Genomic DNA, 57,671 nt, shown 5'->3' with positions numbered 1-57,671 from the left:
CCAGAGAACCGAAAAGGTACCAAAAGTTGAAGTTCTTAGGCATTGGGTATTCAGACAAATGCTTTTTATAAGCATTCATTGCAGGAATACGCTTTTCAACCCAGTCTAACATTGCTTGCATTATGCATCCCCCTCATCAACACCCACAATGAGCTTGGTGTCGCTCAAATACATGTGCTTAGGAACGACAAGGTTCAATGGTGCAGGTACCCCTTGGAACACTCGACCAGCCATATCGAACTTAGAACCATGACAAGGACAGAAGAAGCCAGATCTTACGCCCTGGACCTGCTCTGAGAAAGAGTCTGGTAGATAGGTTGGTGAACAACCTAGGTGAGTACAGAAACCAACAGCGACAAAAAACTCTTCCTTAATCGAACGAAACTCATTCTGAGCGTACTCAGGCTGCTGTTCCATTTCAGATTGCGGATCACGAAGCTTATCGCCGATCGTTTTTAAGTTATCTAGAACGCTTTGAGTGCGGCGAACAATCCATACAGGTTTCCCCTGCCACTCGACACGAACCAGCTGACCTGGTTCAATTTTACTTATATCCACTTCCACCGGAGCACCTGCCGCTTTGGCTTTAGCACTCGGATTCCATGATTTGATAAAAGGCACGGCGACGGCGACTGCCCCTAATCCACCAACAACTGCCGTTGTAGCGGTTAGAAAACGCCTGCGACCGTTATTTAAAGGCGCGTTGCTCATCCAAACATTCTCCCATTTGCTCCCTTTGGATCGTTATTATTCCGCTTATAAGAGCATGGCTAACAAATAATGAATTTAGTTCTATTTATTGGAGGGAAATGATAAAGAAAACCCTACTTTTTGACAAGATAAAGCTACCTTTTTGTAACATTTGTGAGGCAAATCGCTCGCGTCGTCACAAAAGCGGCAGAATTATAAAAAATTGATGTGATTTGTAACAAGAAAGCACAACATGGAAGTTCTGCTGAAAGCTATTCAAACCTTTTATCTTGGTAGTTTTCAGTTAATTACACAGCAAAATATTTCTTAGTGCGCATTCAACTTACGTTGTTTGTATTTTCACTTTTGTAGCACGCCGCATACGCAAAAAAGACGAGTAGGCATTTTAAAACATGTTGCAGGGATATTAAGACGTAAAGGCACCCACAGCAGATAAATAAGCTTATAACGTATGGTAAGGAAGAAGCCTTACTCTGAACCTAGTTATAAGTGAATACAAATGGATATTGATAGGCTGGTATAAAAACAAAAAAGCCCGGCATAGAGCCGAGCTTTTGGTACACAGTTTCCAGAGTAACTCTGAAAAGCAGAATTTCCAATAAGAGGAAATTAACGCTTAGAGAACTGTGGACGACGACGTGCTTTACGTAGACCAACTTTCTTACGTTCAACGCAACGAGCGTCACGAGTAACGTAGCCAGCTGCGCGTAGAGCAGGACGTAGAGACTCATCGTATTCCATAAGCGCGCGAGTGATACCGTGACGGATAGCACCAGCTTGACCAGAAATACCGCCGCCTTTAACTGTTACGTAAAGGTCTAGCTTTTCAGTTAGTTCAACAAGTTCTAGAGGTTGTTGTACAACCATGCGAGCTGTTGGACGACCGAAGTATTCGTCAAGGTTACGCTTGTTTACTACAATGTTGCCGCTGCCTGGTTTAATAAAAACACGTGCAGCTGAGCTTTTGCGACGGCCAGTGCCGTAGTATTGATTCTCTGCCATTTTCGAAATCCCCAATTAGATGTCTAGTACTTGTGGTTGTTGAGCAACATGGTTGTGCTCAGCGCCTGCGTAAACTTTAAGCTTACGGTACATAGCACGGCCTAGAGGACCACGTGGAAGCATGCCTTTAACTGCAAGCTCAAGAACCATCTCAGGTTTACGATCGATCAACTTTTCAAAAGTGATAGATTTTAGACCACCTGGGAACTCAGAGTGACGGTAGTACACTTTGTTCTTAGCTTTGTTACCAGTTACAGCAACTTTCTCAGCGTTGATAACGATGATGTAGTCACCAGCGTCAACGTGAGGAGTGTATTCAGCTTTATGTTTGCCACGTAGGCGAGATGCAATTTCACTTGCTAGACGACCAAGAGTTTTACCTTCAGCGTCTACAACGTACCAGTCGCGTTTTACAGTTTCTGGTTTAGCAACGAAAGTTTTCATGCTAATAATAACCCGTTAATTAAAATTTAAACTTTAAGGAACACCGTTCTGGTGCTCCCACACTGTCTAAGAGCCCAGTCATCACCCCTTCGAGTCGTTGGTACTCTCGACCTTCAATTTCGAAATAACTTCGATAATCCGGTCTGCAGTAACGGTGGGTCGCAGGATTATAGAGAAGAGCGAAGAAAAAATCACCTTTTTTTGCGCCAAATCACTAATTTTTTCTTCACTTTTTAAGAACACACTAGATTTAGGCCAAATGCTCACGCGCGAGGTACTCATGACTTTGCATCTCAGTGAGCCGAGACAAACAGCGCTTAAATTCAAACTCGAGCTGCCCCTCAGTATATAAGTCTTCCATTGGCACTTCAGCAGAAATAATCAACTTCACATTGCGCTCGTAAAACTCATCGACCAGTGCGATAAAACGCCTCGCAGCGTCATCTATTTTTCGGTTCATCTGTTGAACGTCCGCCAATAATACCGTGTGATAAATTCGGGACAGCTCAATGTAGTCATTTTGACTGCGAGCGGTTTGGCATAACTGAGCAAACGACGCATGCAGAACCCCATCACTCGCTTCAATTACCTCAAGCTGACGGTGATTAACTTCGATTTGATGAGCGACGATCTGACGTTCGCCCGTCAGCTGCTGATAATACTTGTTGAGATTAATGTTGGCCTGTTCATCAAGTGGATAATGGTATATTTCGGCCTGTTCAAGCGTTCTTAAGCGATAATCAACGCCACTATCAACATTCAACACGTCACAGCGTGCCAAAATCATATCAATTGCAGGCAAAAAGCGCGCTCTTTGTAAGCCATTACGATATAAGTTCTGCGGTTCGATGTTTGAAGTCGCGACTAGGATCATCTGCCGCTTGAACATCTCTTGGAGTAACGTTGCAAGGATCATCGCATCCGTAATGTCAGAGACAAAAAATTCATCAAAGCAAACCACATCCGCTTCTTCTTTGAATTTATCCGCTACTTTTGCTAGCGGATTTTCGACATCACCTAACAGCTTCAACTCATCATGTACTCGATACATGAAGCGGTGAAAGTGTACGCGCATTTTTCTTTGGGTTGGTAAAGCATCAAAAAACGCATCCATGAGGTACGTTTTACCGCGTCCGACTCCTCCCCAAAAGTAAAGACCTTTTGGGGGTTCAGGCATGTCGATTTTTTTCCCCATGATCTTTTGCCATTTGGAAAGCTGGGGCACAGGAGCTGACTGAAATTCAACGATAGCATGGTAAAGCTTATCTAATGCAACGACCGCTTGATACTGAGCTTCATCACGCTGAAACCCGTGTTCTGCTATGTCTTTTTGATATTGTTGTAGTGGTGTCATCGTATTAAGTCGTATAGAGGTACTGGGAAAAGGGTTACCTCGGGGTCAACTTTGAGAATAGAGAGAAGTAGTTATCAGTCCCCGAAGACATACTGCTATTTTTCTTTATCGGCTGTTCAAGCCATAGTAACATGGACTAGCACCGCGTGTAACTAAGTAGTAAAAGACTTGTTAAAAACAACTATAAGGAGCAGTTATGCCTTGGATTTATGCCATTGTGGGTTTGCTGGTCGGTACAATCGTAGGCGTAGTCATTAGTAGACTAACCACCCCTGAATACAAGAAACAAAAGTCTGTGCAGAAAGAACTTGAAGCGGCCAAGTTTGAACTAGAGCAACAACGTCAAGAGCTCGTCGATCATTTTGCACAAACCGCAGAGATGTTGAATACACTAGGTAAAGATTACACCAAGCTGTACCAACATATGGCTAAGACCTCTTCTGAGCTTTTGCCAAACTTGCCAGAGCAAGACAACCCGTTTGATAAGAAAACGGCAATGTCTTCTGAAGCTATTGCAGAAGATCAACCAGAGTTTAACGAACAGCCAAAAGACTACGCCAATGGCGCAACGGGTCTTTTAAAGGATCAAGAGAAAGAAATCATTAATGCTCCCGAAGCGGTAACCGCAAAAGCATCATAACCTTCTCTTACCTCTACCTACTAGGGCCGATACATTTGTATCGGCCCTTTTTTGAACTTTTTCTTCTTACCTTTGCTCTAATTTGGATGTGAACTGCCTCCCCCTTTGATTATCCGAACTAGGCCCTATATTAGTTATTAACAAAGTGAACTAACCGTTCGGATATTTCTTTTTGGCAGACATGTTTCAAGAGGAGTTATTGGATGAAAAAACCACTGCTTGCGCTCACCGTTCTATCTCTGAGTTTGGGCTCTATTATTGCGCCAGTTCAAGCCACCGCCGCATTACCTTTAAATGTGGATGGCCAACAGTTACCTAGCTTGGCGCCCATGCTTGAGAAAGTAACCCCTGCTGTTGTGAGTATTGCTGTAGAAGGCAAACAAGTACAAACCAGCCGTATTCCCGAACAATTTCAATTCTTCTTTGGACCGGACTTTCCGATGGAGCAAAGGCGCGAGCGCCCGTTCAGAGGTTTAGGTTCTGGTGTCATTATTGATGCGAAAAAAGGGCATATCGTCACTAACTACCACGTAATCAAGGGCGCGGATGAGATTCGAGTTCGCCTCTATGATGGTCGCGAGTATGACGCTACGCTCGTTGGCGGAGATGAGATGGCCGATGTTGCGTTGCTTAAATTAGAAAAAGCGAAAAACTTAACGCAAATTAAAGTCGCAGATTCCGACAAACTTCGCGTAGGTGACTTTACGGTTGCGATTGGTAACCCATTCGGACTCGGTCAAACCGTGACGTCGGGCATCGTCTCAGCGTTAGGCCGTAGTGGCTTAAACGTTGAAAACTTCGAAAACTTCATCCAAACCGATGCCGCAATTAACAGCGGTAACTCTGGTGGTGCATTGGTCAACCTTAATGGTGAGCTGATCGGTATTAATACTGCGATTTTAGGCCCTAACGGCGGTAACGTGGGGATTGGCTTTGCGATTCCGTCCAACATGATGAAAAACCTCACCGAGCAAATTCTAGAGTTTGGTGAAGTCAAACGCGGCATGTTGGGTGTACAGGGCGGTGAAGTAACCTCTGAGCTGGCTGATGCATTGGGTTACGAGTCGAGTAAAGGGGCCTTTATTGGCCAAGTCGTACCAGACAGCGCAGCCGATAAAGCTGGATTGAAAGCCGGTGATGTAATTGTATCGGTAAACGGCAAAGAGATTAATACTTTCTCAGAGCTCCGCGCAAAAGTGGCAACGCTGGGCGCAGGAAAAGAAATCACATTAGGTGTGGTTCGAGATGGTAAGAATAAAACCTTTGATGTAACGCTTGGCGAATCTACAAATATGAAAGCCAAAGCCGAAACATTACACGAAGGGCTCAAGGGTGCGGAATTAAGCAATACGACACCAAGTGATGCAATTCAAGGCGTTAAAGTATCGAGCGTTGCAGATAACTCTCCGGCCGCTCAATATCAATTACAACAAGGAGACATCATTATCGGTGTGAACCGCCAGCGCGTGAAAAACCTTGCTGAGCTTCGTGCAATCGTGGATAAACACAAAGGCGTATTGGCTCTGAATATTCAGCGTGGCGAACGTACTATTTATCTTGTTATTCGTTAGTCACTTTCAAAGTGATAGGAAATAAGATTTTCGATGTATAGCACCGAGTAATAAGCCTCGAATACTTTTCCTTATCGCTCAATAGCTAATGAAAAGGGCAGCACGATTCCGTGCTGCCCTTTTGTTATTTTTCAATGTAATGCTATTCTTCATCTTCTATGCCATTTTGGCGCTCATGCATGGAGAGGATATGCTCAGCTTTTTATTACGTTCTGTCTTTTTAGGCTTGGCTACTGCCGCAGTGGTATTACTGGCGGTGCCATCTTTGCGCCACAACGTAATTCCTGCCGCGCTAGATCCGCAACCTGTTAATATCGCGTCCGTTGAGTTGACATTTAATCAGGCGGTGCGAAGAGCAGCACCTGCCGTAGTAAACATCTACAGCCGTAAATATGTTGAAAATGATCGCAGTAAACTCTCGACTCAAGGTCTGGGTTCAGGTGTCATTGTCAGTGAGAAAGGCTACATCATTACCAACTACCACGTGGTTGCTCAAGCAGACCAAATTGTTGTCGCATTACAAGACGGTAGAGCCGCGGCAGCTCAGCTAGTTGGCACGGATAAACGCACAGATATTGCCGTACTGCGTGTCGAAGGTTCGAACTTACCTGTTATCCCTCTGAACTCTAATTACAAGCCACAAGTGGGTGATGTGGTCCTAGCCATCGGCAACCCATACAACCTTGGTCAAACCACAACGTTCGGCATTATTTCAGCAACAGGACGCTCATCTATTAGCGACGGTCGCCAAGCATTTATTCAAACCGATGCCGCCATCAATGAGGGCAACTCTGGCGGTGCTCTAGTGAACACACAAGGTGAGCTCGTCGGCATCAATACCGCCTCTTTCCAACAAGCGACTGATTTAGAAACTTACGGTATTTCCTTTGCGATCCCTGCGCCACTAGCCAGCAAGATCATGCAGAAAATCATCGCTGATGGTCGCGTGATTCGTGGTTATATTGGAATCGACGGCCAAGACATTAATGCGGTCACTGCTCGCCTACTTGGAAATGAACACATAGGTGGTATTGTCGTGCTTGGTATTGATCCAAATGGTCCAGCCAATGCGGCAGGCTTCCAAAAGCAGGACATCATTATCAGTATTGATGGCAATAAAGTGCAAGGGCGTCAGAGCGTGATGGATATCGTCACCGATTTACGTCCTGGCACCACCGTGGACGTCGGCATCATTCGCAAAGGAAAAGAGATGAGCTTGAAAGTCACGATTGCTGAAGACAAGCAAGAAGCATAAAAAATCCCAGCCATTGGCTGGGATTTTTATTTGTGCGTTACTCGCTATAGCTCGGTGTTTCCGTCGTATCGGAATCATCCAGCTCAACTTCAATGCGAGTGACTCGCTGCAAACCTCTTGGTAATAACCCACCTCGGCGACCACGTTCGCCACGGAAGTTATCAAGGTCAGACGGTTTAAGACCCAACTTTCGCTTACCCGCGTACAGCGTTAACGATGCACCTTTTGGTAAAGACATTAAGTGAGATAGTACTTCTTCTCGCTCTTTTGCTTTAGCAGCAGGAATGTTGATGATCTTATTCCCTTTACCTTTCGCCAGTTGTGGCAGGTCTTTGATTGGGAACAGCAGCATGCGACCTTGGTTAGTGATTGCTAAGATTTCATCAGAATCTAAATCTTCAATCGCTTTTGGCGTCATGACCTCAGAGTTAGCCGGCAAAGTGACCAGCGCTTTACCACTGCGGTTTTTAGACAGCAAGTCAGCGCCTTTACATACAAAGCCGTAACCTGCATCAGAGCCCACCAGCCACAGCTGATCTTCTTCACTCATGATCACTTGGCGAATACTGCTACCAGCCGTAATATTCAAACGACCGGTAATCGGCTCACCTTGACTACGAGCAGAAGGCAGCGAGTGCGATTCCAGAGAGTAACTTCGACCGTCACTACCTAGGAATACCGCAGGCTGATTACTCTTACCTCGCGCGTGCGCTAAGTATTTATCACCCGACTTATAGTTCAAGCCTTCTGCATCTACGTCATGGCCTTTCGCGTGACGAATCCAACCTTTCTCAGAAAGCACAACCGTGATTGGTTCGCTTGGAACAAGATCACGTTCAGTAAGCGCTTTTGCTTCTGCACGCTCAACCAATGGGGATCGACGGTCATCACCGTATTTCTCTGCGTCTGCTTTGATTTCTTTTTTCAGTAGTGTGTTTAGACGACGCTCAGAACCGAGCAGCTGTTCTAGCTTCTCACGCTCTTTCTCTAGCTCGTCTTGCTCACCACGAATCTTCATCTCTTCTAGTTTGGCTAAGTGACGAAGTTTGGTGTCTAGAATCGCATCCGCTTGGATATCGGTAATACCAAAACGTGCCATCAATACCGCTTTAGGATCATCTTCAGTACGGATGATCTCAATCACTTCATCTAGGTTTAGGTAAGCAACCAACAAACCTTCCAAAATGTGTAAGCGAGCCATGACTTTGTCTAGGCGGTGTTGTAGACGGCGACGTACGGTCGTGCGACGGAACTCAATCCACTCTGACAGAATTTGCACCAGACCTTTAACTTGAGGACGATTATCCAAACCAATCATGTTCAAGTTAACGCGGTAGCTGCGCTCAAGATCCGTTGATGCGAACAAGTGGTTCATCAACAAATCACAGTCGACGCGGTTTGACTTAGGTACCACAACGATACGCGTTGGGTTCTCGTGATCCGACTCGTCACGAAGATCGTCAACCATTGGTAGCTTCTTCGCACGCATCTGGTTGGCGATTTGCTCAAGCAGTTTTGCACCCGATACTTGGTGTGGCAGAGAGGTGATAACGATATCAGAACCTTCTTTGTGCCACACCGCGCGCATCTTGATGCTGCCGCGACCGTTGCGGTAAATCTTCTCAATATCCGCTTGCGGCGAGATGATTTCTGCTTCTGTTGGGTAATCCGGACCTTTAACATACTGCATCACGTCCGGCAGTTCTGCTTTCGGGTTGTCGATCAAATGAATAGTCGCATCTGCGATTTCACGAACGTTATGCGGTGGGATATCTGTTGCCATACCAACCGCAATACCGGTTACACCGTTAAGCAGGATATGAGGCAGACGTGCTGGCAACATTTGTGGCTCTTTCATTGTGCCATCAAAGTTAGGTTGCCATTCAACCGTACCCTGGCCCAGTTCGCCCAGCAATACTTCAGCAAACTTAGACAGTTTTGCTTCGGTATAACGCATTGCCGCAAATGATTTCGGATCATCTGGCGCACCCCAGTTACCTTGACCATCCACTAATGGATAGCGGTAAGAGAATGGCTGAGCCATCAATACCATCGCTTCGTAACACGCTGAATCACCGTGCGGATGGTATTTACCTAGTACGTCACCAACGGTACGTGCAGATTTTTTGTATTTTGCTGATGCAGAGAGACCAAGCTCTGACATCGCATAAATGATGCGTCGTTGAACCGGCTTTAAGCCATCACCAATGTATGGCAAGGCGCGGTCCATGATTACGTACATCGAGTAGTTCAGATAAGCGTCTTCAGTGAACTTGCGCATTGGCAATTGTTCGACGCCATCGTAGGTAATTTCTGTAGACATCCGTTACACCTCTGCCAAGTCGCCGTTGTTTTGTAGCCAAGAACGACGGTCATCTGCACGCTTTTTGCCCAGCAGCATGTCCATCATTTCCATGGTCGCCGTAGAGTCGTCAATGGTTAACTGCACTAAGCGACGCGTGTTCGGATCCATGGTGGTTTCACGCAACTGAAGTGGGTTCATCTCACCCAGACCTTTGAATCGTTGCACGTTGATTTTGGCTTTCTTCTTCGACAAGCGCTCTAAAATGCCATCTTTTTCATCGTCATCGAGGGCGTAGAACACTTCTTTCCCGCAGTCGATTCGATACAGAGGCGGCATCGCCACATAGATATGACCCGCTTCAACCAGTGCACGGAAGTGACGAGTGAACAGTGCACAAAGCAGCGTTGCGATGTGAAGACCATCCGAATCCGCATCGGCAAGGATACAGATCTTACCGTAACGAAGACCATCAAGATTATCGCTGTCAGGATCAATCCCCAAAGCCACTGAAATATCGTGTACTTCTTGAGACGCAAGAACTTGATCGGCAGAGACTTCCCACGTGTTCAAGATCTTACCACGCAGTGGCATCACGGCTTGGAATTCACGGTCACGTGCCTGTTTTGCCGAGCCACCCGCGGAGTCACCCTCCACAAAGAAGATTTCAGTGCGACTTAAGTCCTGTGCTGAACAGTCGGTCAACTTGCCTGGCAGTGCCGGGCCGGACGCCACTTTCTTACGTACGACTTTTTTCGCTGCACGCATACGACGGTGCGCGTTAGCGATACAGACTTCTGCCAATTGCTCTGCTAGCTGAGGCTTTTCGTTCAACCAAAGACTGAACGCATCTTTTACGACACCTGAGACAAATGCCGCAGTTTGACGAGAAGACAGACGTTCTTTGGTCTGGCCTGCAAATTGCGGATCTTGAATTTTAACCGACAACACGTAAGAACAGCGGTCGAAAACGTCATCACCCGTTAGCTTAACGCCACGAGGTAATAGATTACGGAACTCACAGAATTCGCGCATCGCTTCTAACAAGCCTTGGCGTAGACCATTAACGTGCGTACCACCTTGAGCGGTTGGGATCAGGTTAACGTAGCTTTCGGTGATCATCTCACCACCTTCTGGCTGCCAAATTACCGCCCAGTTTGCCGCTTCGGTATCCGCCAAGAACTCACCAGTAAATGGTTCTTCAGGAATAACTGGGTAGCCTTTTACGCCTTCCGCAAGATAGTCTTTAAGACCGTCTTCGTAGTACCACTTATAGTCTTTACCATTAACTTTGTCGGTTAATGTAATTTCTAAACCCGGACACAAAACCGCTTTTGCGCGCAGATTATTGACTAGGCGCGTAACAGAGAAGTTAGCCGAATCGAAGTACTTCGCATCAGGCCAGAAATGCACGCTGGTACCGCGATTGCGACGACCACACGTGCCGGTTACGGTCAGGTCAGAGACTTTATCACCGTGCTCAAATGCAATTTCATACACTTGGCCATCACGACGAACGGTTACTTCAACGCGTTTTGACAACGCGTTTACTACCGAAATACCTACCCCGTGCAAACCACCAGAGAATTGGTAGTTTTTGTTAGAGAACTTACCACCTGCGTGCAGCTTGCATAGGATTAACTCTACGCCTGACACTTTCTCTTCTGGGTGGATATCAACAGGCATGCCTCGACCATCATCGATCACTTCTAGTGATTGGTCGGCATGTAGGATGACTTGTACTTTTGAGGCATGTCCGGCTAGCGCTTCATCGACACTGTTGTCGATAACTTCTTGGCCCAAATGGTTTGGGCGCGCTGTATCCGTATACATCCCTGGTCGGCGACGTACTGGCTCTAAGCCATTCAGTACTTCAATGGCACCAGCATTATATTGTTCAGTCATAATACGGAATTATTCTCAAAGTTTACTTGTTACCTGAATATCACCAATGGGTGAACCCATACTCAGGAAACGAAAAAGCCACCCTGTTCACATCACTAAGTGCTTGTAAACATGATGCATAACAAAGTAGCCAGGGTCCTCGACCCTTAAGATCTTTTGGCAAAACATAGTCGGAAAGCATACCGCCCATGTCAAGAAACGGTTGGATATATCAATAAAAACTATGAGCCTTTTCCAATCGCTTTCGAATTACAGTTCTAGAAATTCGATAATCTGTGCAGGATAACGCTCAAAGCCTACAAAACTGTGATCACCGCCTTGTTCTACTGTTTGCTTAGCGTCTGCAAACTTATCTACCGCTTGTCGATAGTCTAAAACCTCATCTTCTGTCTGCTGTAACAACCAGAAAGAATGTGGCGACGCGATGCTTTGTACATCAAGAGCTTTTAACTCGTCAATATGACAAGCTTCAAGTGTATAGGTTTCGTGCGTATAAGGGTTAGTTTGCTCACCCAAATAATCTACTAACAACTCATAGGGCTTAACCGCGGGGTTGACCACAACCGCTTTAAATCCAAACTTGTCATTTAGCCACATTGACATAAAGCCGCCTAATGAGCTGCCCACCAGACCAATGTTATAGTCGTCTTTATATTGCTCGATGATATCCAACAACATTTTCGCCGCTTGTTGAGGATAACAAGGTACCTGGGGAACAATCACTTTGATATCAGGACGATGCAGCTCGCAGTATGCTCTTATCACATTGGCTTTCATTGAGAGTGGAGAACTGTTAAAGCCATGGATATACAGAAGAAGTGAAGGTTTACTCATAGATATCTCGCACAAAAAAGCGAGCCCGAACATAGAGCTCGGGCGCGTTAGTATCCGTTAGAAGAGAAGTCTGGTTGGAACTGGCCATCAGGAAGTCGGCCCACTTCAGTCGTAATATCACCACAAGCATGCAGCTGCAGTTCACGCCAACCAGGCGAAGTCGTATCGAGGGCAAAATCATCCGAGTTAGGCTTAAACTGAACACACGTCGAGGGTGTTGCCATCACTCGAATACCATTATGAAGCACATTCATGTCTTGATGAACATGTCCACAGAGAATGCCTTTCACGTTATCAAAACGATCGACAACGTGCCAGAACGCTTCGGCATCTTTTAAGGTATGTTGATCAAGCCACGCGCTTCCCACTAATAATGGATGGTGATGCAGCAACACAAGTGTGTGCCTTTCTGGGTGTTCTGCTAACTTTTCTTCGAGTAACGCTAACTGCTGATCACTCAAGCGTCCGTGGGGAACGCCAACAACTTGCGAGTCTAAAAGAACCAACTGCCAATGCGCGCCAAGCAATACATGTTCTGCCGCTTTGATTTGTTGCGAAGGTAATACACTGCCCATATTGGGCTTGTAGTCATGATTACCCGGCAGCCAAAAGCAGTCTTTCTCTAGCGGTTCAATGCCTTCGGCAAAGCGCTGGTAAGATTCTGCACTATGGTCTTGGGAAATGTCCCCTGTCGCCAAGATGTAATCAAACGTCACGTTGCGGCGTAAAACATCAGCAACAACAGCGTTAAAGCTATCGGCCGTTTTTACGCTCAGCAAACTTCCCTCATCGGCAGCAAACAGATGAGTATCCGTAATTTGTAAAAGTTTGATGCTGTCACTAGATGATTGCAAAATGAAAACCTGATTCGTCCACTATATCGTTATTTGTTATTTTCCTTTCGTGACGTGACGATCAATTGAAGGCAAGTGGTGTTCTACTGATACCACTTCGTAAACAAAACGTCAGCCATTCACCGAGGAATGTGTTTAGTTGATGCTTTTCATCTTTCTGCATCAGTTGGTCGTTGGGATAATCATACTTAGCTTTTATGCGAGAGAACTCTCCGCTTGAGCATACTTCGGCTACTCTCGCATCGTGATAAAGCCTGACAGACATCGTCGGTAAAGGAAACACTGGCGTTTCATCACTCTGACATATCTCAACAACTGTGGTGTATTTTGTGATTTCATTCACGGTCAGTTGGTAAACCATGTTCGCCGCTTGATAGCAGCGTACATCCCCAACTTCGGCAGAAGCAGGCAATAAGGCGTTCAATTTAGCGTAGTTGGTCTCATAGGTTCTCATTAGACCCGCTAAATCAACATGATACCTCTGTTTTTCAGCCACTTGTGCCATTACTTACTCTCCACCATTTGGGGTTGCCCCCACTGTGACTTCAACTCTTGATGGTTTAATTGCAACCATTGCAACGCAATAATCGACGCACCATTTTCAAATTTTCCGTCTTTCACCCATTGATATGCTTGCTCACGACTCAAAACATGTACGCGAATATCTTCATTCTCATAGTCTAAACCATGAATGCCGTGCGCTTTAGATGCGTCCACTTCACCAACAAATACGTCCAACTTTTCCGAGCAACCGCCAGCAGAAGGATAATAAGAGGTGACTGGCGCAACACGCCCCACTTGTATCCCCGCCTCTTCGACAGCTTCTCGGCGAATGACGGCTTCAGCTGATTCATCACGGTCAATCATACCCGCGACAATCTCTAGCTGCCATGGGTGTTGATGCTCTAAGGCTCCTACTCGAATCTGTTCAATGATAACCACTTGATCCGTATTTGGATCATAAGGAAGCATCGCTGCAGCATGACCACGCTCGAACATTTCTCGTTCGACAACCTCGCTCCAACCTCCAGCAAATAGCTTATGCTGAAAGCGATATTTCACCATTTTGAAAAAGCCTTCAAATAAGGTTTCTTTCGAGATGACTTTTACATCTTGCGAAGTAAAATCCTTTTGTTGTTTGTCACACTGTTGCATTCGACACCTCTCTGAGTGAATCTTGTAGTTTACTCATTGTTATTCGCTTGCTCAAAGGACTTGGCTCAACTTTTTGTACAATAGTTACAAATTAATTTAAGTCTTTGGTGAAAATTTATTGCACAACTGGATAATTACGTGTAAAAAAGTGCAAACTTTAGAGTAAATATCGTGCAAATTGAGTTAAACTACTGAGAATTAACCAATCTATTGACCGCGGGAATAGAAAATGAAAAAATTGCTTCCACTATTTATCAGTGCAGCGCTAGGTAGCATGAGTACGTCTGCGTTCGCAGACTCTTTGGCTGAAATCTACGACTTAGCAAAACAAAATGATCCACAATTGCTCAGTGTAGCAGCACAACGTGACCAAGCTTTCGAAGCAATCACCTCAAGCCGTAGTGCTCTATTACCACAAATTAACCTAACAGCAGGTTACAACTTAACTCGTGGCGATACTGAATACGACTCACTCGATGATGTATCAAACGATGCCAACGCTCTAACCGCTGGTGTTAGCTTTTCACAAGCACTTTACAACCGCGCATCTTGGATCTCGCTAGATACCGCTGAGAAAAGTGCTCGCCAAGCAGACGCAACTTACGCTGCGACTCAACAAGCACTAATTCTTCGTGTTTCACAAGCGTATTTTGAAGTTCTACGCGCACAAGACAACCTTGTCTTCGTCCGTGCAGAAAAAGCCGCAGTGGGTCGTCAACTAGAGCAAACAAAACAGCGTTTTGAAGTAGGTTTATCTGCGATCACTGACGTACACGACGCGCAAGCTCAGTACGACCAAGTACTGGCGGATGAAGTGTTAGCAGAAAACGCACTGACTAACAGCTACGAGTCATTACGTGAAATCACTGGTCAAGAGCACAAAGATCTCAACATCTTGGACACTCGCCGCTTCACTGCTAGCCCATCGACCGTGCCAGCTGAATCACTAATTGACGAAGCAAAAACCAAAAACCTGACCTTGCTATCTTCACGTATTCTTCAAGATATCGCACGTGACAATATTTCACTAGCAAGTTCTGGTCATCTACCAACGCTGTCTCTAGACGGTGGTTACAACTACGGTGATACGTCTCATAGCTCTCGTGACAACACCACAGACAACTTCAATATCGGTGTGAACCTTGCGGTGCCGCTATACACGGGTGGTAACGTCACCTCTCAAACCAAACAGGCTGAATACGCGTACGTGGCTGCAAGTGAAGATCTTGAAGCACAATACCGTAGCGTAGTAAAAGATGTTCGCGCACAAAACAACAACATTAACGCCTCTATCGGCGCACTACGTGCTTATGAGCAAGCCGTTATTTCTGCGCGCTCTGCACTAGAAGCAACAGAAGCAGGTTTTGATGTGGGTACTCGTACTATCGTTGACGTGCTAGACGCAACTCGTCGTCTATACGATGCGAATAAAAACCTATCGAACGCTCGTTACGACTACATCTTAAGTGTTCTTCAGCTACGCCAAGCCGTTGGTACGCTAAGCGAACAAGACATCTTAGACGTTGATGCAGGTTTGAAAGCAGCAAAATAATTGCTGACTGAATGCTTCAGTTCTCAATAAATAAAAACGCCAGTTGATTTATCAGCTGGCGTTTTTTATTGCTTGCAGTTAAGAGACGAAAGGTATCTCAGAACATCAAGTATCAAAAAGGCCGCACTTGGCGACCTTTTACAAACAAATAGCGTTTCAATGCCAACAAATCGTAGGCTTAGCCCTTACCACCTTTGATTGCATTGATGATTTCACTGGTTGAGCAACCATCCTCAAAGTTCAATACACGAACTTCGCCACCTGCAGCAATGACTTCTTTACCACCAGCAATCTCTTCTGGTTTGTAGTCACCACCTTTTACTAGCAAGCTTGGCAGAACTTCCGAGATCAAACGTTGCGGCGTATCTTCACTAAATGGTACTACCCAATCCACAGCGCCCAAACCTGCCAATACCGCCATACGGCGATCGGTTGGATTCACAGGACGACCAGGCCCTTTAAGACGCTTCACTGATTCATCGGTATTCACCGCAACAATCAGGCGATCACCAAGTTCTGCAGCGTGATTGAGGTAAGAAACATGCCCAGCGTGAAGAATATCAAAGCAGCCGTTTGTCATAACGACTTTCTCGCCACGTGCACGTGCTTTTTTCACTGCTTCAATCAGCGCTTTTTCTGAAATCACACCGTAATCCGTGTCTTGGCTGCCATGTACCGCTTCTGCCAGTTCAATTTCAGACAAGGTCGAGGTACCAAGCTTACCAACAACAACGCCTGCCGCAGCATTCGCTAGTGCACACGCTTCTTCGAAGGATTTGCCTGCGGCAACAGACGCTGCCAATACAGAAATCACCGTATCACCAGCACCTGTCACGTCGTAAACTTCTTTCGCTTGAGTCGGAAGGTGGAATGGCTCTTGACCACGGCGGATCAACGTCATGCCGTTTTCACTACGCGTAACCAGTAGCGCTTCAAAATCAAACTCTTCAACAAGCTGAAGTGCTTTTTCAACCAGCTCTTGGTCTGATTTTACTTTGCCAACGACATCTTCAAACTCTTTCATGTTTGGTGTTAAGAGTGTCGCGCCGCGGTAGCGTTCAAAATCCGCACCTTTAGGGTCAATGAAAACTGGAATGTGTGCTGCGCGCGCTTTTTGGATGTATGCCTGAACATGCTCTAACGAGCCTTTTGCGTAGTCAGACATAATCACGGCTTTAACGTTTGGCAGAGCGGCATCCATACGCGATAGCACAGGTGCAGAATCCGTGTTTTCAAATTTATCTTCGAAGTCGAGACGAATAAGCTGTTGTCCACGGCTCATTACGCGAAGCTTCGTGATCGTTGGGTAATCAGGCAGTGCAACGAAATCGCACTTCACATTGAGTGAGCTCAGCGTCTCCGTCAGCACTTTTGCAGGCTCATCTTCCCCTGTTAGACCAACAATGTGAGCATGGCCACCTAGTGATGCGATGTTCATCGCAACGTTCGCAGCACCACCAGGACGCTCTTCATTGTTTTCTACTTTTACAACAGGAACCGGCGCTTCAGGAGAAATGCGTCCGGTTGGGCCATACCAGTAACGATCTAGCATGACATCACCGATGATGAGCACACCAGCGCTGTTGTAATCAGGTAGAATTGGTTTCATTATTGGTCTCCAAAAATTAAATCGAAGTGAGTTTATCACAGCCCTTATCGAGGCTAAATATATGGTCTTAACTGAACCACTGATTCCAAGCCTGTTTTACCCACTCCCTTTCGGCAACAAACTTATCTTCCACCACATCAGCATCTAAATTGAGTAGATTTCTCCGGTGTATTTCGTTTCGCATTGTCGTGTAGGCACGTATCAACTGCATTGCCTGGTCTTCGTCCATGACATTTTGTGCAATGAGCGTTTCAAAGATGCGCACATTATCACACCAACGCGTTAATTTCGGCTTATCGTGACTATAGTTGAGCACTAAGTACTGAGCGAGAAATTCGATATCGGTAATCCCTCCCACATCTTGCTTGAGCATAAAACGGCCGGGCTTTTTCCCCCCAAGATGACCGCGCATTTTCTCTCTCATTTCGACAACGGCTTTTTTCAGTTCCGCCCGATCGCGCGCTTTGCACAACACATCATGTCGCGTATTGTGAAATGCAATGGCAAGGGGTTCATCGCCGTAAATCAAGCGCGCGCGCACAAGTGCTTGATGCTCCCATGTCCAGGCTTCTTGATGCTGATAATCGTCAAACGCATCGGTTGGGCTAACCAACAAACCTGACGCGCCAGATGGGCGCAAGCGGGTATCGACTTCGTACAAAATGCCGGAAGCGGTGCGAGTCGAGAAAATATGGATGATGCGCTGCGCTAGGCGAAGGTAGAACTGACGACCGTCGATTTCCTTTTTGCCATCTGTATAGACATTGACTGGGCAGTCATGCATGAAGACGATATCCAAGTCGGAGTTATAGCCGAGTTCCCAACCACCGACTTTGCCATAGCCAATGACGGCAAAACCCTTGCCTTCACGATCTTTTACATGCGTTGGCTCGCCGTATTTTTCGGACACTTGCAACCAAGCCTGACTGACCACAGCATCAACGATAGCTTCCGCCAAATAGGTTAAGTGATCACTCACTTTCATCACCGGCAATGCACCAGCAATATCCGCCGCCGCAATACGTAAAATGCAGATTTGCTTAAACTGGCGCAACGCTTCCATTTGCTGCTCCATATCATCTTCTGGAATACGGGCCAGATAATCACGCAGCTCTGTACGGTAACTGTCTAATGGGATTGGATTGTACAACTGTGCAGGGTCGATCAACTCATCGAGTAAGATCGGATACCGAGATAGCTGCTCTGAAATCATTGGGCTTGCGGTACACAAACGCACGAGCTGTACTAGAGCCGCTGGATGCTCATCCAATAACTCCAGATAAGTCGTACGAGTGCAGATATTGTGCAGTAAATGCAGCACTCGCGGTAAACCAAACTGTGCATCAGGGTGGGCAAACACCGCATCAAACACCTTCGGCATCAAACGGTTTAACACTTCGCGTCCACGCGGTCCTAACGTTTTTTTAGCCAGATCGGTTTTAAAGTTGATGATGGTTTTCGCGCATGAAGCAAAGTCTTCAACCTGAATATCCTGCTGCAAGATATGTTCAAGCACATCTTGTTTGTTCGCCATATCCCATAACTCATGAAAATGACGAGCAACCGTAGCACCCTCGTCTTCTTCATCATCACCAATTAACGACTCAAATACTTGATGGACATTCGCCATGTGCTGCTGAGTTTGCTCAATCAGTTGGTCCCAAGAGGTCATTTGCATCGCGGTGGCGAGCTTTAAGCGTTCGGTTTCGCAATCAGGCAGCGTCTGGGTTTGCTTGTCCGCCATCGCTTGCAACAAGTTTTCTAATTGACGCAAGTACTTGTATGCGGCTTCTAGACTGCTGACTTCTTGCGAAGTGAGTAACGCCAGCTCTTCAATGCCTTGCAGCGTTTCCAACAACCCTCGATTACGAAGAGAAGGCTCGCGACCACCTCGAATTAATTGAAAAACTTGGGCGATAAATTCAATTTCTCGGATGCCACCTGCACCTAACTTAATGTTGTTGTTCAAACCTCGGCGGCGAACCTCACTACTGATCATCGATTTCATCCGACGCAAAGACTGAATCGCACTGAAATCAATATAGCGACGAAAAACAAAAGGACGCAGCATTTGGCGTAGCTCTTGGTATTGCGGGTACATTTCGCACCCCATCACTCGAGCTTTGATCATCGCGTAACGCTCCCAGTCACGTCCCTGTTCTTGATAGTAATCCTCTAGTGCCGCATAGCTCATGACTAATGGACCACTCTCACCAAACGGACGCAAACGCATATCTACGCGGTAACAGAAGCCATCGAAGGTTTGTTGGTCGAGCGCTTTGATGATGCGTTGACCAAGACGAGTAAAGAACTGGGCATTGGCAATGCTGCGGCGCGCGCCTTGTGTCTCACCGTTTTCTGGATACGTGAAAATCAGATCGATATCGGAAGAAAAGTTTAACTCGCCACCACCCAGTTTCCCCATGCCGATAATCAACATCGGCTGAACTTCACCTTCCTCACTCGTCGGCGTTCCCCACTCCTGACAACACGCTTGATATTGCCATTGATAGGTTTCAAAAATCATCGCTTCAGCCAACTCGGATAAGTGGCTTAAAGACGTTTCTAGCGACCATGCATGCGTGAAATCCTTCCACGCAATGTACACCATTTCTCGGTTGCGAAACTGACGCAACACGCGATGACCAGACATCTCATCCGGGCATTGTCCCAACAGTGCAGCAAGACGTGAGCGGTAAGATTCCTGACGACTTGGTTGCGCTAACATGCTTGGCAACTCACGGGCTAAAACTTCATCGCGATGAATGGCTTCGGTAATAAACTGGCTTAAGCCCGCCACATAGCGAAATTGCTGCGCAATCTCATCTGGCCAAAGGGGAAAATAACCTGCCTCTTGAGCATTTTGTACGGCAGATTCAGCGATAGAAATCAGTGGCGAAGGCAGCTGCATTTTTCTTCCTTGTTTGAAAAGCACGGTAACTCATTCTTTATACCAGACTTAAAGCAAATAAAAACGCCCACAAAAGGTTTGTGGGCGTTTTATCAAAAGTTCTGGATGGAATATTAAACTTGGAAAGATTTGATCTTCTTGTCTAACTCGCCAGCATTATTTTGCATCATTTCAGAAGTTTCTAGCAGCTCTGTCACAACCACAACCGAGGCTTCTACCAGCTCACGTACATTGGTGAGGTTTTGACTCATCTCTTCTGCAACACTGCTTTGCTGACCAGACGCCGTCGCGATTTGGAAGTTCATGTCATTGATTTGCGTCACTTGCCCAACAATACCATCGAGCTCAGATCCAGCATTAGAAACCAGCTCGTTTCCATCGGCCGCTTCCACTACACTTTTCTCCATGAGTTCTACAGCAGATTCTGCACTGGTTTGCAGCTGCGCAATCATCTCTTGAATTTCTACCGTCGCTTGTTGTGTACGTTGTGCAAGGTTACGAACTTCATCTGCAACCACCGCAAAACCACGACCCGCCTCGCCAGCTCGCGCAGCTTCAATAGCCGCATTCAGTGCAAGCAGGTTAGTTTGTTCAGAGATACCTTGAATCGTACCCACAACACTACCAATGGATTCAACACGTTCTTCGACCTGATTAACCGCCTGCGCCGATGAAGCGATGTCCGACGAGAGTTCACTCATTTTCGCCATCGTACTTTGCAAGAACTGTTGACCAGAAATCGCTTGTGCGGAAGCTTGCTCTGTAAGAGAAGACGCCGTCTGGGCATGTTCTGCGACGGTTTGCACCGTCGACGACATTTCACTCATCGCCGTCGCAAGTTGATCAATTTCGTTAAACTCTTCTTGCGCCGACTCCTTCGTTTCCGACATGCTCAGCGTCATCACTTCCGTGAGTGTGGATAACTCATCAGAAGCATTAATTTGCATTTGAATTACATCGTGCAATTGGCGACGTGTCTTTTCTAATTCACGTGCCACGTCTCCGTATTCATCTTTACAATCCATACCAAATGGCACGGAGAGGTTCTTGCTCGCCATCAGTTTGATTGCGTCGCTCAGATACTGTGTTTGACGCAGCATCACTCTAGCCGCCGCTAATAAGAGCACGACAAAAACCACAATCAATAAGGCGGTTTGCCAAGCAACTTGCGTTAAGTATGCTTCGTAATGCTGTTGGGCAACTTGCGCGTTTTGTGTCGCCGCTAAAAGTGAATCGTAAAAGGTGTTCGCGTCCCACAGTTGTTTTGCCACTATCAGGACAGTACTGAAGACCATCAACATGACCATTTTAGGAACCAGTCGAATGTCGGATATGACCCTTTCCCATGGCTTAAATGCCAGCTTTTCCATTGTCAGTTCTCCACCGAGTCTTATATAGTCTTTATCTATAATCTTTATATTACTTATAGTTATGTTCGCGTTTAGCGTGGTTACGCGATTTATTTCGAGCTTCGTATGAAAAACAATGATATCAAAGACAGCACACGACCGATGGGCCTGTTGTCACTAATATTGTCTTTTATGGCACTATTTGTGATCTCTGGCTTGTTGTTTTTCCCGATCGATCACGAAACCCGTCAAGTTCTTATCGGTCTGGATTTCATAATCTGTAGTATTTTTCTACTACAGCTCACCATTGATTTGATCCGGTCCACAGATCGCTGGTTATTCCTTAAACGTCATTGGATAGATTTCGTGGCGAGTATCCCATTGATAGAGCCCCTGCGCTTTGCTCGTATTTTTCATATTATGCGAGTGGTATTAGTACTGCGTTCGTCAAAGTTCATTTTGCATCAGCTCAAAGAAAACCGCCGCGAAACCACGGTCGCCTCTATACTGCTATTGATGGTTATCCTCATAACACTCGGTTCTAGTGCAATGCTGTTTATCGAAGCGAAAAACCCAGAAGCGAATATTCGTACTGGCGCCGATGCTTTGTGGTGGGTATTTGTAACAATCTCAACGGTTGGTTACGGCGATCATTATCCAGTGACCTCCATAGGAAAGTTTTTGGCTGTCATCATCATTGTTTGCGGGGTGGGTATCTTTGGTATGATCTCGGGTCTTATCACCTCTATCCTTACTGCCCCAACGAAACAACAGACGCACAGTTCAATCAATAAAGAACGTATGCTCGAGCAGCTCCTAAGCCAACAAGCGCAAATACTAGAACGACTCGATTTCATGGAAAAAGAGCTACAACAACGTAAAACAGAGACAAAAAAATAGGACCATGCGGTCCTATTTTTTTGTTCTTATCACCAGAACGATCATTCACGCCAATAAGGCTGAACTTCCACACTGATCGCTCGGGTTTGATCCATTGCATGCAAAATTGAGCGCTCTTGACGGTGCAACCAGCGTTCTAACTGCTCTTTTTCTGCGTCTTCCAGCATATCAACCAACGGGAGTAAGTGGTTCAGCATTAGCAGATCATCGATACCATGCACTAGATCCGCCCATGGTAAACGGAAGCTGTTACGCTCATCCGAGTTATACAAACTCGCGAAACCAATACCAGTATAGAGGTTACGCAATAAGCGATAACGCTGATCAACGTACTCTTGCGCCGTCAGATCGCGCTCTGCTGGGAAAGCTTCCATTAGCTCAGCCCAAGTGCGATCGAGCTGAGTAACTGAAAACGGCATGATGTTACTTGCCATTTTTTCACGTGCTTTTTCATCAAGAAATGGCTGCCAACCGCGTGCTAAGATCCAGCGGCTTAGATCCAGCAGTAACCCTGTGTAACGCGCGGAATTGAGCAACCCTAGCACTTCTTCACGGCTTGGCAACTCTTGTAACTGCTGAGTCAGCTCAGATACTAAGAACTTACGCGCATCCAACTTACGCAGCACATTGCCTTTGTCATCTAAGAGCTCTTCAAGGTGTGCATGCTCATCCAACCAACTCAGTTCTTCTTCCAACCATTTAAGCTCTTGGCGCAGAATCGCACTCGCGCGACGAGGGACAATCCCGCCAAAAATAGTCAATGTTTGACGAATGAAACGAATGGCATTACTGATTTCACGCAGTGCTTCCACGCTGTCACGCTCAGCATAAATTTGCTCGTGATAATGCCAATGAGACAAAGCGTGCTCTAAAGAGTTGATCAAGCAAAATTCAACGGTATCCGTCGGACTACTGTCCACAAGTGCCAATGATTTTACTTCATCACCCGCATAACCGCTTGCAAGTCGATAACCTTTCGCCGCTTTGCTCAAGTTACCCAAACGCATACCACCTTGCTCGCAAAAGCTGCGTGCCAGCGTGAATAAAGCTTCGGTTTGGCCAGACTTAAGTTCCAGTTCAACTTCGCAAATCGGCTCTTGCTTCTCTTCTTCGTCTTCACCTTTGGCTACAACTAAGCCTTGGTCAAAGGCAACTTCAATCTGACTGCCATCGGGCATGCCAATCAGCCATTGTTCACGTGTGAAGTTGGTCGAGAATAATGGCATAAGCTCGGATTGCAGCGTTTCTGCATCTTTACCTGGAGGCCAAATATCTAGAGGATGAAGCGACAGATTAGGCTCGTCGCTAGTGTGCTCAGCATTGTATTCTGGTCTTTGATGTAAGCCTGCGACGACGCGTCCTGCTGTCTTTACGGTTTGGACGAATACATCATCAAAACGGCGAATTCTTAAACCAATGTCGTGCTTTCGAAGCCATTTATCGGCAGTATCAAAATAGGTGTTACCCAAGTCACGACAACTATGCTGAAGTACTTTTGTCTCAGAAATTTTTTCTTTTAAAGTTTCTGAAAATTCAGGAGAAACAAAAAACTTCAGTTCTATTTCGGTTTCCATAGCTATACCTTTCAAAGCAGATAGAAACAGGATATTGCGTAATTTCTCACACGGCAAGAGAGAAATATCGCCGGAATGATGATCTAAAACAGTTTTAATGAGCGATTTAATGCGTTACCATGCGCGCCTTTATAGCCATCGTTCAACATTTCGCCAAGCACTCAGAAATGGTGTATGTTTTTTTAAGGTTATAGTTATTAGGTTGAATGACCATGCCAGTAAATACAATTATGGGGTTATTTGCAAAGTCCCCAATTAAGCCTTTGCAACGCCACGTTGTGTGTGTCAACGAATGTTGTTCACACTTGGTGAAATTCTTTGAAGTATCTTCAAAGGGTGATTGGGAAAAAGCAGCAGAAATCCGTGCACAAATTTCTCACCTAGAGAAAGAAGCGGATGTGCTGAAACGTGAAATCCGTCTAAAACTGCCTCGCGGTTTGTTCATGCCAGTCGACCGTACTGACATGCTTGAGCTTTTGACTCAACAGGACAAACTTGCAAACCTGGCAAAAGACATTGCTGGCCGTGTATATGGTCGTCAACTTGTCATCCCTGAGGCTCTCCAACCAAACTTCCTCGCTTACGTTCAACGTTGTCTTGATGCTGCCGATCAGGCGCAAAAGGTAATCAATGAACTTGATGAATTGCTAGAAACCGGCTTCAAAGGCCGTGAAGTGACGCTCGTCGCTGAAATGATTCATCAATTAGACGTTATCGAAGATGATACCGATGCCATGCAGATTGAACTTCGCCAACAGTTGATGGTGATTGAAGCTGACATGAACCCTATCGATGTCATGTTCCTATACAAGATTCTTGAATGGGTAGGTGGTATTGCCGACCAAGCGCAGCGCGTAGGTGCTCGTTTGGAAGTCATGCTATCTCGATCTTAAAACATAAAGTTAACGACATAACGAAGAGCATAATTAACACGTGTCATAGGGACGATGACTATTTTCATCGTCTTATGGTTTGGCGCGCGTAAAATTTTGTTCCGCTTGTTATAAAACAACTAGGTATTACGATGGATATCCTTGCGAACTACGGCACTGTCCTGATTATTGTTGCAGCGATTTTTGGTTTCATGATGGCGATTGGTATTGGCGCGAACGACGTTGCTAATGCGATGGGTACATCTGTAGGTTCAAAAGCGCTAACTGTAAAACAAGCTATCATCATTGCGATGATCTTCGAATTTGCAGGTGCTTACCTTGCAGGCGGTGAAGTAACCGACACTATCCGTAAAGGTGTAATCGAAACTTCTTTATTTGCTAGTCAACCAGATGTTCTTGTCTACGGCATGATGTCTGCGCTTTTAGCAGCAGGTACATGGCTGCTTCTTGCTTCTTACATGGGCTGGCCAGTATCAACGACTCACTCAATCATCGGTGCAATCATTGGTTTTGCATGCGTATCAGTAGGTACTGAAGCGGTTGACTGGGGCAGCGTTCAAGGCATTGTTGGTAGCTGGATTATTACGCCAGTGATTTCAGGTTTCTTTGCTTACGTTATCTTTGTCAGCGCACAACGCCTGATTTTTGATACTGAGAACCCTCTGTTTAACGCGAAACGTTTTGTACCTGTTTACATGTTCATCACAACAATGGTGATTGCACTTGTAACCATCAAAAAAGGTCTAAAACACGTTGGTCTTCACCTGACCAATGGTGAAGCCTGGATGTGGGCAGCAGCAGTTTCAGCACTTGTGATGATTGGCGGCTACGTATACATCCAGAAAAAATTCGCTAATCGCGAAGAGGACCGCAGCTTTTCTGGCGTGGAAGGTATCTTCAGCGTTCTGATGGTTATCACCGCTTGTGCGATGGCATTTGCACACGGTTCAAACGACGTTGCAAACGCCATTGGTCCACTGTCTGCTGTCGTATCGACTGTTGAACACATGGGCGAAATCAGCACGAAAAGCGCCATCGCTTGGTGGATTCTACCTCTTGGTGGTATTGGTATCGTGGTCGGTCTTGCAACACTGGGTCACAAAGTAATGGCAACCGTTGGTACAGGCATCACTGAGCTAACGCCTAGCCGCGGTTTTGCAGCACAGCTAGCAACAGCATGTACGGTAGTTCTAGCTTCTGGTACTGGTCTGCCTATCTCAACCACTCAAACATTGGTTGGTGCGGTTCTCGGTGTTGGCTTTGCTCGTGGTATCGCGGCACTAAACCTGGGCGTGGTTCGTAACATCGTGGCATCATGGATCGTTACACTACCAGCAGGTGCACTATTGGCCGTTGTATTCTTCTACGGACTTCAAGCGATGTTCGCTTAAGACACTCGTCAATAGAATGTAAGCGCTTTGTCATTATTGACTCAAACGCACAGAAAGGGAGGCTTTGCCTCCCTTCTTTGTTGCACCGAAGTTTGAAACTGCATACTATTCGTCTATTTCCGGCTCCAATCATTCGGTGCCAACGCTGTCTCCAAGAAAAATCGTTAAGGGATTTACTGTGAAAAAACTAATCATCACGGTTTTGTTTACTTTGCTAGCAGCGCCAGCGGCCCTAGCAGCAGACCGTTATATTTCTGATGACCTCTTCACTTTTATGCACTCAGGTCCAAATAACACCTACCGTATTATTGGTAGTGTTAATGCCGGTTCTAAAGTACAACTGATTAAAACCAACCGAGATACTGGCTATACGCAAGTTCGTGATGACCGCGGTCGTACTGGTTGGGTACAAAGCAAGTTTGTGACAAACCAAGAAAGCATGGCGATTCGCCTTCCTCGCATTGAGAAAGAGCTAGCAGAAGTGAAAGAGCAGCTTGCTAACGCTCGTAAAACTTCTGATGCAGAGAAAGCCGGCCTTGTTACCTCTCTAGAAACGCGTAACCAACAAATTTCCGATCTTGAGAATAAATACTCTGAGATCAGCGACCAGCTTACTTCTGTTGAGACAGAAAACCGCGAGCTGCGCGCTAAACTGGATACACAAAAAGACGACATGCTGCTTAAGTACTTCACTTATGGCGGCGGTGTTGCAGGTTTAGGTTTGCTATTTGGTTTGATTCTTCCGCATGTCATGCCTCGTAGAAAACGTTCACCTGCGGGTTGGGCATAAGTCCTTAGCCCTTTTATCTATAAAAAAGAATGCAAAAGCCAGTCGATATTCGACTGGCTTTTTTGTTTGCTTAGTTTTACGGAAATCTGCACTACTCACCCATTGAACTAGACGCTCGACGACGATCCGTTGCGCCATAAAGCTTGCCATCTTTTAGCTCAATTGCATTCAAACCACTTACCACTGGAATAACGTGTACTGGGTAGCCAAGCTCCATAAACTCCGGCACCAACATTTCTGCGAAGGTTTTCTTTTCCACCAGCAAGCCAGTCGGGTCATAAGACTTGGTGCGATCTATCTTGGTACCGTACTGGATGTTTGGTAAGTCAATAGCCTCTTGCGCTGATAACTTCCAATCCAGTACGCCAACCACGGTTTTGAGTACATACCCCGGTATTTGCGAACTTCCTGGTGAACCGACAACCAAACGCAAGTTATCATCGCCGTCCATCACCATTAATGGCGTAATAGCCGAACGTGGACGCTTGCCCGCTTCAATTGAGTTTTGCGTAGGTTTGCCGTTAACCGTTGGCTGAGGTGAGAAGTTTGCCATTTGTGCATTCAAGATAACGCCATCAACCATGACACCCGAGCCCATACCCGTTCCTACCGTACTAGTCATCGCTATTGCATTTCCATCTCTATCGACGATAGAAATATGCCCTGTATCTTTGCTCTCGAAGCCTTGATATTGCGCATACTGAGTTTGCGTTATCTGTCCTGCTTTTGGATTCTCTTTCGAGGTGCCATTATCAGGGATTAAATCACGTCTCTGGTCCAAATAGGTTTTAGATAACAATTGTTCAACTGGTGCTTCCACATAATCCGGATCTCCGGCATACGCAATACGATCAGCTTTTGCTAAGCGCATCGCCTCGGTCATTAAACGCCAAGGCTCTACATCAGTTAGTGCCATCTGAGATATATCGTACGGCTCCAGCAATTTCAGACTTTGAGCGACCATCACACCGCCAGAGGCCGGGTAACCAAACGAAACTATTTTGTTGCCTCGATAATCGCTTTCAATAATATCGCGAGATTTCACCTGATAGTTTTTAAAGTCCTCTAACGATAATTTCTCATGCTGATCGTTAATACGACTATTCACCGTATCAACAATATGTTGACCAAGTGCACCACCATACAAATAGCGATCGCCTTGCTGAGCTATTTTCTCTAGCGTCTCAGCCATTTTAGGGTTCTTCATCAAGGTTCCCGTCGGCTTAATATCGTCCCCTTGCCAATACAAGGCTTTCACTTCCGGATCTTGTTCAAGTCGGCTTCGCTCTCTGACTACGATGTCGTAGGTGTAACTATTCATCGCGTACCCATCACGCGCGAGCTTAATCGCAGGTTGAACCAACTCAGACCATGGTAATTTGCCGTATTGCTCATGAGTGGAATAAAGCAAACGTAAGGTGCCCGGTACCGCAACGGAGCGAGGCCCCAAAATTTCATCGCGGCTGAGTGCTTTCCCATTTTCAATAAACATCTCAGGGTGAGCGCTAGACGGCGCTTCATCTCGCCCATCAAGGGCTAAAAACTTCTGCTTGTCATGTTGATAAAACAGCGCGAAAGTACCGCCGCCAATTCCCGTCATATCCGGTTCAACCACAGACATCACCATCTGCATCGCGACCATGGCATCAACGGCGTTCCCGCCCTCTTTAAATATTGAATAACCAGTGCTGCTCACGTAAGGGTTGGTCGCGCTGACCATAAAATCTTGTCCGTTATTATCTGGTGTTATAGGGAAAGGGGTCGGCTTTGCTGCGTAACTTAACGACGCAACAACACTTAAAGAAAAAATCAGAATACGCATGTGTCTCTGTGTAGACTCCTGTTATTTCATGGGGTCTAACGTGGACCAGGTCGTGATGACGAAGTTCGTCAATGTGGCGTTTTTTTACACAACGCTGACTGGAGTTATTCTACTAATACATGACTGATATTGATGTAATTTAAACGACTGAGAAAAGCTATATTTAGCTTGTGTGAGTCCCTAAAAATCATCACTCAAATAGATAAAAAAGACCTTATGAGAAACAAAAAAGCCAGCGACATGACCTCGCTGGCTTGATGATTTACTATAAAAAACGGCTACCCTTTCCACTCATACAACGCTGGGATACGAATTTGCTCACCTTGGAACTCGACAATCACCGCTTGCGGTTGTATTTCCCTTAATGTGACCTGCCCATCAACAACGTCTCCTTGATGATATTCAACATTGTTAATCTTCACCCAGCGGCGATTTTCATCACTGGCGTACATGTGAGTTTGCAAATTGAGCGCAGGTAAACGCCCTTGCCATTGGTGAGCGTTGCGCTCTAAATCGTTCACGCGCACCGTTTGTGGTGAAGGCGCATCATCTCGGGATAACGCATTTTCGACCTTTCGCGCCAAATCAGGAGATAATGAGGACAAGTCAAGATCATCCAGAGACAAACCTAGGTCCTCTTCAACCACTGAAGTGCCTTGAGTTGATACAGATGTTTCTATCTCGTCTTTGTTTGCTGTATTACTCACGTATTCATCAGATGTTGCAAACGTACCAAAATCACGAGACAGCTCTGCACTTGGCCACTCTCTTGGCAATAGCGCCAACTGAGTAGTTTCAGGATAGTCCAATGCTTTGAACGGTTGTTCCGCTTCCATCTTAGCCTTAGGGGCGGAAGTACTAGCTTCAGCATGAGGCGTAAGGAGATCTAAATACCAAGCAACTCCGATTGCAGCAACGGTGATCGGCAACAAGAACAAACCAATATGTTTCATGGCTGACATTATGCGTCCTCCTTCTCGATTCGTGCCAGTTGAGGCGCATCTGGCTGCACGTTTTGTTGAAGACGATCTAGCGTCCGCTTACCTGCAATGCCGTCGACCCCAATACCTTGCCAACGTTGGAATAACTCAACTCGCTCTTTCATCGCACCATCAAAAATAGACGTTTCAAGCAGTGGCTCACTTACCGCTTCTGCTAATAATCGGTCTAATACCTCGATCGCAGGGCCTTCCATGTCTAAACGTAATGTCTCTTTCAACGGCGCTTGCCACAGTTCAATGATATTACCTTGCCACATCGGCTTTAGCCACGAAATAGGCAGACGCAGACGCTGCTTGCCATTGAGCACTTCGACTTTGTCATTACCGACGGCGTACAAAATGACATACCCAACATCACCTTGATAATTCAACTCCAAAATCACAGGGCGATTTTGTTGCATCAGCAGCGGCCAGGTCGCCATTTTACGCTCACAACGCATGGTCGATTGGGGTTCTGATAAACAAAGATTGTCGCGAACCGATGCTTGATAACCCCACAAACGATACAAATCATTCACGGCGAGATTCGACTGTTTTTGTGCTAACAATAAGTCACGCTGATCATCTGTCAATTGTTGGTTGACGACTATTGGCGTTGGCTCCTCTCTTGGTGCGGTCACTTGCGCCAACACTGACGTTGCTTGAGCTGGCATATAATTAACGACCGCCCACCCCGTACCTAATGCAGCAATAAGACCCACCGTAACAGAGCCCCAAGCAGGCCAGCGGAAAGTACGGCGCTCTTTTTTATCTTGCTGATAAATATCTGCCTGAAACTGCATCACCTCTTCACAGGCCTGCTGAACGGTTTGCTTATCCACCACCACATTACCTTGGTGATAACTGATGTTGAGAGATTTATCACAGATAAGATTAATCAAACGCGGGATGCCGTGACTGTATTTGGCAATGAGCTTACAAGAAGCACGATTAAACAGTTGCTGGTCACCACCTGCCGTATGTAATCGAAACGCGATGTAATCTTCTGTCTCTTTTTCATCCAACGGCAACAAGTGATAACGCCCAGTAATGCGCTGAGCGAGCTGGCGTAGTTGCGTCGTTTGTAATAACCGCTGTAATTCAGGCTGTCCGACCAACAACACTTTGAGCAGTTTTCTGGTATCGGTTTCCAAGTTGGTCAACAAACGTAGCTGCTCTAAAACGTCGGCAGCAAGGTGTTGAGCCTCATCAATGACCAGCAATGTCTGCCAGCCTGAACGATAATTACGTAGCAAGTATTTGTGAATCACTTGGTTTAGCTGTTTGAGGTTTGCATCTGGCGGGTAAGTAATTTTGAATTCATCGCAAATAGCTTCGAGCAAGTCTCGACTCGAAAACGTGGGATTTAGGATCAGGCCCGCTTTGGTGTTATCACCTAAATTCGCCAGCATCGCTTTTGCGACGGTCGTTTTGCCTGTACCCACTTCGCCAGTAAGCATAGCAAAACCACCGCCATCGCCTAGCCCGGCTTGGAGATGTGTGATTGCCTCTTTGTGACGTTGGCTTAAATACAAATAACGTGAGTTTGGAACAATCGAAAATGGTTGTTCTACAAACCCAAAAAAGTCCTTATACATTAGGCTCTCCAGCTAAAAAACCACCAGGGAATAGTCAGATATAATATAAACATAGCTGCATCTACTCTCGGGAGTAAAGAAAAGTACCATTGCTTGCTACAATGTCCAACGGCATATCAATAAATTAAGAGGTAATTCGTGCAAGTTTATTTAGTAGGTGGCGCAGTTCGAGATAAATTGCTCGGAATTGATAGTTATGACAACGACTGGGTGGTCGTAGGTGCGACTCCCGATATGATGCTGTCCCAAGGGTACACCGCCGTTGGCAAAGACTTTCCTGTATTTTTGCACCCAAAAAGTAAAGAAGAACATGCACTTGCACGAACAGAGAGAAAATCAGGCTCTGGTTACACTGGCTTTGAGTGTTTCTTTGATCAAAGTGTCACCTTAGAAGAAGATTTAATTCGTCGTGATTTAACCATTAATGCAATGGCAATGGATGATGCAGGTAAGCTCCATGATCCTTACGGCGGCCAGAAAGATCTCAATAATAAACTCCTACGCCATGTCTCAGACGCCTTTGTCGAAGATCCTCTACGCGTTTTACGTGTCGCTCGTTTTGCTGCCAAGCTGGCTGATCTAGACTTTACGGTTGCCGACGAAACCATGCAGTTAATGTGCCACATGGCAGAATCTGGAGAGCTGAGCACACTGACTCCCGAGCGTGTTTGGCAAGAATGGCATAAATCCCTTTCCACTCCTCGCCCTGATATTTTCTTATCGGTTCTAAGAGATTGTGGTGCATTGGCCGTTGTTTTACCTGAAATTGATGCACTATTTGGCGTACCTCAACCAGAAAAATGGCATCCAGAAATCGATACGGGCATCCATACTTTGATGGTGGCAGAGCAAGCTGCAAGACTGAGTGACTCACTCCCCGTCAGATTTGCCGCTCAAGTGCATGACTTAGGCAAAGGGGTAACACCAGAGAGCGAATGGCCAAGCCACAAAATGCATTGTCATACAGGGTTAAAACTGATCAAAAAGCTGTGCGAACGTGTCCGTGTACCGAATGAGTTTCGTGATTTAGCCTTGATGGTGTGCGAACAGCACTCCAATATCCATCGTGCGGCCGAGTTAAAGCCGCAAACCATCATAAAAATACTCAACAAATTCGATGTGTGGCGCAAAGCTGAGCGCTTAGAAGATATTTTAATATGTTGTCAGGCTGACCATGCAGGTCGAAAAGGGTTAGAAGAGAAGCCTTATCCTCAAGCTGAGATTTTTACCCGCGCTTATCAAGCCGCAGCCGCCGTAGATGTTCAGAGCATCATTAAGGATGGATTTAAAGGCCCGGCAATACGTGATGAACAAGAAAAGAGACGGATTGAAGCGGTAAGAGTCGCTTTGAATAAATGATCTGAGCTCAGATTAATTAACCGAATTGTATTCATGCCAGGTCATTCCAGCGAGCCTTAGCGAGACTAGGAATCTAACATCAGCACGCAGGGAAGTTTTAGAAATGGCCAACGCCATAAGAAACTAAGAGGAGAAGATTCTGAACCTCGCTCCTTCGTCGCTGTTCAGAATGACGTTGTGGTTTAGGTATGCAGCTTGCGGTTAAGCAAGCTGCCAATCCGTCGCGTTATCATGCGCTAAGCAAGAACGCAAACAAGCCGAAACCTAGAATCAGACGGTAAATCACAAACGGTGTCATGCCCATGCGTGAAATCATCTTTAAGAAGAAGTGGATACAGATGTACGCACTGATAAACGATGTGATGATACCAGTCAGCAAGAAACCAATATGGACAGGTTCACCACTGGTCACTAGCTTCATGCCTAAGTAGCTACCTGCTAATGTAATGATCGGGATCGACATTAAAAATGAAAAGCGCGCAGCCGCTTCTCGAGTAAAGCCAAGGTAAAGTGCAGCCGTAATGGTCGCCCCTGAACGCGACGTTCCAGGAATCATCGCTAAGGCTTGGGCAATACCGATAAACACGGCTTTCTTCCAACCCGTTTGGTATTCATCCGCAACCAACTTAGCGTTTTTGTCTACCCACCAAAGCAACAAACCAAATACGATCGTTGTGGTCGCGATGACATAAGCGCTACGTAGATACACTTCAATGATGTCTTTCATCAACAAGCCAAACACACAAGCTGGAATCGTGGCGATCACGATCATCCAAGCAAGTTTTGCTTCTTTACTCCGATCTCCTTTAAAGATCGAAGCAAATAATGCCTGGAACAGAGTGATCACTTCATGGCGAAAATAGATCACTACCGCCATTAATGTACCGACGTGAACAGCAACATCAAAAGCTAGACCTTGGTCTTCCCATCCCAAAATGGCGGAGGGCAGGATCAAATGGGCAGAGCTCGAAATAGGCAAAAACTCTGTCAGACCCTGAATCAGAGCCAGAATAAAGGCTTCAAAATAACTCATGTAAACAACTCAAATTAAAAATGAAAAAGAAACAGGTTTGAGTGAATCGACTGGCTGCATTGCATGCCAAATATCTGCGACTGTGCGTCCATCGCCTGGGATCACTAATTGAGGTTCGAGATCATACAGAGGCTTTGTGACAAAAGGATATTTGTAGATATCACTGCGAGGTAGCTCAGGTTTTTTCTTGGAGACGCATTCACCGAACAACACTATATCGAGATCCAGTGTTCGATCCTGATACTTTTGCGCATTTTCTTCGCGTCCCCACTTAAATTCAATCTCACGTAGCTGATGACTCAACTCTTCTAATGACAACTCGGTACGCATTGCAACGACAAAGTTGTAGAAGTTCTGGCTGCTAAAGCCAATAGGTTCACATTCATATACCGGCGATACGAGGAGACTTTCTCCAAGCTGTAGTAGCTCCTGATACGCAGCGAGCGCATGTTGCTCTCTTTCTACATTCGTACCAACACCGATATAGGTGGTGATCATGCTTGACCTCGCTCAATCACAACACCAACAGCGCGAGCTTGTGGCACGGCACCAGGCTTTGCTAAACGGATTTTCACCCAAGGCACAGAGAAACGCTGCATGATAAGCTCTGCCACTTCTTCGGCTACACGTTCAACCAACAGAAAACGACCATTTTCAATATGGTTCAGTACCGCCTCACTCACTTGCGAGTAATCCAACGCATCTTGCACATCATCACTTTTACCCGCAGGCTTATTGTCGTGCGCCATTTCGATATCCAGAACCAACTTTTGTTTAATTTGTTGTTCCCAGTCGTACACGCCAATCGTGGTGATTACTTCTAATTGTTCAATAAAAACTTTATCCAGAGCCATCTTATGTCCTTCTATTACAGAGGTCGGATACCCGTGAGGGGTAATTTGATCGTAGTATTCTATACCTAAGTAACATTTCCTTGGGTCATCACAATGTTACTTAGGTATAAACTGCGAAAGCATCTTTATATACAAGAAATCACATAATGCAAGCTCTATCACAGTGAGGATTTCTGCATTATGTGAATTCGAGGTATGATAGCAACTACGCGGGAACCGAGCATTAAATTCCAATCCATCAAGGACTTCTATGGACGCACTGGCACTGATAATGACAATGGCCGCCTATTTACTGGGTTCGGTTTCCAGTGCGGTTTTGATCTGTCGACTCTTAAAACTGCCAGATCCACGCAGTGTAGGCTCCAACAACCCTGGAGCAACGAACGTATTGCGTATTGGCGGACGAGGAGCCGCTGTTTCAGTCTTGTTGTGCGATATGCTCAAAGGCACCATCCCCGTGTGGGGCGGATACTTTCTTGGTATCGACCCTATCATTCTTGGCGTCATCGCCATTGCTGCCTGTCTTGGGCACATGTACCCCATCTTTTTCCACTTTAAAGGCGGAAAAGGTGTCGCAACCGCGCTTGGCGCTATCGCTCCGATTGGTTTGGACTTAACAGGATTAGTGATGTTAACTTGGCTGTCAGTAGCCGCGCTATTCCGCTATTCATCCTTAGCGGCTCTCGTCACGGTTTTGGTCACTCCGTTTTATACTTGGATGTTTAAACCGCAATACACGTTACCTGTTGCTATGCTGTGTTGCTTAATCGTATTTAAGCATCATCAAAATATTCGTCGGCTTTTGTCTGGCGACGAGCCAAAAATCGGCGAGAAGAAACTGACACAAAAAAACTCGGCTTAATGCCGAGTTTTTCGTTTAAAGAGGGATGCATTGGTTATGCATGAACTCGATTCAGGAAGTTCAACAACATTTGGTTGACGAATTCCGGCTGTTCTAAACAACTGATGTGTCCCGCTTGCGGAATTTCTACCAACTCACTGCCCGTGATACAGTCTTTCATTAAATACGATTCGAAAACCGGGCGAGGCTTATCTTCACAGCCCACCGCAATTAACGTCGGCAGAGCGAATTTTTCCGAATCTTCAATCACATCACGGCGACCAAACACCATGCGCCCCATGCGAGCTACTTCCACCGCACGCTCACCACTCAGACTTTCTAAACTGCGTTTGAATGCAGCGACCAACTCAGGATTCACCTGCTCAGCGTTATTAGCAAAAAACAATGGCACGACAGCTTCAATAATTGGCGCAGGCACCGCTTGGACTTGGCTGATGGTATCAAGCATTGCAAAGTACTTTTTATACGTAACTTCTGGCTCCCAACCAATGAAGGTATCCATCAATACCAGTGATTTCACACGTTGCGGTGCTTGAACCGTCAGTTCCGCTCCCCACATGCCGCCAACAGATAAGCCCACCACAGAAAACTCTTCAATATCCAAATGATCCATCAACGCCAACATATGTTGTGCATAATCAACTAATGACTGTGTCGATGCAGGGGCCGCTTCTGACTCACCATGTGCCCACAAATCTGGCACAATACAACGATATGACTGGCTTAAAACTTCAATTTGTGGCGCCCACATTTGGCTATCCCACAAATAACTGTGACCAAACAGTAATACTGGACCATCACCTTTATCAAGGTAAGCAAGTTGCTGACCTTCAATTTCAAACTTATTCATTGTTATATCCATTTCTTATTCTTCCGCACTATCCTATCACTGAAGCGATACCGAACTGCTCGCATCAGTCAGAATGTAAACGAAGCTTTTCATTGAATAGCTAAAAATAAAGGCCTCTGATGAGCAGAGACCTTTATCGTAGTGAATCTATTTCAAACCTACCGCATAAGTTTGATTAAGCGACTGGCGTCAGTTGGTCAATCGGCCAACGTGGGCGAGCCTCTACCGACATATCGGCCACTTCGCCATTCTTCAAACGCTGCATACCAGCGTAAGCGATCATCGCACCATTATCCGTACAGAACTCAGTTCGTGGGTAGTAAACCTCGCCGCCAACTTTCTTGGCTAGCTTCTCTAACTCTGCACGTAAACGACGGTTAGCACTCACACCACCAGCAATAACAATACGCTTCATGCCTGTTTGCTCAAGCGCGCGTTTACATTTAATCGCCAATGTTGCACACACGGCTTCTTCAAATGCCAGTGCGATGTCCGCGCGAGTTTGCTCGTCATCGCCATTCGCAGCAATAGTATTTGCTGTAAAGGTTTTCAGGCCAGAGAAACTCATATCCAAGCCAGGGCGATCTGTCATTGGGCGCGGGAACTTAAAGCGACCTGGCGTGCCTTTTTCTGCTAGTTTAGACAACAGTGGGCCACCTGGGTAATCCAACCCCATTAGCTTCGCTGTTTTATCAAACGCTTCGCCCGCCGCATCATCAATCGACTCACCCAAAATTTTGTACTCACCGATGCCTCTCACTTCGACCATCATCGAGTGACCACCCGACACCAACACTGCCACAAACGGGAATGGCGGTGGGTTATCTTCCAGCATTGGAGCCAACAGGTGACCTTCCATATGATGAACAGGTACCGCTGGCACTCCCCAAGCATAAGCAATACTGCGACCAATAGTAGCGCCCACTAATAGTGCACCAACGAGACCCGGCCCCGCGGTGTACGCGACACCATCAATGTCTTTCGAAGTTAAGTTCGCTTCTTTTAGTGCCTCTTTAATAAGAGGAATGGTTTTCTTTACATGGTCACGTGAAGCCAACTCAGGCACCACACCACCGTAATCTGCGTGCAGTTTTACTTGGCTGTAAAGCTTGTGTGACAGCAGACCTTTTTCATCGTCATAAATCGCGATGCCAGTCTCGTCACAAGAGGTTTCAATACCGATAATGCGCATGGTTTTCTCAGTATGCTTTCTGTATAGAGGAAATTTGGGCGTCATATTACCTCGCCTTGGTGCTGCAAACAAATTTTGTACAGACAATAATCGACAAAAGGCTTTACAAAGTAGTTGTGATCGGATTAAAATTCCGCACCATTTTTGATCAAGCTGGTAAGAGACCAAACAATTGTGATTTGGTCTGTTGAATGCCAGCGTTAACGAATAACCCCTGAGGTGAAAGGCATATGCCAGTAGTTAAAGTACGTGAAAACGAACCGTTCGACGTTGCTCTACGTCGTTTCAAGCGCTCTTGCGAAAAAGCAGGTATCCTTTCTGAAGTGCGTCGTCGTGAGCACTACGAAAAACCAACTACAGTTCGCAAACGCGCTAAAGCAGCAGCTCAAAAGCGTCACGCTAAGAAGCTAGCTCGCGAAAACGCTCGTCGCGTTCGCCTGTACTAATAACTGAGCTCCAAAAGGAATTTAGTTATGGCTCTGATTGATCAACTCAAAGAAGAGCAAAAATTAGCGATGAAAGCCAAGGACAAATTACGCCTTGGTACTATTCGTTTAGCCCTATCAGCAATCAAGCAACGTGAAGTTGACGAGCAGATCACTCTGAACGATGACGACATTCTTGCGGTATTGACCAAAATGGTTAAACAACGTCGCGACTCTGTAGCGCAGTATGAAGCAGCGGGTCGTCAAGATCTTGCTGATGCGGAACAAGCAGAAATTACCGTTCTTGAGGACTTTATGCCTCAACCACTGACAGACGAAGAAGTAGCGGCTCTTATCGAGAACGCGATTGCTGAATCTGGCGCAGCTGGCATGCAAGACATGGGCAAAGTAATGGGCGTTCTGAAACCGCAAATTCAAGGGCGCGCAGATATGGGTAAAGTAAGCGGTTTAGTTCGCGCTAAACTGGCTTAAGATACCCCACCCAATTGCAGCAAGCCGTGCTATCCTTTGGAACGCACGGCTTGTTTGTATCTGGATGAATGGAATGAAATAAGTGAGCAACACGCTTATTCTTTTAAAGCATTCACTCCACTCATCATCTTCTTTTTTTATTAGGTTTTATGGCTGGACACATCCCTCGCAGTTTTATCGATGACCTTCTAGCTCGACTTGATATTGTCGATATCATCGACGCACGTGTGAAACTTAAGAAAAAAGGCAAAAACTACGGCGCATGCTGCCCGTTCCACAACGAAAAGACGCCGTCATTCAGCGTCAGTCAAGAAAAGCAGTTCTACCATTGTTTTGGTTGTGGTGCGCACGGAAATGCCATCGACTTTTTGATGGAATTCGACCGGCTAGAATTCGTCGAAGCCATTGAAGAACTCGCTTCATACTTGGGCTTAGATGTTCCTCGCGAACAACGTAGCGGCGGTAATGGTTCGTTCCAGTCAGGCCCACAAGCAAGCAGCAGTGAAAAACGTAATCTATACGACTTAATGGGCAGCATTGCTCAATTTTATCGTAACCAACTCAAGCAGCCAGCAAGTAAAGTGGCGATTGAGTATCTAAAAGATCGCGGCCTGTCTGGTGAGATCGTCCAGAAGTTTGGCATCGGCTATGTGGCTGATGAATGGGATTTAGTTCGTAAGAACTTTGGCCAGAATAAAGAAAACCAAGACATGCTCGTCACAGGCGGCATGTTGATTGAAAACGATAAAGGCAACCGCTACGACCGATTCCGTGGTCGAGTGATGTTTCCTATTCGAGACAGACGCGGCCGAGTGATAGGCTTTGGTGGTCGAGTATTAGGTGATGGGACACCGAAATATCTCAACTCACCCGAAACCCCGATATTTCATAAAGGTAAAGAATTGTATGGCCTTTATGAAGTACTACAAGCGTACCGTGAGCCACCACAAATTTTAGTGGTTGAAGGCTATATGGATGTTGTCGCGCTTGCTCAATATGGCGTAGATTATTCCGTTGCCTCATTGGGTACCTCTACAACGGGCGATCACTTGCAAGTATTATTCAGGCAAACAAGCACTGTCGTATGTTGTTACGACGGTGACCGCGCAGGTCGTGAAGCCGCGTGGCGTGCCATGGAAAATGCATTGCCTTACCTAACTGATGGTCGCCAGTTAAAATTCATGTTTTTGCCGGATGGAGAAGATCCCGACTCTTATATCCGACAAAACGGAAAACAAGCATTTGAACAACAAGTGTCTAATGCGATGCCCTTGTCTGAATTCATGTTCAGCTCATTGACTCAGCAAGTCGATATGAGCACGAAAGAAGGCATGGCAAAACTGAGTACCCTTGCTGTTCCTCTCATCGACAAAGTCCCTGGCGGCACTTTAAGACTATACTTGAGAGAACTGCTTGGCCGCCGTTTGGGTTTGGTTGATGAACGCCAACTACAGCAGCTAATTTCAAAACAAGGTAAAGAGGATAAAAGGCCTCAACCTCATAAAGAAATCAAGCGAACGCCGATGCGAGAAGTGATCGCGTTACTGATTCAAAACCCACAATACGTAAGTATGGTGCCAGATCTAACTAGCGTTAGAGATTTACCCATTCCTGGTCTAAGTTTATTTGTTGATGTACTTGATAAATGCCAAGCGCATCCCCATATCAACACAGGCCAATTATTAGAGCATTGGCGAAACAGCCAAAATGAGACTCTTCTGTCTCGTCTCGCGAGTTGGGACATTCCACTCGATGAGGACAACCAAGAAGAAATATTTTTAGACTCACTGGATAAAATTATTGCCCAGTGCGTAGAAAAACAAATTGAAAACCTGCAGGCCAAAGCAAGAAGTGTCGGTTTATCAGCCGAAGAGAAAAGGGAGCTGCTAGCACTTATGCTAGATTTAAAAGCGTAACCCTGTTTAATTAGTCAGCAACGATTTAATTTGTTATAGTAAGTGGTTTGCATTTCGCATACTGATTCCTTCACCAGATTACGAAGTTGGATACCGTCTATGGATCACAATCCGCAGTCACAGCTAAAGTCACTTGTTATTAAAGGCAAGGAACAAGGCTATCTGACCTACGCCGAAGTAAATGACCACCTACCTGCTGAAATCGTAGATTCAGAACAGGTAGAAGACATCATTCAGATGATCAACGACATGGGCATTAAGGTAGTAGAAACTGCTCCTGATGCTGATGATTTAGCACTGAACGATGACACAAATATTACCGATGAAGATGCAGCCGAAGCTGCAGCCGCTGCACTGTCTAGCGTAGAGAGTGAGATTGGTCGTACCACAGACCCAGTACGTATGTACATGCGTGAAATGGGTACTGTCGAACTTCTAACTCGCGAAGGCGAAATCGACATCGCAAAACGTATTGAAGAAGGTATTAACCAAGTTCAATCGTCTGTTGCTGAATACCCAGGTACGATTCCGTACATTCTTGAGCAATTTGACAAAGTTCAAGCTGAAGAACTACGTCTTACTGACCTTATTTCAGGTTTTGTAGACCCAGATGCTGACGACACCGCTGCACCAACGGCAACACACATCGGTTCTGAACTGACTGAATCTCAGTTAGAAGAAGAAGACGATGAAGACGTTGATGACGACGAAGATAGCGATGACGATTCAGATGATTCTGAAGAAGATGTAGGTATCGATCCAGAGTTAGCGCTAGAGAAATTCAACCAACTACGCAGCACCTATCAAAATCTTCAATTAGCAATCAACGAGTACGGCTATAACAGCCCGAAAGCAACCGTTGCTAATGAAATGATGCTAGACGTATTCCGCGAATTTCGTCTAACGCCTAAACAGTTTGATCACCTAGTGAATGAACTGCGTACCGCTATGGATCGCGTTCGTACTCAAGAACGCCTGATCATGAAGTCTGTGGTTGAATACGGCAAAATGCCGAAGAAATCATTCATCGCGCTGTTCACTGGTAATGAATCAAGCGAAGCTTGGTTGGATGAAGTTCTTGCTTCAGACAAGCCATACGCTGAAAAGATCAAACGTAACGAAGAAGAAATCCGTCGTTCAATCGCTAAGCTAAAAATGATTGAAGAAGAGACTTCTCTAAACGTACAGAACATTAAAGACATCAGCCGTCGTATGTCTATCGGTGAAGCAAAAGCTCGCCGTGCGAAAAAAGAGATGGTTGAAGCGAACTTGCGTCTTGTAATTTCTATCGCGAAGAAATACACCAACCGTGGCCTACAGTTCTTGGATCTTATCCAGGAAGGTAACATCGGTCTGATGAAAGCAGTGGATAAGTTCGAATACCGTCGTGGTTACAAGTTCTCGACTTACGCAACGTGGTGGATCCGTCAGGCAATCACTCGTTCAATCGCGGACCAAGCACGTACGATTCGTATCCCGGTACACATGATCGAAACGATCAACAAGCTCAACCGTATCTCTCGTCAAATGCTGCAAGAGATGGGTCGTGAGCCACTACCGGAAGAACTGGCTGAGCGCATGCAGATGCCAGAAGACAAGATTCGCAAAGTTCTGAAAATCGCTAAAGAGCCTATCTCAATGGAGACACCAATCGGTGACGACGAAGATTCGCATCTAGGTGATTTTATCGAAGATACAACGCTAGAACTGCCGCTAGATTCTGCAACTGCAACTAGCCTTAAAGTGGCGACAAAAGACGTGCTTGCAGGTCTAACGCCACGTGAAGCGAAAGTACTTCGTATGCGCTTTGGTATCGACATGAACACTGACCATACTCTAGAAGAAGTTGGTAAGCAGTTCGACGTTACTCGTGAGCGTATCCGTCAGATCGAAGCAAAAGCACTACGTAAACTTCGTCACCCAAGCCGCTCAGAGACTCTGCGCAGCTTCCTAGACGAATAAACGCAGCGCATATAAGCTTTAGAAATCAAAAAAAGGTGACTTTAGGTCACCTTTTTTATTATCTACTGTGCTAAGTGGATAAAAACTAAGCGCAATTGCCCTAGTTGGTATCTAGACACCTTGCAACGCTTCCCCTATAATCGTTGTCCTATTAAGGCCCCTTAGCTCAGTGGTTAGAGCAGTCGACTCATAATCGATTGGTCCGCAGTTCAAGTCTGCGAGGGGCCACCAAATTTCGAAAGGCGTAGCAGGTTAGTACCTACTACGCTTTTTTGTGTCTGCTGACTTTGGGTACAGTTGTGGGTGTAGTAATTCGTTGCTCATATCCTCAACAACTTCAAACTTATCATCTTCCTCGGTTCTACCCCCTCTTTCTTTTCGCTTATTACCAAGCTTTCTATATAGTCGTAGAAACAAAATGTCTGCTCGCTATTTAAACCATTGACCCTTTTTCGACTTCTGATAGGATGGACATATAAACGTATGGACGTCTAAAACAAAAATGGAGTTACAATGAAAAGTATTCGTCACCTAAAGAAACTAGCTTTGGTTCTCACGGCAGTAGTTGGCTTAAGTGCTTGTGGAGAAAAAGATGGCTCTATCATAAAAGTGGGAGCAACCGTAGGGCCTCATGCTCAAGTAGTTGAAGCAGTAGCGAAGGAAGCAGCGAAGCAAGGCTTGAATGTAGAAGTCATCGAGTTTTCTGATTACGTGACACCCAATGCCGCGCTTAGTGATGGTAGCATCGACATTAACAGCTATCAGCACCAACCATTTTTAGACAACTTCAACAATAGTCATGACGCCCAATTAGTGTCGATTGGTCAATCCATTCTGATGCGCATGGGGCTTTATTCTAACAAGTATCGCTCATTACAAGAGCTTCCAAACAATGCACGCATAGCAATTCCAAACGATCCAACTAATGGTGGTCGTGGTCTATTGCTACTCGCCGATGCAGGTTTAATTGAGCTTAAACAAGGTGTTGGCCACAAAGCCGCCCTAACTGATATTACAAAAAATGCAAAGTCGTTTGAATTTGTCGAGGTAGATGCCGCCCAGTTACCACGAACATTGGATGATGTAGACGCGGCTGCGATCACAATGAACTACGTAATGTCTTCTGGTTTAGACCCGAAGAAACAAAGTATCTATCTTGAAGCAAAAGACGCACCACTGGCCGTCATGGTCATCGCTACTCGTGACGCAGACAAAAATAATGAAGCGTATAAAAAATTCGTTTCTATTTACCAATCTCAAGCAATTCGTGATTATCTCGATCGTACGTTCAAAGGCACAATAGAAGCGGCTTTTTAATCAATAAAGCAACGAATACTTTGCTCACTAATCAGATAGAAAAGAGGCTGATGTTTCTCATAGCCTCTTCTTTTCACTCCTCACTCAATCGGCTTATTGTCGACTTTCAGCCTCTAATCTCATTGCTAAATAAGCTTGGTCCGCAGAAACCAATTCAGGGCGGTTAATCAACTTCCAAAGGAAGTATGGTGGGATTAAAAATACGACAAAGTAGAGAGATTCATGGAAGAATACATCGGCTATCGCTTGCTGATGCTCCCAGAGTGCCGTCAGTGCAAAGAGCTCTAACATCACACCTAAAACGCCAAAGACGACAGAGACAACGATCGCTAAACCCAGTAGTTCTCTAATAAAGTGCTTGTATGCCATGATACTAATTCCTTCTAGCAGTAAGTCATACTAACTTACGCTCATAAGAACGAAGCCAGCTTGACTATCATCAAACTCCCCTCATCACAGTTAAGAACTTAGTTTTATAAAAAAGGACTTGTATATAGCGCCATTGAAGATTGACCTCTCTATCACAATACAATGACATCATTTCTCGACTTTGAGACTAGCCTTTTACATTTATCAGCAGTGTAAACAAGAGGTCATAATGAAAAAATATACCTACCCTTTACTTGCCATCTCAGGCGGTCTTTTATTGACGGGCTGTGGTAGCGACGACTCTTCATCCGATACAAAAGCAGCCACTTTTTCTCTCAGCGTTTCCGATGCGCCTGTCGACGATGCCAACAAAGTCGTCTTAGCGTTTAAAGATGTTGTCCTTGTACCATTTGACCCAGAAACTGGCGAACAAACTGGAGAACATATTCTGTTAGATGTTAGTGACAATGGAGCACTACACCAAGTTGATCTAATGGAATATCAGGGAAGTAACGCTAAAACGATCATTAGCGAGCAAGACATCGCTCCTGGTGATTATGCTATGTGTGTGTACGCTAAAGACGGCAAACAATTAAACGATACAACGCTGTCATACGTAGAGAAGACAGACGGTAACATCAAAGGCTTAGTTGTGCCTAGCCGAGGCAGTTGTTTTGGTTTTAAACCAGATACGAGCGATCAAGGTCGCTTGAAGTTTTCGCAAAAAGGTCAGTATGTAAAAGTTCATACTGGTCATAATAGCTATGTTGTCGAGTTTGATTTGCGTAAAGGCCTGGCAGATCCAACGGGCAAAGATTACATGAACATGAACTCTAATGCGGTAAGCTTAGTAAACGCATCAGAATCAGGTCATATCGGTGGTGAAGTCAGTGAAATTCAGTATCAAGCGTGTGAAGCAGACAGTGCAGCATCAAATGCAATAAATGACGTTCCTGCCGTTCACTCAGTCTATCTTTACGCAGGTTCGATGGATCGCTCAACCATGGGCGATATGGGCGCGATGGAACCACTCCAAGCGCCAGTTGCAGTAGCTAACGTGAATGAATCGCAAGACGAAGAAGGTAATACAACCTACAGCTACGAGTTTGGTTACATTGGCCCAGGCACCTACAGTATTGGGTACACCTGTACCGCGTATGTTGATACACCAGATAACCATGAAACATCAGAAGATGGCTTCCTGATTTATCAACATTACACACCTGTTGATGTGGTCGAAGGTGAGCATACAGAGCAAGATATTAATCCTATCCTATAGCTCTCGTCTTATCGAAAGCCGCTCACACGAAGAGCGGCTTTTTGACTATTATTTTAATCCGATAAGTAATACTGAACGGTTGAGACCACTCGTACTTTCTTAATGTAAGGCGTGTTGCTATCTCGGTCATAAATCGAGAACTGCCCTTGCGTGGCACGTTTGATCTTACCCAGTGAACTCTGTGAGTCTTTGGCAAACTTTTGCGCCACTTCGCGGGCGTTTTTGGTCGCCTCTTCAATCATGTCTGGCTTTACATCATTCAGCTTAGTAAAGCTGTACTCAATGCGGTTCGCGTACGGGTCCTGATTCAGCAGTACGCCTTGTTTTCCTAGCTCACCAATCTCATTAATTGCCGCTCGAACCACATCGACACTTTGACTATAAACCGTAACGGTCCGCGAGGCTAAATAACGAAACTCGATATCTTGCTCACTCCCGTATTGCTGTGCTTTTCTGTCAATGACAGCAGGAGAAGAAAGGGAAACGCTCGTTTCAGGGAGCCCTTTGGCACTTAAAAAATCCAGAATCAAACGCGTTTGTTGGTCTATGTCATCAAACATCGCGCCCATATCATTGCTGGCTACCGTAAATTGGATTGGCCAAATGACGGTATCTGCCGGGTATTCTCGCTCAGACAATCCCTTCACCGTTACCACTCGCTCATAGGCTTTGTATTTGACTGCTGTTTGCTGAATAAAAAAGCCCAATACTCCTAAACCTATTATCAGACACAGCCCGAGCCATATTGACGCTTTATTGGAAATCTTCTCCATTCATCCTCCTAATTTCGCCAAAAGTAACAATTCGTAGTATCGATAACATAGCTCAACTATGGCCAGAAAATGGCGACCTAAAGCTAAATTTTTGTCATATCGTTCGAAATGGTGAACAGAATTAATTAAAATTGAACGGTGTTTTATTGTGAATTTTAAGATTATGTTGAAAACAAAATGGTTGGTGGTTCTAGGCGGATTATTTGTCTCAACGGCCTGTTTGAGTGCTGACGACTTAGCTATGGATGACAACTCAACACAAGAACCCCAAGCGGATGCGTGTAATGAACAGCAATACGAAGAGAAAAGCTTTGATGGTCGAATTCTGCTAGATAATGAGCCGACCAAACAGGTCTTGAGCTCACTAGAAAGTCTCGGTGAAACGCTCAACTCTCTGAGTATCCTGATGTTTGCTGGCGACAAAACGTAACGCTAATACGTCCCTATCCCCTTCGCCTTTGGTCAACAAATCTTCACCAGTTTGTCACCAAAGGCTCATGGATTTGCCTCTGAACTGTCATCTGTAATTTCTACTATCCGATCAGCCACTTGTACGCTGAGGTAAATATGGATAGTTCGACCCCTTTTCGTCTCCCTCGTAAAACGCCGTTTGGCATTGGTGAAAACGTTGCAGAATGGGCTACGGGTTTAAGTCAGCTCGATAAATTCTACGCCCAACGCCCAGTGAATACGGATACCAAAACTTTCTTGCGATTCACACTGGATATCTTGGGTATCGACTATCGCATTGCCCATGGTTCGCTCGACTCAGTGCCAAAGCAAGGCGCAACCGTCATTGTGGCGAATCACCCTCTCGGCTGTGTTGAAGGCGTGATTCTCGCCGAACTACTGTTAATGGTGCGAGACGATATCCAAATTTTAGCGAATCAGTACCTGAAAACCGTGCCAGAGCTCGACCAACTTTTTATTGGTGTCGACGTATTCGAGGGCAAAGATGCGGTCAAGTCGAACATGAAGGCACTTAGAGCAGCCAACAAACACCTTGCGAATGGCGGCTTGTTATTGGTTTTCCCTGCGGGTGAAGTGTCAAAGTTGGTGGATGCCAAACAACAGCGTTTAGAAGACAAAGAATGGAGCCGCAGTGTCAGTGCGTTAATTCGTAAGAACAAAGCCGCCACTGTTCCCGTCTTCATTCGTGGGCAGAACTCAAAACGCTTCTACATGGCAGGTAAAATCCACCCTCTTTTACGCACCTTGATGTTGGGAAGAGAGCTGCTCAACAAGAGCGCAAAAACCATTGAGTTGTCCTTTGGGCAAGCAATCAAGTTTAAAGAACTCAATAACCTCAACGATGATCAGATCGTCAATTATCTGAGGCTTAACACCTACCTGCTTAACCGCGATGTAAGTGCCACTCAGCAAACGGTCTCAGACAATGCTCTCTTACCTATTGCGGCAGGGTTACCCATAGGCCAATTGCTTGAAGAGCTGCACAGCTTACCGTCAGAAACCCAATTGCTTCAAAGTGGCGAGTTCGACGTATATTGCGCCAGCGCGCAGCAGATCCCATCTCTCCTGCATGAAATTGGCCGCTTGCGAGAACATAATTTCCGTCAAGTTGGCGAAGGGACCGGACAAGCGATAGACATCGATCACTTCGATCATGATTACCTGCACCTGTTTGTGTGGGATCGTGAGAACCAATGCATGGTAGGAGCTTACCGTCTTGGATTAGTTGATCAATTATTGGCGAAATATGGCGTAGAAGGATTGTATTCGCGCACCTTGTTCAACTATGACCAACGCTTTCTCGATCAAATGGGTAAGTCGATTGAGATGGGGCGTTCTGTGATTGCCGAGCAATATCAAAAAAGCATGAGTGCCCTACTCTTACTCTGGAAAGGCATAGCGACTTTTGTTCATCAACATCCCGAATACACGCACTTATTTGGCCCAGTGAGCATCAGCAACGATTACAGCCATACCGCGCGTCAGTTGCTGGCACAATCGATGACCCTACACCACTACGACAACGACTGCGCCGAATACGTCACTCCGTCAAACCCACTGCCAGAAACCAACTTAAACTGGAATACCAGCATGCTAACCGCATTGGGAGATTTACAGTTGCTATCTCGCGTGATCGCTCGAATTGACGAAGGCAAAGGCGTTCCGGTATTACTGCGCCAATATTTGAGTTTGAATGGTAAGTTGGTGTGTTTTAACGTCGATCCGGCGTTTAACAACGCACTGGATGGATTGATTATGGTGGATTTACGCGATGTGCCTGAGAAAACGCTTGCACGTTACATGGGCAGTGGAAACGCGCGCGAGTATTTAGCTCTGAACCATTAACCGTCGTCGGAGGTATCGCGCTGCTCAAAATCGCTCTAAACAACACAACGCGAGCAGCGTGATGCGTTATTTACCCATAAGACATTAAAAATAAAGTGTTTAGTTAAACTCATCGCAAAAAGGCCAGTCATCTCAAGCTTTAATCCACAAAACGCCAACATCGCACAAACGTTCACGTTATAAACTTTCACAAAACTTCAAAATGGTCATAGATCACATTTTCAATCAAACCTAACGCCAAACAAAATGTGACATTGATCATTTCGAGCATTTAATTTGAGTTGAAAAAGAAATTAAAGGTGATCTTAATCACAATGAATTTTAATTTTATATTTGTCAGAAGATCGAATTGATCACTAATATTTTTATTGACAGATTTGAAAGTCTTTTTTTGTTATTAAGTTACATATCAATTAATTGATCATCATCACTTAAAAAATGCTTTTCATCCGAAGAAATGCGGGGGTTGATCACGAAAAACCCGTCGTCAGTTCCAATTGGAAAATGTGTGGTAAATTGATTGGGTACTAAGCAATCAAACAAGCGGTTTTGGCGAACCGTTTACGACAACATATTCATCAGAACATCGAACGGGGAATTGTTATGATATCACCAGATGCCAAGATCAAGATACAAAATTTTGGTCGTTTTCTGTCAAACATGGTAATGCCTAACATCGGCGCGTTTATCGCGTGGGGCTTTATCACTGCTCTATTTATCCCAACCGGATGGCTACCAAATGAGACGTTAGCTTCCATGGTTGGTCCTATGATCACTTACTTGCTGCCACTACTGATCGGTTACACCGGTGGTAAATTAGTGGGCGGCGATCGCGGCGCGGTCGTTGGTGCAATCACTACCATGGGTGTGATTGTCGGTACCGACATCCCAATGTTTATGGGTGCAATGATGGTCGGCCCAATGGGCGGCTGGGCAATCAAAAAATTCGATAACTACATCGACGGTAAAGTAAAAAGCGGCTTCGAGATGTTGGTGAACAACTTCTCTGCGGGCATCATTGGTATGCTGTGCGCCATTTTGGCTTTCTTCCTTATCGGTCCATTTGTCAAAGTGCTTTCAGGCGCATTGGCAGCAGGCGTAAACTTCCTTGTTTCAGCGCACCTTCTGCCACTGACTTCTATTTTTGTTGAGCCAGCGAAGATCCTGTTCCTAAACAACGCGATCAACCACGGTATCTTCTCTCCATTGGGTATCCAACAAGCGTCTGAGACAGGTCAATCGATCTTCTTCCTAATCGAAGCAAACCCAGGTCCTGGTCTAGGTATCCTGTTAGCTTACATGGTGTTTGGTAAAGGTACGGCTCGTCAAACGGCAGGTGGTGCATCAATCATCCACTTCTTCGGCGGTATCCACGAGATTTACTTCCCATACATCCTAATGAACCCTCGCCTAATCCTTGCGGCTATCGCTGGCGGTATGACTGGCGTATTCGTTCTCACTATGTTTAACGCAGGTATCGTTTCTCCAGCATCACCAGGTTCAATCTTTGCAATCTTATTGATGACTCAGAAAGGTTCAATCGTTGGTGTACTAGCCTCTATCGCAGCAGCAACAGGCGTGTCATTCGCCGTAGCAGCACTGCTAATGAAGACACAAACGTCAACGGAAGAAGACGGTGATGAAGCAGCACTAGAAAAAGCAACATCACAAATGAAAGACATGAAATCTGCATCTAAAAACGATGCGGTGGTAAATAGCCAAAGCAAAGGTGACGTAGACCTAGCGACAGTACAAAGCATCATTGTCGCTTGTGATGCGGGCATGGGCTCGAGTGCAATGGGCGCGAGCATGCTACGTAAAAAGGTTCAAGACGCAGGTCTGAACATCCACGTAACCAACCTTGCTATTAACAGCTTACCAGAGAGTGCAGATATCGTGATTACTCATAAAGACTTAACGGATCGTGCACGTAAGCATGCTCCAAACGCACACCACATTTCATTGACTAACTTCCTAGACAGCGAAATGTACAACCAGCTAGTCACCAAACTACTAGCAGCACAAAACCAATCCGCAGCCAATGACGACCAAATGGTAAAAGTGTCGCTCGTGGCAGCAAACGACGACAACTTCGAGCCACAGCAGCCATCAGTTTTCCAAATCCAGCGTGAGAACATTCACCTAGGTTTGAAAGCAGCCAACAAAGAAGAAGCCATTCGCTTTGCAGGCAACAAATTGGTTGAACTTGGCTACGCAGAACCAGAATACGTAGACGCGATGTTTGAGCGTGAAGCGTTGGTTCCAACTTACCTTGGCGAGTCTATCGCGGTTCCTCATGGCACCGTAGAAGCGAAAGACCGCGTGAAGAAAACAGGCATTGTAATCTGCCAATACCCATCGGGTATCCAATTTACTGAAGATGACGACGATGTCGCGAAACTGGTTATCGGCATTGCCGCTAAGAACGATGAGCACATCCAGGTGATCACCACCATTACGAACGCGCTCGATGAGCCGGAAGCAATTGAGAAGCTAACCAGCACCAACGATGTGGAAGAGATTCTGAACATCCTTGGCGGTCAACAAGCGGCTTAATTACTCCTTTAATTTGCTCCTGAGGCAAATGAGGTCAGCTGTCACCCCCTATGCGGTTGGCCTCACCCTAGTTTCGTAAGTCAACATTTTCAGATATTGGTAGGTAAGAATTATGAAAAACGCAGTTCATTTTGGTGCAGGTAACATCGGTCGTGGTTTCATCGGTAAACTCTTAGCAGACGCAGAAGTCGAGGTCACTTTCGCTGACGTTGATGCGCCGTTGGTAGACCAGCTCAGCCACAAACAAGAATACAAAGTGAAAGTCGTGGGCACCGAGTGCCAAATCGACACTGTTACCCACGTCACAGCGGTAAACTCAGCCAGTGATGACGTGATTGATCGCATCGTCAAAACCGATTTAGTTACCACAGCGGTCGGTCCAAACGTATTAGATATCATCGCGAAAACCATCGCGAAAGGCATCGCCAAACGTTTTGAAGCTGGCAATAACGCGCCACTTAACATCATCGCCTGTGAAAATATGGTGCGTGGCACTACGCACCTAAAAGGTGAAGTGTACAAACACTTAGATAAATCATTGCATGCAAAAGCAGACGAGTTGGTTGGCTTTGTTGATTCCGCTGTCGATCGCATCGTGCCACCAGCAGAAGCCGCCAACGATGACCCATTGGAAGTGACAGTTGAAAGCTTCAGCGAATGGATTGTCGATGAGCAACAGTTCAAGGGCGACATCCCAAATATTGCTGGCATGGAAAAAACCAACAACCTAATGGCATTCGTAGAACGTAAGCTGTTCACCCTAAACACAGGTCACTGCATTACCGCTTATTTAGGCTGTTTGAAAGGGCACCGTACCATTCGTGAAGCAATTGAAGACCCAAGCATTCATGCCGAAGTAAAACAAGCAATGCACGAAAGTGGTGAAGTGCTTATCAAACGTTACGGCTTCGACCGTGACATGCACAACGCTTACATCGAAAAGATCCTAGGACGCTTTGCCAACCCATATTTAGTGGATGAAGTGGATCGCGTTGGACGACAACCAATTCGTAAATTGGGTGCAAATGATAGATTAGTGAAGCCATTACTCGGTACAATTGAGTATGGCACTGAAAATCAAACACTTTTGAAAGGGATCGCGGCTGCGTTGAAATACACTAACGACACCGACCCACAAGCCGTAGAGCTACAAAACTCATTGAAAGAAGTGGGGGTGAAGAAAACGCTAGCAACGTACACTGGCCTGGCTGAAGACAGTGTTGAAGTGGCTCAAATCGAAGCGATTTACCACCAGCTTTAATCAAATCAAGGGGAGCTCTGCTCCCCATAAATATAATTTTAAACAGTTACTCAGTATATGGCAGATAACATCAACGAAACCGAGATCATTGAACGATTAAACAGCGCGCCATCGGTACGAGGCTTTTTTATTGCAGCAGTCGATGTGTTCAACGATTCCATCGACGGGCTAATACAAAGGATCTTTCGTAAAGATAACTTCGCCGTGCAATCGGTTGTTGGTCCCCTACTGCAAGACTCCGGACCGCTGGGCGATCTCTCCGTTCGTTTGAAACTCCTATTTGGCTTAGGCGTACTCCCAGACGATATTTATCATGATATTGAAGACATCATTAAGCTTAAAAACCGACTCAATAGCGATGCATCGGACTACGAGTTCACTGATCCAAATATTCTAGAGCCAATCAAAAAGCTGCATCTGGTAAAGAAAATGGGCATGGTGCAATTAGAAGTCAACGAACCTGATGACGACATCGACCTTGAGTTTTATCAACTCCAACTTCAACGCCAGCAACAAATAATAAAATCAGGTCTCTCGCTCGCCATTGTCGAAATTTGCAATGAACTGGGCAAGGACAGCCCTTTTTAACCCAACCTCCGGCAAGGAACGCCTTCTCTACTAGCCTCTTTTCTTTGCGTATCCTTTCTGTATGACGTGCGTGAAAGCCATCACAGTCCATATTCGTATGTCTCTGTAATATCAGACCAATCTATCGCTGGTATTGAAACGGTATGGCATGCTTTCAATCGAAGACACTAAAACCAAATGGGAGTTTTTCCAGAAACACCATTGGGTATCTCCAGAATTTTCCCGCACTCCCGTACTTGAGTCGTGGGAGCGTTGCATAAAGCAATGCAGTCCTTACACCTGGTCAAAGCCACATATTGCCTCTGGATTTACCTTCTCATCTCTGATGAAACGCAACGGGCACCTCATCGAATGCGCCACGACCGTACTTGAAGACACTTACGACATGCTAGGGGACGAAGACCTGCTATTGATGGTGACTGACGGCAACGGCTGCGTTCTATCTGTTGTGGGACATGACTCAATGCAACAAGAGATGCAGGCGCTCGGTATTAAACAAGGCTGTTTTCTGTCTGAAGGGAAAATTGGCACAAATGCGGTCAATCTCTGTATTAGTACTCATATCCCGTGTGAAGTGTTCGCAGCAGAACATTTCAATCGCCACTTACATCCTTATGCCTCTGTAGCTGCGCCTGTTTTCGACCAGTTTGGCAAGTTACGCGGCACAACATGCCTTCTCAAAAAAGCAGAGAGCTATAAGAAAGAAAACTTGGTCATCATCGCGTCGAGCGCGAAAGAAGTCAGTTTGCAAATCCATATTCAGTCGGAACAAGAAAACATTAACCGCCTCACTTGTGCGCACAACGCAACGTTAGAATGCATGGATGACGGCCTTCTGGCCTGGGATGAAGAAAGCCGTATCACCATGGTAAATCACCAATCAGAGCGCTTGTTAAACATTGAAGCCAGTCAGGTCTTGGATAAAGAAGTCTTTTCGGTTTTACGTTTCCCGCCAAATGTCCTCAATAGTATTGAGTCGGGTGCAAGCATCAACCGCAAACTCACAACGGTAGAGGTTCGTGGCGAGTTTGTTGAAGCGATAATTACCTTGCGTCCACTCAACGACGGCACACACTTATTGTTCTTGCACCCTATCGATAAAATTCGCGAACTTGCTCAACAACAAATAGGTGGCAGTGCGCGCTATACATTCAGCACTTTGCCTGTCATTTCACGAAAAATGAAGCACGTCATTACCGTGGCAAAGCGGGCCATAAAGTCCAAATCACCGATTCTAATTACGGGTGAAGAAGGCGTAGGAAAAGCTACTCTCGCCATGGCGATTCATAACGAAAGCACCTACAAAGAAGGGCCGTTCATTACGCTCAACTGCCGCTCCATCAATACAGAGCAACTGGTCAAAGAAACCCTGGGATACGACGAGGGACAAGGCATGCCCTCTAAGTTTGAACTCGCCCATGGCGGTACGCTCTTTTTGGAAAAGGTGGAATATCTGTCGCCCGATTTACAAGCCGTGCTACTTAAGTTGTTAAAAACTGGGCTCGTCAGCCGCAGCGACAGTTTGCGATTAATCCCCGTAGACTTTCAACTTATTACGAGCACCGCTTCAGAGATCAGCGAGTATGTCACTCAGCGCTCATTTGGTCGGCAACTTTATTATGAAATCTCCTCGAACGAGCTGCATATTCCACCACTACGAAAGCGTAAAGAAGACATTGAATTTCTCGTCCAGCAGCTTATCAGCCATTATGAGCGCCGACACAATGTCACAATCTCGATAGAGCCAGTCGCACTGGAAGCGTTGATGAATTTTCGTTGGTCAGGCAATAACTCCGAATTAAGAAACCGAACTGAGCGAATTTTGCTTAACCGCAGTTCCAACTTAATCAAGCTGAACGATATTCCAGAAGACATTAAACTGAATTCTCGCCATACCGCAGAGAATACGCCGGTAATCACGCTAGAAGAAGCCGAGAGAAGAGCTATCGTTCAGGCTTGGAATCAGTGTGATGGCAAAATGCATGATATAGCGAAAGCATTGCAAATTGGCCGCACGACCTTATGGAGAAAAATTAATAAGTTTGGGCTGCAGGAGCAAATGAAGCTGTATTAAGCCAAGAAGTGGCGTTCCTATAACAAAAGTAAAACCGGCGTAAGCACGCCGGTACACATGTACTAACGATAAGGTATCGATTAAACATCAACAGACAACTGACGAATCTGCGCTTTTAGTCCCGGTAGCATACTAGAACTGGCGCTGAATTTTCGTAACCCCACGCGAAGCAATGTTTCTGTAGCATTTGGATCGCCAGCCATCTCACCACACATACTGACCGGTATGCCCGCGCGATCGCCTGCTGCACACGTGAGTTCAATGGCTTTTAGTACCGATGGTTCAAAGTAGTTCACCAATTCGGCAACGGCGGCGTTGCCTCGATCGGCAGCCATAACATATTGAGTCAAATCATTGGTGCCAATAGAGAAAAAGTCGACTTCTTGTGCTAACGCATCAGCATTTAATACCGCGGCGGGTACCTCAATCATAATACCGACAGGCAAATGAGTCGCATCCAAGCCGAGTTGGTTTGCTTGATGCGCCAACAGCGCTTTTACTTTTCTCACTTCTTCAACCTGAGCCACCATCGGTATCATCAATTGAATATTCGGTTGCTCGTAAAAGGCTCTCAGAATGGCTCGAAGTTGGGCGGTAAACAATGACTCATGTTGAAGGCACAACCGCACCCCTCTCAAACCTAAAAATGGATTATCTTCCGCTGGCACAGGGTAAGCGGCTAAAGGCTTATCACCGCCAACATCTAGACTACGAATCGTAAGTGGCTTATCGCCAAGTGCGGCAGCAATATCACGATACACTTGATATTGCGCTTCCTCAGTCGGCAACTCATCACTGTTTTGAAATAGAAACTCAGTCCGGAATAGACCAACCCCCTCAGCGCCTGATGTTAGTGCATCATCAATATCTTTCGGTCCACCAATATTGGCGAATACTGGAATATGGACGCCATCACAGGTGACTGCGGCTTGCTGAGCACTCGCTAGTGCACTTTGTCGGGAGTTTTGCCACTCAATTTGCTGAGCTTCTAATTCCTGCTGTACGGCATCTGAAGGAGAGAACCATAAATGCCCTCGAAAGCCATCAATAGTCACCACTTGACCAGCACGCACAGCATCAAGGCAGCCCTGAGCTTTAACGATGGCAGGAATCCCCATCGCACGAGCAAGAATCGCACTGTGAGAGGTTTTCCCTCCCTCACTCAAACAGATACCAAGCACTTTCGATTTATCAAGCCCGGCCACATCAGAAGGCATCAGATCGCGGGCCAACAAAATACTCGGTTCCTGAATGTCGATGGCATTAGGCGTTAAGCCTGTCATTTCGACCATAACTTGGCGTGCGATATCATGCACATCTGCTTCGCGTTCCCGCATGTACTGGCTTTCAGCCTGGCGAAACTCTTCAGCCAACGTTTGCAGTGATTCTATCCAAGCATGCTCGGCTATCATGCCCGTTTGAATTCGCGCCTCGACCGATGCCCATAATTCTGGGTCACTGAGCATCATGCTATGAGCAGCAAATATTTCCCCTTTCGGCTGCTTCGCTTGCTCCTGCAAATGTTGAACAACCACGCCTATCGCACGCTTAACCCTTTCAATTTCATCTTGTTCACTTTGGAAATCACGTTCAGGCACTGCTGGCATTTCATGAGTAAAAAGGACAGCTGGAGCAGTTGCGATACCGTCATTGACTCGAATACCAACAACAGCACCTTCAATCTGATTTGGGGCCATGCCATCGAGCAAAGTATCCGTGCACTCTTCAGATTCAATAATGCCTTGCTCAACCGCCTCTTTTTCTCCGAAGTGCTCACTAGCTAAGGCTTCAAATGCCTTGATGGCTTCACTGGATTGAGGTCCGAGCGCGCATAAGGTGATCGTCTCTTGACTACGAACGCCAAGTTTCGCAATGCTGTTTAAGCTTTTTGCGTTCACACGGCGCTCGCCTTTTTTCAACCATAATTGGCAGTCAAAAGGCGCGAGTGCACCAACAATGGCCGCAGCGGGACGAGCATGTAATCCATGCGGATTTTGCACTACCCAATCAAATGTCCGCTCTTGCTCAAAGCTGTCTGATACTGGCGCTACCTCAGTGGATATTGTTGGCTGATCACCAAGGTGCTCTCGTTTTACGCTTAACGCATTCCGTGCCTCTTCGACTACCGTCGATAAAGGTAGTCCAGCGGCAGCAGCCACCGACGCCGCCATGGTCCCTTCAACAATGGGGGCCGAGATAAGGGTGACATTTTCCCTCACGTGATCATCAATCAGATCCAGAGCCATTTCCGTGCTAAGCAGGGCGCTGCCAAGATCCATCAACACAACAACCCCTTGTTGATCATGTGCCTGCTCAATCGCTTCCATCACAGCAATGGCATCGGTTCCGATCGGGTTCTCTGGGTCATCAATCCCAGCCGCAATCGCAAGCTTGGCTTTGCCTTGCGTCATTTGGGTGGCAAGTTCTGCCACCCCTTCTGCAAGGCGACGACTATGAGATACAACTACAATTCCCACCATCTTAATTACCTGCTATTGCCTGCTGTAGTGCTTTAATCATTAACAAAGAAGAGGTTGCACCGGGATCTTGGTGACCAATACTGCGTTCGCCTAAATAGCTTGCTCGCCCTTTTTTCGCCAACATTTCAATCGTGGCAACCGCACTCGTTTCTGCTAGCTCAACCATTTCATTCAGTAAGTGATCGGCGCTCATGCCATTTTCTAACGACGCCTTCACGCTAACTAAAACGGGTAACCAAACATCACACATGGTTTTATCACCCAGTTCCGCTTTACCACGAGACACCACGCCATCCACACCGCTTTTTAGTGCATCG

At 45.9% G+C, this 57,671-nt stretch carries 49 protein-coding genes and 1 tRNA gene (2 of these 50 running past the window's edge); 23 read left to right on the top strand and 27 right to left on the bottom strand.

The genetic code is table 11. From position 1 onward, the window contains the following. The 5 genes from NL644_RS17945 to zapE all read right to left on the bottom strand — a co-directional run. Positions 1–121 carry the 5' portion of a cytochrome bc complex cytochrome b subunit gene (locus tag NL644_RS17945; protein WP_005372880.1) on the bottom strand. 1,145 nt of this gene lie to the left of the window's left edge, so the window shows 121 of its 1,266 coding nt (coding positions 1–121); its start codon is at positions 119–121; its stop codon lies off the left edge, out of view. Next, positions 121–711, bottom strand: coding sequence for a ubiquinol-cytochrome c reductase iron-sulfur subunit (gene petA / locus NL644_RS17940; RefSeq protein ID WP_005396462.1), 591 nt, complete (start codon positions 709–711; stop codon positions 121–123). Before petA ends, NL644_RS17945 begins: the two co-directional genes overlap by 1 nt. A 609-nt stretch (positions 712–1,320) precedes the next feature. After that, complete coding sequence (rpsI, locus tag NL644_RS17935) at positions 1,321–1,713, bottom strand: 30S ribosomal protein S9 (protein WP_005372876.1); 393 nt, start codon at positions 1,711–1,713, stop codon at positions 1,321–1,323. A 15-nt stretch (positions 1,714–1,728) separates the two neighbouring features. After that, positions 1,729–2,157 carry a 50S ribosomal protein L13 gene (gene rplM, locus NL644_RS17930; protein WP_012842158.1) on the bottom strand — a complete coding sequence of 143 codons (429 nt, stop codon included), beginning with the start codon at positions 2,155–2,157 and terminating at the stop codon, positions 1,729–1,731. A 250-nt stretch (positions 2,158–2,407) separates the two neighbouring features. Next, positions 2,408–3,511: a cell division protein ZapE gene (gene zapE / locus NL644_RS17925; RefSeq protein WP_114323140.1), complete on the bottom strand. Its 1,104-nt coding sequence runs from the start codon at positions 3,509–3,511 to the stop codon at positions 2,408–2,410. A gap of 196 nt (positions 3,512–3,707) precedes the next feature. On the opposite strand from zapE, the gene zapG reads away from it, so the two are divergent. From zapG to degS, 3 genes are all read left to right on the top strand, one after another. Beyond that, complete coding sequence (gene zapG, locus NL644_RS17920; protein WP_253658690.1) at positions 3,708–4,151, top strand: Z-ring associated protein ZapG; 444 nt, start codon at positions 3,708–3,710, stop codon at positions 4,149–4,151. Positions 4,152–4,354: 203 nt separating this feature from the next. Beyond that, entirely contained in the window at positions 4,355–5,722 is a 1,368-nt protein-coding gene (locus NL644_RS17915; protein ID WP_047009069.1) for a Do family serine endopeptidase, read from the top strand. 190 nt (positions 5,723–5,912) lie between these two features. After that, entirely contained in the window at positions 5,913–6,977 is a 1,065-nt protein-coding gene (gene degS / locus NL644_RS17910; RefSeq protein ID WP_046873999.1) for an outer membrane-stress sensor serine endopeptidase DegS, read from the top strand. Positions 6,978–7,014: 37 nt separating this feature from the next. On the opposite strand, the gene parC is transcribed toward degS, so the two are convergent. The 6 genes from parC to nudF form a co-directional block, all read right to left on the bottom strand. Next, the gene (gene parC / locus NL644_RS17905) at positions 7,015–9,300 is read right to left on the bottom strand and encodes a DNA topoisomerase IV subunit A (protein WP_114323139.1); all 2,286 of its coding nucleotides are present in this window, start codon (positions 9,298–9,300) and stop codon (positions 7,015–7,017) included. A 3-nt stretch (positions 9,301–9,303) separates the two neighbouring features. Further along, positions 9,304–11,184 (bottom strand): DNA topoisomerase IV subunit B, encoded by a 1,881-nt coding sequence (parE, locus tag NL644_RS17900; RefSeq protein ID WP_005395924.1) that lies wholly within the window; start codon positions 11,182–11,184, stop codon positions 9,304–9,306. A 249-nt stretch (positions 11,185–11,433) separates the two neighbouring features. Continuing rightward, complete coding sequence (yqiA, locus tag NL644_RS17895) at positions 11,434–12,018, bottom strand: esterase YqiA (protein WP_114323138.1); 585 nt, start codon at positions 12,016–12,018, stop codon at positions 11,434–11,436. 47 nt (positions 12,019–12,065) lie between these two features. Continuing rightward, a complete protein-coding gene (gene cpdA / locus NL644_RS17890) occupies positions 12,066–12,872 on the bottom strand; it encodes a 3',5'-cyclic-AMP phosphodiesterase (protein WP_114323137.1) in 807 nt (268 codons plus the stop codon). 61 nt (positions 12,873–12,933) lie between these two features. Beyond that, positions 12,934–13,377 carry a DUF1249 family protein gene (locus NL644_RS17885; RefSeq protein ID WP_005395930.1) on the bottom strand — a complete coding sequence of 148 codons (444 nt, stop codon included), beginning with the start codon at positions 13,375–13,377 and terminating at the stop codon, positions 12,934–12,936. Beyond that, positions 13,377–14,027: an ADP-ribose diphosphatase gene (nudF, locus tag NL644_RS17880; protein WP_012842164.1), complete on the bottom strand. Its 651-nt coding sequence runs from the start codon at positions 14,025–14,027 to the stop codon at positions 13,377–13,379. Before nudF ends, NL644_RS17885 begins: the two co-directional genes overlap by 1 nt. Before the next feature lie 229 nt (positions 14,028–14,256). Here nudF and tolC point away from each other — a divergent pair, with 229 nt between their 5' ends. Next, the gene (gene tolC, locus NL644_RS17875; RefSeq protein ID WP_085342792.1) at positions 14,257–15,579 is read left to right on the top strand and encodes an outer membrane channel protein TolC; all 1,323 of its coding nucleotides are present in this window, start codon (positions 14,257–14,259) and stop codon (positions 15,577–15,579) included. A 178-nt stretch (positions 15,580–15,757) separates the two neighbouring features. Here tolC and hldE read toward each other — a convergent pair whose 3' ends face one another. The 3 genes from hldE to NL644_RS17860 form a co-directional block, all read right to left on the bottom strand. Beyond that, a complete protein-coding gene (gene hldE, locus NL644_RS17870) occupies positions 15,758–17,188 on the bottom strand; it encodes a bifunctional D-glycero-beta-D-manno-heptose-7-phosphate kinase/D-glycero-beta-D-manno-heptose 1-phosphate adenylyltransferase HldE (protein ID WP_114323136.1) in 1,431 nt (476 codons plus the stop codon). Between the two features lie 67 nt (positions 17,189–17,255). Beyond that, on the bottom strand, positions 17,256–20,099 hold the full coding sequence (gene glnE, locus NL644_RS17865) for a bifunctional [glutamate--ammonia ligase]-adenylyl-L-tyrosine phosphorylase/[glutamate--ammonia-ligase] adenylyltransferase (RefSeq protein ID WP_114323135.1): 2,844 nt from the start codon (positions 20,097–20,099) through the stop codon (positions 17,256–17,258). A 113-nt stretch (positions 20,100–20,212) separates the two neighbouring features. Continuing rightward, complete coding sequence (locus NL644_RS17860) at positions 20,213–21,469, bottom strand: methyl-accepting chemotaxis protein (RefSeq protein WP_005395942.1); 1,257 nt, start codon at positions 21,467–21,469, stop codon at positions 20,213–20,215. Positions 21,470–21,574: 105 nt separating this feature from the next. On the opposite strand from NL644_RS17860, the gene NL644_RS17855 reads away from it, so the two are divergent. Next, positions 21,575–22,348: a potassium channel family protein gene (locus NL644_RS17855; protein WP_005387432.1), complete on the top strand. Its 774-nt coding sequence runs from the start codon at positions 21,575–21,577 to the stop codon at positions 22,346–22,348. Positions 22,349–22,389: 41 nt separating this feature from the next. Here the strand turns inward: NL644_RS17855 and NL644_RS17850 are convergent, their stop codons facing one another. After that, positions 22,390–23,922, bottom strand: coding sequence for an inorganic triphosphatase (locus tag NL644_RS17850; RefSeq protein WP_005379894.1), 1,533 nt, complete (start codon positions 23,920–23,922; stop codon positions 22,390–22,392). Positions 23,923–24,134: 212 nt separating this feature from the next. Between NL644_RS17850 and NL644_RS17845 the strand changes: the two genes are divergently transcribed. The 3 genes from NL644_RS17845 to NL644_RS17835 all read left to right on the top strand — a co-directional run bounded on the left by NL644_RS17845 (position 24,135) and on the right by NL644_RS17835 (position 26,996). Then, positions 24,135–24,815 carry a TIGR00153 family protein gene (locus NL644_RS17845; protein ID WP_005379896.1) on the top strand — a complete coding sequence of 227 codons (681 nt, stop codon included), beginning with the start codon at positions 24,135–24,137 and terminating at the stop codon, positions 24,813–24,815. 131 nt (positions 24,816–24,946) lie between these two features. Next, the gene (locus tag NL644_RS17840) at positions 24,947–26,206 is read left to right on the top strand and encodes an inorganic phosphate transporter (RefSeq protein WP_017820251.1); all 1,260 of its coding nucleotides are present in this window, start codon (positions 24,947–24,949) and stop codon (positions 26,204–26,206) included. Between the two features lie 178 nt (positions 26,207–26,384). Further along, positions 26,385–26,996, top strand: coding sequence for a TIGR04211 family SH3 domain-containing protein (locus NL644_RS17835; protein ID WP_031780509.1), 612 nt, complete (start codon positions 26,385–26,387; stop codon positions 26,994–26,996). 91 nt (positions 26,997–27,087) lie between these two features. Here the strand turns inward: NL644_RS17835 and ggt are convergent, their stop codons facing one another. From ggt to NL644_RS17820, 3 genes are all read right to left on the bottom strand, one after another. Beyond that, positions 27,088–28,818 carry a gamma-glutamyltransferase gene (gene ggt, locus NL644_RS17830; RefSeq protein ID WP_253658689.1) on the bottom strand — a complete coding sequence of 577 codons (1,731 nt, stop codon included), beginning with the start codon at positions 28,816–28,818 and terminating at the stop codon, positions 27,088–27,090. 278 nt (positions 28,819–29,096) lie between these two features. After that, on the bottom strand, positions 29,097–29,780 hold the full coding sequence (locus NL644_RS17825) for a general secretion pathway protein GspB (RefSeq protein WP_046874006.1): 684 nt from the start codon (positions 29,778–29,780) through the stop codon (positions 29,097–29,099). After that, positions 29,780–31,396, bottom strand: coding sequence for an ExeA family protein (locus NL644_RS17820; protein ID WP_005395952.1), 1,617 nt, complete (start codon positions 31,394–31,396; stop codon positions 29,780–29,782). The genes NL644_RS17825 and NL644_RS17820 overlap by 1 nt, the downstream gene beginning before the upstream one ends. Positions 31,397–31,534: 138 nt before the next feature. Here NL644_RS17820 and NL644_RS17815 point away from each other — a divergent pair, with 138 nt between their 5' ends. Beyond that, positions 31,535–32,755, top strand: a complete 1,221-nt coding sequence (locus NL644_RS17815) for a multifunctional CCA addition/repair protein (RefSeq protein WP_114323131.1) — start codon at positions 31,535–31,537, stop codon at positions 32,753–32,755. A gap of 229 nt (positions 32,756–32,984) precedes the next feature. On the opposite strand, the gene NL644_RS17810 is transcribed toward NL644_RS17815, so the two are convergent. Genes NL644_RS17810 through folB form a run of 3 tightly spaced genes read right to left on the bottom strand, consistent with a single transcriptional unit; the run spans position 32,985 to position 34,642 of the window. Beyond that, positions 32,985–33,788, bottom strand: coding sequence for an undecaprenyl-diphosphate phosphatase (locus NL644_RS17810; protein ID WP_006743204.1), 804 nt, complete (start codon positions 33,786–33,788; stop codon positions 32,985–32,987). Positions 33,789–33,797: 9 nt separating this feature from the next. After that, complete coding sequence (folK, locus tag NL644_RS17805; protein WP_012841141.1) at positions 33,798–34,286, bottom strand: 2-amino-4-hydroxy-6-hydroxymethyldihydropteridine diphosphokinase; 489 nt, start codon at positions 34,284–34,286, stop codon at positions 33,798–33,800. Beyond that, on the bottom strand, positions 34,283–34,642 hold the full coding sequence (gene folB / locus NL644_RS17800) for a bifunctional dihydroneopterin aldolase/7,8-dihydroneopterin epimerase (RefSeq protein WP_005436044.1): 360 nt from the start codon (positions 34,640–34,642) through the stop codon (positions 34,283–34,285). Before folB ends, folK begins: the two co-directional genes overlap by 4 nt. A 250-nt stretch (positions 34,643–34,892) precedes the next feature. Between folB and plsY the strand changes: the two genes are divergently transcribed. Next, the gene (gene plsY / locus NL644_RS17795) at positions 34,893–35,504 is read left to right on the top strand and encodes a glycerol-3-phosphate 1-O-acyltransferase PlsY (RefSeq protein WP_005379857.1); all 612 of its coding nucleotides are present in this window, start codon (positions 34,893–34,895) and stop codon (positions 35,502–35,504) included. A 34-nt stretch (positions 35,505–35,538) separates the two neighbouring features. On the opposite strand, the gene NL644_RS17790 is transcribed toward plsY, so the two are convergent. Then, positions 35,539–36,354, bottom strand: coding sequence for an alpha/beta fold hydrolase (locus NL644_RS17790; RefSeq protein WP_114323130.1), 816 nt, complete (start codon positions 36,352–36,354; stop codon positions 35,539–35,541). 175 nt (positions 36,355–36,529) lie between these two features. Next, the gene (gene tsaD, locus NL644_RS17785) at positions 36,530–37,546 is read right to left on the bottom strand and encodes a tRNA (adenosine(37)-N6)-threonylcarbamoyltransferase complex transferase subunit TsaD (RefSeq protein WP_046874179.1); all 1,017 of its coding nucleotides are present in this window, start codon (positions 37,544–37,546) and stop codon (positions 36,530–36,532) included. Between the two features lie 230 nt (positions 37,547–37,776). Between tsaD and rpsU the strand changes: the two genes are divergently transcribed. The 6 genes from rpsU (at position 37,777) to NL644_RS17755 (ending at position 43,658) form a co-directional block, all read left to right on the top strand. After that, positions 37,777–37,992 (top strand): 30S ribosomal protein S21, encoded by a 216-nt coding sequence (rpsU, locus tag NL644_RS17780; RefSeq protein WP_001145625.1) that lies wholly within the window; start codon positions 37,777–37,779, stop codon positions 37,990–37,992. 27 nt (positions 37,993–38,019) lie between these two features. Next, positions 38,020–38,463, top strand: a complete 444-nt coding sequence (locus tag NL644_RS17775; RefSeq protein ID WP_005395984.1) for a GatB/YqeY domain-containing protein — start codon at positions 38,020–38,022, stop codon at positions 38,461–38,463. A gap of 149 nt (positions 38,464–38,612) precedes the next feature. Then, on the top strand, positions 38,613–40,379 hold the full coding sequence (gene dnaG, locus NL644_RS17770) for a DNA primase (protein WP_005379719.1): 1,767 nt from the start codon (positions 38,613–38,615) through the stop codon (positions 40,377–40,379). Positions 40,380–40,478: 99 nt separating this feature from the next. After that, the gene (gene rpoD / locus NL644_RS17765) at positions 40,479–42,341 is read left to right on the top strand and encodes an RNA polymerase sigma factor RpoD (protein ID WP_005395986.1); all 1,863 of its coding nucleotides are present in this window, start codon (positions 40,479–40,481) and stop codon (positions 42,339–42,341) included. A 155-nt stretch (positions 42,342–42,496) separates the two neighbouring features. After that, positions 42,497–42,572: transfer RNA gene (locus NL644_RS17760), tRNA-Ile, on the top strand. A gap of 282 nt (positions 42,573–42,854) precedes the next feature. Then, positions 42,855–43,658, top strand: coding sequence for a MetQ/NlpA family ABC transporter substrate-binding protein (locus tag NL644_RS17755; RefSeq protein ID WP_046874011.1), 804 nt, complete (start codon positions 42,855–42,857; stop codon positions 43,656–43,658). A gap of 93 nt (positions 43,659–43,751) precedes the next feature. On the opposite strand, the gene NL644_RS17750 is transcribed toward NL644_RS17755, so the two are convergent. After that, positions 43,752–44,027, bottom strand: a complete 276-nt coding sequence (locus tag NL644_RS17750) for a hypothetical protein (RefSeq protein ID WP_048626615.1) — start codon at positions 44,025–44,027, stop codon at positions 43,752–43,754. A 229-nt stretch (positions 44,028–44,256) separates the two neighbouring features. Here NL644_RS17750 and NL644_RS17745 point away from each other — a divergent pair, with 229 nt between their 5' ends. Beyond that, positions 44,257–45,306: a DUF4382 domain-containing protein gene (locus NL644_RS17745; RefSeq protein WP_253658688.1), complete on the top strand. Its 1,050-nt coding sequence runs from the start codon at positions 44,257–44,259 to the stop codon at positions 45,304–45,306. 53 nt (positions 45,307–45,359) lie between these two features. Here NL644_RS17745 and NL644_RS17740 read toward each other — a convergent pair whose 3' ends face one another. Next, entirely contained in the window at positions 45,360–46,079 is a 720-nt protein-coding gene (locus tag NL644_RS17740; protein WP_114323121.1) for an SIMPL domain-containing protein, read from the bottom strand. A 163-nt stretch (positions 46,080–46,242) separates the two neighbouring features. Here NL644_RS17740 and NL644_RS17735 point away from each other — a divergent pair, with 163 nt between their 5' ends. From NL644_RS17735 to dhaR, 6 genes are all read left to right on the top strand, one after another. Next, a complete protein-coding gene (locus tag NL644_RS17735; protein WP_181869506.1) occupies positions 46,243–46,509 on the top strand; it encodes a hypothetical protein in 267 nt (88 codons plus the stop codon). Positions 46,510–46,646: 137 nt separating this feature from the next. Further along, entirely contained in the window at positions 46,647–48,395 is a 1,749-nt protein-coding gene (locus NL644_RS17730; RefSeq protein ID WP_253658687.1) for a lysophospholipid acyltransferase family protein, read from the top strand. A 603-nt stretch (positions 48,396–48,998) separates the two neighbouring features. After that, the gene (locus NL644_RS17725) at positions 48,999–50,951 is read left to right on the top strand and encodes a PTS mannitol transporter subunit IICBA (RefSeq protein WP_253658686.1); all 1,953 of its coding nucleotides are present in this window, start codon (positions 48,999–49,001) and stop codon (positions 50,949–50,951) included. A gap of 112 nt (positions 50,952–51,063) precedes the next feature. After that, positions 51,064–52,212, top strand: a complete 1,149-nt coding sequence (locus tag NL644_RS17720; RefSeq protein WP_253658685.1) for a mannitol-1-phosphate 5-dehydrogenase — start codon at positions 51,064–51,066, stop codon at positions 52,210–52,212. 57 nt (positions 52,213–52,269) lie between these two features. Continuing rightward, positions 52,270–52,800: an MltR family transcriptional regulator gene (locus tag NL644_RS17715; RefSeq protein WP_012841150.1), complete on the top strand. Its 531-nt coding sequence runs from the start codon at positions 52,270–52,272 to the stop codon at positions 52,798–52,800. A gap of 148 nt (positions 52,801–52,948) precedes the next feature. Continuing rightward, on the top strand, positions 52,949–54,874 hold the full coding sequence (gene dhaR / locus NL644_RS17710; protein WP_253658684.1) for a dihydroxyacetone kinase operon transcriptional regulator DhaR: 1,926 nt from the start codon (positions 52,949–52,951) through the stop codon (positions 54,872–54,874). Positions 54,875–54,954: 80 nt separating this feature from the next. Here the strand turns inward: dhaR and ptsP are convergent, their stop codons facing one another. After that, positions 54,955–57,354: a phosphoenolpyruvate--protein phosphotransferase gene (ptsP, locus tag NL644_RS17705; RefSeq protein ID WP_253658683.1), complete on the bottom strand. Its 2,400-nt coding sequence runs from the start codon at positions 57,352–57,354 to the stop codon at positions 54,955–54,957. A 1-nt stretch (position 57,355) separates the two neighbouring features. Next, positions 57,356–57,671: the 3' portion of a dihydroxyacetone kinase subunit DhaL gene (gene dhaL / locus NL644_RS17700; RefSeq protein WP_053304323.1), read on the bottom strand. Its footprint extends 320 nt past the window's final position; only the last 316 of its 636 coding nucleotides appear in the window; the start codon falls outside the window, past its right edge; its stop codon occupies positions 57,356–57,358.

This window comes from Vibrio sp. Y10_XG_PY6 (assembly GCF_024181795.1).
Taxonomy (GTDB): Bacteria; Pseudomonadota; Gammaproteobacteria; order Enterobacterales; family Vibrionaceae; genus Vibrio; species Vibrio diabolicus.
This window is presented reverse-complemented; position numbering and strand designations above follow the sequence as displayed.

What these genes read in the sequence shown, in the direction of transcription:
- ptsP (WP_253658683.1), bottom strand. Translation starts at nt 57,354, where the DNA reads ATGGTGGGAATTGTAGTTGTATCTCATAGTCGTCGCCTTGCAGAAGGG.
- plsY (WP_005379857.1), top strand. Translation starts at nt 34,893, where the DNA reads ATGGACGCACTGGCACTGATAATGACAATGGCCGCCTATTTACTGGGT.
- tolC (WP_085342792.1), top strand. Translation starts at nt 14,257, where the DNA reads ATGAAAAAATTGCTTCCACTATTTATCAGTGCAGCGCTAGGTAGCATG.
- zapG (WP_253658690.1), top strand. Translation starts at nt 3,708, where the DNA reads ATGCCTTGGATTTATGCCATTGTGGGTTTGCTGGTCGGTACAATCGTA.
- degS (WP_046873999.1), top strand. Translation starts at nt 5,913, where the DNA reads ATGCTCAGCTTTTTATTACGTTCTGTCTTTTTAGGCTTGGCTACTGCC.
- folK (WP_012841141.1), bottom strand. Translation starts at nt 34,286, where the DNA reads ATGATCACCACCTATATCGGTGTTGGTACGAATGTAGAAAGAGAGCAA.
- NL644_RS17845 (WP_005379896.1), top strand. Translation starts at nt 24,135, where the DNA reads ATGCCAGTAAATACAATTATGGGGTTATTTGCAAAGTCCCCAATTAAG.
- rpsU (WP_001145625.1), top strand. Translation starts at nt 37,777, where the DNA reads ATGCCAGTAGTTAAAGTACGTGAAAACGAACCGTTCGACGTTGCTCTA.
- yqiA (WP_114323138.1), bottom strand. Translation starts at nt 12,018, where the DNA reads ATGAGTAAACCTTCACTTCTTCTGTATATCCATGGCTTTAACAGTTCT.
- hldE (WP_114323136.1), bottom strand. Translation starts at nt 17,188, where the DNA reads ATGAAACCAATTCTACCTGATTACAACAGCGCTGGTGTGCTCATCATC.
- NL644_RS17840 (WP_017820251.1), top strand. Translation starts at nt 24,947, where the DNA reads ATGGATATCCTTGCGAACTACGGCACTGTCCTGATTATTGTTGCAGCG.
- parE (WP_005395924.1), bottom strand. Translation starts at nt 11,184, where the DNA reads ATGACTGAACAATATAATGCTGGTGCCATTGAAGTACTGAATGGCTTA.
- NL644_RS17720 (WP_253658685.1), top strand. Translation starts at nt 51,064, where the DNA reads ATGAAAAACGCAGTTCATTTTGGTGCAGGTAACATCGGTCGTGGTTTC.
- NL644_RS17775 (WP_005395984.1), top strand. Translation starts at nt 38,020, where the DNA reads ATGGCTCTGATTGATCAACTCAAAGAAGAGCAAAAATTAGCGATGAAA.
- NL644_RS17735 (WP_181869506.1), top strand. Translation starts at nt 46,243, where the DNA reads ATGTTGAAAACAAAATGGTTGGTGGTTCTAGGCGGATTATTTGTCTCA.
- NL644_RS17820 (WP_005395952.1), bottom strand. Translation starts at nt 31,396, where the DNA reads ATGTATAAGGACTTTTTTGGGTTTGTAGAACAACCATTTTCGATTGTT.
- glnE (WP_114323135.1), bottom strand. Translation starts at nt 20,099, where the DNA reads ATGCAGCTGCCTTCGCCACTGATTTCTATCGCTGAATCTGCCGTACAA.
- tsaD (WP_046874179.1), bottom strand. Translation starts at nt 37,546, where the DNA reads ATGCGCATTATCGGTATTGAAACCTCTTGTGACGAGACTGGCATCGCG.
- NL644_RS17860 (WP_005395942.1), bottom strand. Translation starts at nt 21,469, where the DNA reads ATGGAAAAGCTGGCATTTAAGCCATGGGAAAGGGTCATATCCGACATT.
- petA (WP_005396462.1), bottom strand. Translation starts at nt 711, where the DNA reads ATGAGCAACGCGCCTTTAAATAACGGTCGCAGGCGTTTTCTAACCGCT.
- zapE (WP_114323140.1), bottom strand. Translation starts at nt 3,511, where the DNA reads ATGACACCACTACAACAATATCAAAAAGACATAGCAGAACACGGGTTT.
- NL644_RS17850 (WP_005379894.1), bottom strand. Translation starts at nt 23,922, where the DNA reads ATGGAAACCGAAATAGAACTGAAGTTTTTTGTTTCTCCTGAATTTTCA.
- dnaG (WP_005379719.1), top strand. Translation starts at nt 38,613, where the DNA reads ATGGCTGGACACATCCCTCGCAGTTTTATCGATGACCTTCTAGCTCGA.
- NL644_RS17730 (WP_253658687.1), top strand. Translation starts at nt 46,647, where the DNA reads ATGGATAGTTCGACCCCTTTTCGTCTCCCTCGTAAAACGCCGTTTGGC.
- NL644_RS17915 (WP_047009069.1), top strand. Translation starts at nt 4,355, where the DNA reads ATGAAAAAACCACTGCTTGCGCTCACCGTTCTATCTCTGAGTTTGGGC.
- parC (WP_114323139.1), bottom strand. Translation starts at nt 9,300, where the DNA reads ATGTCTACAGAAATTACCTACGATGGCGTCGAACAATTGCCAATGCGC.
- nudF (WP_012842164.1), bottom strand. Translation starts at nt 14,027, where the DNA reads ATGCAACAGTGTGACAAACAACAAAAGGATTTTACTTCGCAAGATGTA.
- NL644_RS17715 (WP_012841150.1), top strand. Translation starts at nt 52,270, where the DNA reads ATGGCAGATAACATCAACGAAACCGAGATCATTGAACGATTAAACAGC.
- NL644_RS17855 (WP_005387432.1), top strand. Translation starts at nt 21,575, where the DNA reads ATGAAAAACAATGATATCAAAGACAGCACACGACCGATGGGCCTGTTG.
- NL644_RS17755 (WP_046874011.1), top strand. Translation starts at nt 42,855, where the DNA reads ATGAAAAGTATTCGTCACCTAAAGAAACTAGCTTTGGTTCTCACGGCA.
- NL644_RS17790 (WP_114323130.1), bottom strand. Translation starts at nt 36,354, where the DNA reads ATGAATAAGTTTGAAATTGAAGGTCAGCAACTTGCTTACCTTGATAAA.
- folB (WP_005436044.1), bottom strand. Translation starts at nt 34,642, where the DNA reads ATGGCTCTGGATAAAGTTTTTATTGAACAATTAGAAGTAATCACCACG.
- rpsI (WP_005372876.1), bottom strand. Translation starts at nt 1,713, where the DNA reads ATGGCAGAGAATCAATACTACGGCACTGGCCGTCGCAAAAGCTCAGCT.
- NL644_RS17885 (WP_005395930.1), bottom strand. Translation starts at nt 13,377, where the DNA reads ATGGCACAAGTGGCTGAAAAACAGAGGTATCATGTTGATTTAGCGGGT.
- NL644_RS17725 (WP_253658686.1), top strand. Translation starts at nt 48,999, where the DNA reads ATGATATCACCAGATGCCAAGATCAAGATACAAAATTTTGGTCGTTTT.
- NL644_RS17740 (WP_114323121.1), bottom strand. Translation starts at nt 46,079, where the DNA reads ATGGAGAAGATTTCCAATAAAGCGTCAATATGGCTCGGGCTGTGTCTG.
- ggt (WP_253658689.1), bottom strand. Translation starts at nt 28,818, where the DNA reads ATGCGTATTCTGATTTTTTCTTTAAGTGTTGTTGCGTCGTTAAGTTAC.
- rpoD (WP_005395986.1), top strand. Translation starts at nt 40,479, where the DNA reads ATGGATCACAATCCGCAGTCACAGCTAAAGTCACTTGTTATTAAAGGC.
- NL644_RS17825 (WP_046874006.1), bottom strand. Translation starts at nt 29,780, where the DNA reads ATGTCAGCCATGAAACATATTGGTTTGTTCTTGTTGCCGATCACCGTT.
- dhaR (WP_253658684.1), top strand. Translation starts at nt 52,949, where the DNA reads ATGCTTTCAATCGAAGACACTAAAACCAAATGGGAGTTTTTCCAGAAA.
- NL644_RS17745 (WP_253658688.1), top strand. Translation starts at nt 44,257, where the DNA reads ATGAAAAAATATACCTACCCTTTACTTGCCATCTCAGGCGGTCTTTTA.
- NL644_RS17810 (WP_006743204.1), bottom strand. Translation starts at nt 33,788, where the DNA reads ATGAGTTATTTTGAAGCCTTTATTCTGGCTCTGATTCAGGGTCTGACA.
- rplM (WP_012842158.1), bottom strand. Translation starts at nt 2,157, where the DNA reads ATGAAAACTTTCGTTGCTAAACCAGAAACTGTAAAACGCGACTGGTAC.
- NL644_RS17750 (WP_048626615.1), bottom strand. Translation starts at nt 44,027, where the DNA reads ATGGCATACAAGCACTTTATTAGAGAACTACTGGGTTTAGCGATCGTT.